Below are 42,865 nucleotides of genomic sequence, written 5' to 3'. Positions count from 1 at the left end.
GTTGTCGTTCGTCGTAACCGGAGCCAATCGTCATGACGTTTCCCAGTTGGAATCGGTGCTTGAATCGATGAAATTCAAAAAACCTCAACCACCGATTCGTAGAAACAAACATTTATGTGCTGATGCGAGCTATACGGGAGCACCAGCGTTGCGCATTATTGAAGAGCACGGTTACATTCCACATGTAAAAGAGCGCGGACAAGAGGCGACTGAACTAGCGCGTGACCCTAACAAGAAGGCTAGACGATGGATAGTCGAAGTTGCGCACAGTTGGTTCAATCGCTTTCGAAAGCTACTGGTCAGATATGAAAAACTCGAGAGGAGCTTTCTGGCCCTCAATCATCTAGCAGCGGCGATCATTGCATTCAGAAAAGTGCCATTAGCAATAAATATTATTTACGGATAAGTTCTAAGAGTGAGTTGCGTACTGCAGGCCAGCTCTGCCTTGATTTGCCTTAGTTGGTTTCCTATGGAGTGCGAGCAAACCGGGATACATCGTCGTTTTTCCACCCATTGCCATAGAATATAGCTGTGTTGACCACTAGTTGTGGCAACATCTGTCTTTTCTGCGTTTTCTGTATTTTCAATGCGATTTCCATAGAAAGATCGGCTTGCAGGCATTTCAAAGATATTCATTCCATTTCAAGTTGCTGTGCAAGAGCAAGTTGCGCCTGGGCCGGCTGCTGCCGGTACTTGCCACATTACTTGCCACCTTATTTGCCGCATTACTGGTTTTGACTGCCTGTGAGCAGACCAAGGGCGGCAAGACTGTCGTATTGACACCCTGGCTAAAGATGCACCAGGCGGGCACGGACGATGGCAACAAGCTGTCCGTCACTTATTCGATACGCCAACAAGAAAAATGGTGGCTGCTTTCTTTTCCCATCTGGCAAGACCTGGACTATGACGAAGTCAGTATCATCAACGATAAAACCATTCTGGTTGCCAGGTCAGTCAAATTTGCCAAGACGCAGTCTGCCGATACCCACGCCAGACTCATGACTGAAAATGACAGCCGTGGCATGGATGTCTGCACTTCCTCATCGGCCATCAATGCGCCAGCCAATGCCAACTTCATTGACTGCACCGATGCCAGCACTGACAAGAAACGCATCGTCAAACGTTTCAACCTGAATGGCAAACTGATGCAGACTTTCAATATGCCAGCCAATGAATGGGAAGACTTGCCAACACCGGCAAACATCGCCTTTTATAACGATGATGATGATGCACAACTGCCCTATGTGTTGGAAACCGCCAGGGACAACACCTACTGCCGCCTGATCATGCTGGGCAAGGACAAGAACACCAGTTTTTCCATGAATGCAAAAGCTGATAACGGTAAGTGTGCATCAGCAAGCGACTGGAGAGGGGTCAGCCAGAAACATCTGCAACCGGCGACCAATTTTGAAAACCTGGGTCAGAACCTGCCAATACGAAAAAAAATGATAGGCGAATCCGCAGAAAAACCTGCCTCCAAATAATGACCAAAGCCACAAGTATCAAGAGGACTATGCAATTTATCGCCTGTTGTCGCTTGCCAGGGTTAAAATTCCAGTTCAGCTTATGTCGCAAGATATGCTTGTGACCTGTTTCTTTCTCATAGAACGCATCAGATGATAGTCAGAACACTCACCGTAATTTTTGCCATCATTGCCATTTATCTGGGCATAGAAAATGTACAAAAACTCAATGTCATGCGCATACCAGACACCGAGTTTGAGCAAATTGACGGCGCGGTCGTTTTGATGGTGCATGGTGTGGACGACAATCCTGGCTATGTCGTGACCGGCGGCTTTAACAAGCAACTGATACAGATCACCTTCTCTTACATCGTGAATGGCGTCGAAAGAACAGCCGATACCATCTCACCCATCTGCAGTCGTTGTGAAGCGCATCATGTGCTGAGAATGACAGGCATGAAACCAAATGAACTGGTCCCTGGTGCCCCCATCCGTGTGCTGGTATCCAAAACCGATGTCAGCAAGGCTTACCTGGCCCTGCCCACCTCCGGTGAAAAACAGTCGCAGATGTGGACAGTGTTCCTGTGGCTGATTCTTGCCCCCGGCATGGCCTTGCTCTTCTATAAACTGGAAGGCAAAAGTAAAAGACCGGATGACACTGCTCCCGATAAACCTGCTGCCTGATCATAGACCATCTGCAACATCCGCACAGGGTTCTCTCACGACACCAACTGTCCCAACGCTGATCATACGGTTATCAATTCACGGCCGCAATATCCATTAGCCACATTAGTTGTGTTTGACAACGATTGGTTTGACAATAATTGATAACAAGGCGTATGATCGTTGTCAAACGCAACCATTCTAATGGATTACCTGAAATGTCTTGCATGTCCACATGAACACACTTACTACTACCGGTGCCTTGCTCCGGGAATTTGTCCGGCTTTATGTACGCGACCAGCGTATCAAAACCAATTGTGGTAACGGCGCATCCACTGTGCAATGTCACGTCATGACAGAGCTGTTGCGTGAAGACGGCCTTACCCAGCAAACCCTGGTGAAGCGTCTGGGTCTTGATAAAAGCTGGATCAGCCGGGCAAGCGATGCACTGGTGGCGGATGGTACGCTATCAAAAACAGTCAATGCAGATAACCGGCGCAGCGTCAGCCTGCGTCTGACTGCAGCGGGCAGAAAACGCGCCAGTGCGCTTGACACAACCTTGAATCGTCATGCAGATCAGCTATTGCTTGATGCAAACGCAGAACAGCAGTCAGCAATCACGACTGCCATGCAGGTATTACTCGATGCGCTACAAAAAGACAACAGACCAGGTTGCGGCATCGCGCCACCCATCCGTAAAGCACCAGACAAAACTATCATCCTGCCAAGGCAATTGATATGTCGGCCTGCCAGCAGAAAAGACTGGTCAGCGATACGTTTACTGTTAAACAGCCAGGGCTTACCCGTGGAAGGTGCTTATGCCCATCTGCAACACTTCCAGCTTGCATTCCACAACGATGCGCTGATCGCTTGCGGTGGCCTGGAGATCTACGCACAGGATGCACTCTTGCGCTCCATAGCCATCCAACCTGAAGCCCAAGGGCAAGGCTACGGCCAACAACTGGTGATGCAATTGATTGATACGGCACGCAACACAGGTATCAAACACCTGTATCTACTGACGACCAATGCCGACAAGTATTTTCAACCATTCGGTTTTCGCATCATACAAAGCAGCAAACTCCCGGTCGGCCTGCAAGCATCCAGCCAGTTGCAAGGTGCATGTCCGGCATCGGCTATTGCCATGCAATTAAAACTGGCACGTGTTGAGCTGACAAAGCCTTCAAAAAAACCAGGCGCAAGATAAATGCAGCCCACCTTATTTTCAAGATGAAACATACCCCACACGCCCTGCAAACCATTGCCATCCTGGCTGTCACACAAATTCTGTCGTGGGGATCACTGTATTACGCCATCGCCATCCTGGCACCTGAAATTCAAAAAGAAATGGGCTGGCGGGCAGAGCTGGTATTCGGTGCGTTTTCCTGGAGCCTGCTGGTGGCAGGTACGATCGCCACCTATTCCGGCATGCTGCTGGATCGCCATGGCGGCAGGCTGGTCATGGGCATGGGTTCAGCCACTTGCGGTCTGGGCCTGATATTGCTAAGCAGCGCACACACGCTGCCAATTTATTTTCTGGCCTGGAGCATACTGGGTCTGGCCATGGCAATGACGCTGTATGAAGCAGCCTTTGCCACCATCACCCATCATTTCACCATCCACAGCCGTCAGGCAATTTCTACGCTGACCCTGTTTGGTGGCTTTGCCAGCACCGTGTTCTGGCCGTTGACACAAAAGCTGAACAGCCTGATGGGCTGGCGCGACACGTATCTTGCCTACGGTATTGCCCAGCTTCTGGTATGCCTGCCGCTGCATTTGCTATTGCAGGCGAAAAAGACCGCGCCACCCGCAGAAACAGCGGCAGCAAAAACAGCACAAAACACAGCACCAAACACAAATCGCAGTCACAGCCTGCAAGAAGCCTTGCGTAACCCTACTTTCTGGAAACTGGCATTTGCTTTTTCTGCAAACAGCTTCGTCTTTTCTGCCATGTCGGTACATCTGATCCCATTACTGGGCCAGATAGGCCACCCGGTTACGTTGGCAGTATTCATGGCGGCGCTGATAGGCCCGATGCAAGTCGTAGGCCGCATCGGCGAAATGACCCTGGCAAGAAATGCCATGCCACAAACCGTGGGCAAGTTCACCTTTGCCGCCTTGCCAGCCGCACTGTTGGCGCTGATACTGTTTGGCTCGCATGCCTGGGCAATAGCACTGTTCTGCATTTTGTATGGTTTGAGCAATGGCATACTGACCATCGTACGCGGCACCATTCCACAAGCCCTGTTCGGTACTGAAAATTATGGTGCCATTTCTGGTGCCATGTCCGGCCCGGCACTGTTTTCCAAAGCCGCTGGCCCGCTGCTCATTGCCAGCCTGATACAGCATGCATCTTCACCGGATGTGATTTTTACCTGCCTGCTGGTATTTTCCCTTGCTTCACTGGCGTTTTATCTGTCGGCATTGAAAACAAGGTGATGCAAGATTTTTCCTGCTTGTCGTTTTTTCTTACTTGTCGTTTTTTTCCTACTTCTCGTATTCCGAATATTTCCTGGCATCCCCTTTGACCAGAGGGGCAGGATACTTTAAGGCATTCAAGGCAATTTTTTCCTGGCAGGCGGCAAACAGATCCACATCCAGGGTGTCTGCCAGCATGATGAGGTAATTCATCACGTCGGCCATTTCATGGCGGACAGCGATTCTGGCCTGCTCGTTCAATTCTTCCGGCTTGCCTGTGGGCAGCCACTGAAAAATTTCCAGTAACTCTGCCGCTTCAACCGTCAAGGCACTGGCCAGGTTTTTGGGCGTGTGAAACTGCGCCCAGTCACGATCCGCCACAAACTGCCTCAGCTTGTCCCTGACAGCCTGGCTGGCATCTGTTGAGGCGTGTTGCGGTGTACTTATTTTGGTCGTTGATGAGGGCATGATTTTCTCTGGCAAATGCACTGAATACCATTATGCATCATGCCCCGGCTGTTCACGCCAAAATTCCTGTCGTATCAATTTGCATCCAGCATGAAGTGGGAAATGAACCATATTAATTCAGCAAATGACTGGGCACTATCATATAATCGGGAGCAAAAATGGCCGCTATTCATTGAAGAATCTATTACTTAATATCACTAAATTAATTGTCTTTTTGGAACCACCATGTCAGATAAGCAGCCCCCAAATCATAGCGAAGACTCCGATCTCCCAACTGCCCCATCCCGCCGACGCTTGCTGCAAGGTGCAGCGGTTGTGGGCGTTGTGGGAAGCCTGCCTATTATGGGAGAGGCTGCTGCGCATACGGCGAATAAAGTCGTGGCCGGTTCTCTGGACACCAAGCTGAAAGCACATATCAAGAATGTGGTCGTGATATATCTGGAAAACCGCAGCTTCAATAATCTGTTTGGCAATTTCCCCGGCGTCAGCCAGCCTTTGTCTGATGTCCCCGCTGCTGTTTTTACACAAAAAGACAGGGATGGTTCTGTCTTGAGTACACTGCCCAAAATATGGGGTGGAATGGTGTCGCGTGCGCAAAACCTGGGTGGCAAAAACTATGTGATTGATGAAGACAAGATCAGTGGTCTGCCAAATGCTCCGTTTGCCTTGAAAGATGCAGAGGGCTTGCCTCTTCCTGAATCCGTGATCACCAGGGATTTGTGGCATCTGTTTTATCAAAATCAGATGCAGATCAACGGTGGGAAAAATGATCGCTTCGTCGCCTGGGCAGATTCGGGCGCATTAACCATGGGCCACTATGGGGAAACGCATAAGAATCTCGATTTATGGAAAATCGCTCAGCAATATACTCTCTGCGACAACTTCTTCATGGCTGCATTTGGTGGTTCCTATCTGAACCATCAATTCCTGGTCTCTGGCAGGACTCCTGAATATTTTGATGCCCCAAATACCCCGGCAAAGAAAAAAATAGCCGTCACCGAAGATGGCCCAACCGGAGTCAGACTGGCCATAGATAAAGAATGCCCGGCATCGGCACTGGATGGCAAACCAAAATTCGTCAACGATGGCGCAATTACCCCGGATGGCTATGCAGTCAATACCATGGCCCCGCCCTACCAGCCCAGCTTTGTCAAACCAGCTCTTGACGGTGATGCGACATTGGCAGATCCGCAAGATCCGAGTACTTTACCACCGCAAAGCTATGACACCATCGGCGATTTGCTATCGCGTAAAGGTGTCAGTTGGGCCTGGTATGGTGGTGCCTGGCAAGTTGCGCTGGAATATAAGGGCGGCGGTGAAAAACCCAATTTTCAGTATCACCATCAACCGTTGAATTATTTCAAGCAATTCGCGCCAGGCACGCCGGCACGCAAGGAACATTTACGTGATGGTGGCCTGGGTGACAGCCCCATTTCCAACAAGTTCCTGGCAGACGTTATTGCAGGAAAATTGCCCGCAGTCACGTTTTACAAACCGCAGGGCAATCTCAACATGCATGCGGGTTATTCGGATGTTGAATCTGGTGATCAGCACGTCGCTAATGTGCTGGAGCACTTGAAAAAAAGCCCTCAATGGAAAAACATGCTCATCGTCATTGCCTTCGATGAAAATGGTGGCTGGTGGGATCATGTGGCACCGCCCAAAGGCGATCGCTGGGGACCAGGGTCACGCATCCCGGCGATAATCGTTTCCCCTTATGCGAAGAAGGGAAATGTCGATCATAGCTTCTACGATACGACATCCATTCTGCGTTTCATTACCCGCCTGCACGGCCTGCCCCTGCTGGAAGGGATTAAAGTGCGCAACGCTGCGTTTATTGAACGGGGTGCTTTGCCGCCGGGTGACTTGACTGGCGCACTGAGTTTCGCTGAACATAAAGTGAGCTAATCTTATCCCTTGTCCCCCTTTGCACCCTTCGTACCCATTTGTACCCGTGGCTGGCCAGATCAAACCAGCCCCATCCTCAAGCGGACGCCTGTATGTCAGATGGGATTGGTTGAGGTGCGCTCAGCTAAAGCGGGCATTCAGTGTCCCTGCGTCAATGACAGCGTCACAATCCAGATATTGCAATGCAAAAATAGTGCTTACAAATTAAGCAATTAAGCGATAAAATGCAAGATCATATGTAAATGCTGCATCGCGCCAATAATTTGATTCAACACGGCAATATTGCATGGTCGATTATCCCTACCCACTCTGGAGAGTTTCATGTCTTTGCTTACTGAACAATTATCATCTGCTGCCCAGAATCAGTTTGCGACACAAATCGCGGTTTTCCGGGCTTTCTCGCAATCTGCATTTGGTGGACTGGAAAAACTGATTGCCCTGAATTTCAATCTGGCAAAACAGTCGTTCGACAATGCCAATACCGTCACACATGAATTCTTTGCCGTCAAAGCACCGCAAGACATCCTGACCCTGAGCCACACCCACAGCCAGCCGCAACTGGAAAAAATCCTGGCCTATGGCCGCGAACTGGCCAGCATCACCAGCAATGCACGGGCAGAATTGTGGCAAGCCGTCAGTTCCTCTGAACAAGGAGTGACGGCAGTTACCGTACCGGCAATAAAAACTGCGGCCAAGAAACCTGCAGTGGCAAAGCCTATCGCCGCGACCACGCAATTAACTTTGCTGGCAGAACCGGAAGCCAAGCCTGTAACCAAGCTCAAGGCAAAAGCAAAACCGGCAGCGAAAGTTGAGGTCAAAGCTGACGTCAAAAAAGCGGGCGCAGAGAAGATTGCCAAGACCAGCAAAAGTGCGGCAACCAAACCCATAGTTGCCAAGCCTGCTGATGCAACAAAGAAAGCAAGTCCTGCAAAGGCAAGCAAGCCGGTAACAGCAGCCCCCAAGGCGCAGCCGGCAGCAGCAGAAAAAACTATCGAAAAAACTACAGCAAAGAAACCCTTGAAAAAAGCTACCACTCCAATTAATGCAAGTAATGCAGGTAATGCTGCAAATCATACTGACAGCGCGGCTACAACTACATCACCCGCAGCCACCAAGCCAGCGCCCAAGAAAACCGCTACAAAACCAGCAGCTTCGGTTGAATCAGCACCCGCCCCTGTTGAGGCAACAACGCCAGAGAAAAAGTCTGCCGTTAAATTTCCCTTCCCTATCGCGCCAAGACTGAAAGCCGGTACGCCAGCCTTCCCTGGTGCCGCAGCCCCAGCCTACAAGGCAAAATCCAGCTCGGCCACAGGTGCAAAAAAGCGCGTACGTCAATAATCAGCACACATTCTTAAAAAGACCGCTGTTAGTGCTGATGCACGACAGCGGTCTTTTTACATTTGCCTGCCGTAAAACCACATTTAGGCAGTATTGAAATTGAAATACTACAACACCGGCGTCAGCACAGTAAAATGCACCATTGATCTTTGCGTTCACAAAATGAAATTCCCTTCACTCGCCAGCCTGGCAGCAATATGGATGCTTATCCACACTGTGCATACGGTGGCAGCAGAAGACCCTATTACCGTCGCCTGGCGCATCAAGCCGCCGCACCAGTATATTGAAAACGGCGTCGAAAAAGGCATCTTGCTGGACCGCGCCAAGCAGGTCTTCAGCGTCGCCCACATACCAGTCAATTTTGTGGAAGAGCCGGCGAAACGCATCTGGAGTAATTTTTCTGGCGGCAGCAAAAACTATTGCTCGTTCGGCTGGTACAGGATTCCCGAACGTGAGTCGCTGGTACAGTTTTCCGACATCTTCCATACCGACCCGCCGCATACCTTGCTGGTCAGCCCTGCTGCCATCAAGCAGGTATCCGCCCACCGCAGCCTCGCCAGCCTGATGGCAGACCGTAGCCTGACGCTGGGTGTCGTCGATGCTGTGTCCTACGGACCAGAACTGGATGCCATGATCAAATCCAGCAAAAACCGGATAGAACGCAGCACCACCCTGCCGATGATCATGGCACGCATGGTCGGTGCCAACCGCGCATCGTATATGCTGATTGATCGTGAAGACTGGGAATACCTGAAAGATAAAGAAGACAGCCTGCACCAGACCACACAGATGGATCTTGCAGGCATGCCGGCAGGATTACACCGTTATATCGTCTGCAGCAAAGATTTACCGCCCGAACAAATGCAGAAGATCAATGCGGGAATACAGAAAGTATTTCGGGCAAAAAAATAGTAGTGGTCATCACATCAGTTCGTCAGGTGACTAGGGCGTGTTGACCTAGCCGGTATCAAAGCGCTTCCCATTCATTTCTCAACAAGGCATACATCGCTATATCTCCATACTTGCCACGGCAGAAAATGGCGCCACGCGCAATGCCTTCTTTGATGTAGCCACAGTTGATGGCGACTTTTTCTGATGCAATGTTACCCACACTCATGTGAATTTCGAGGCGGTTGATCAGCAGGGTTTTGAACAGGTAATCGGTCAGCAGTTTTACTGCCTCAGTCATGATACCTTTGCCGTGCAGGTTTTTGACGAACAGGCCGTAGCCGATTTCCCTGGCATTGAAATATGGCACGGTCTTGAAATGAAAGACGCGCCCTATGATTTTCTCATTTTCGTCAATGATCAGAAACGTCTCCGACATCTCCTTGGAGCGCGACTCATCATCAAATTTCTTTTCAGCGGTGCCTGGCAACATGATATCCAGCGGTAAAAAATCGCCCTTGCCATCCGGATGGTTCATCAAATCGAGCAGGGTCGCCACATCTTCTTTTCTGACATGGCGAAGGTAAAAGCAGCTTCCTTTAATCATGCATATGCTCCTCTACAAGTATCCATAAGAGATTGATGCCATCCATGCGAATGTCCAGTATGGGTAGCCAATGAATGAGTATGGACATGCAAATCAATGCAAGAGTTCCCGCACTGATCACCTGAATTACCGGGGCTTACATTTCCAGCAAGCGTCTTTGTCGTTCTTTTTCTTCCAGGATGGCAGATTCGATTTCTTCCAGCACGGCACCAACGTCAACCGGGCGCTTGTCGACTGCCACCTTGCCGGTCAACACGGTTTCCGGTGTCAGTAAGCCGGCGACATACAGTTTCCAGATTTCCTTACCGTATTGGGTATCCAGCAGCTCGGGGGCAAACTGACCGAAATAAGTCGCCAGATTGCGAACGTCGCGTTCCAGCAGGACGGCGGCTTCGGTATTGCTGGCAGCATCAATCGCTTGCGGCAAGTCGATAATCACCGGGCCTTCGGCATCCACCAGAATATTGAATTCTGACAGATCACCATGTATCACCCCGGCGCACAGCATCAGCACGACCTGATGCAGCAACTGGGTGTGATAAGCGAGCGCCAGTGCCGGTGACAGTTCTATGTCATTCAGGCGCGGTGCAGCATTGCCGTCGGCATCGGTGACCAGGTCCATCAGCAACACACCTTCAAAACAGATATACGGTCGCGGCACCTTGACGCCTGCGGCTGCCAGTTTGTACAAGGCATCCACTTCGGCGTTTTGCCAGACTTCTTCCTGCATCTTGCGACCATAGCGCGTGCCTTTTTCCATGGCGCGTGCCTGACGGCTGTTTTTGACTTTGCGTCCTTCCTGATACGAAGCGGCATTTTTAAAACTACGCTGGCTGGCTTCTTTATAAACCTTGGCACAACGGATTTCTTCGCCACAGCGCACCACATACACGGTCGCTTCTTTTCCACTCATAAGCTGGCGCATGACTTCATCCAGCAAGCCCTCTTCCTGCAAGGGCTGCAGTCTTTTTGGTGTTTTCATTCGTGGGAGCTGCTCAGGCCTTGCGCGGCTTGCCGCCGGTTTTGACTAATTTGACCGGTGCATGTCCACGCGACTTGTTGCGCATGTCATAGATGGCCTTGGCGTCCTGCTCGGCTCTTTCTTGCGTACGCATGGCGGGAATATCGTCGTGCAGGGTAAAAAAGTCAGCCGCCTGGGCCCGCATTACATGCTTGATGGCTTCATCGTCACTGAGATCAAATCGTTCCGTCATTAAAGTGGTGACTTCATCCAGATATTCTTCATAGGTCATCATCGTATTTTTTTCCTGTCTTTATGGGGTGCCTGGTGCTGATATATCAAATGGGTATAAAAATAGCCATAAAGATATATAAGCCGTGCCAGCCACACAATCATTGCGTTTGGCACAAGTGTATTTGGGCTGTGCCGACTCCAGCTTCATTAATAAAGTCTGCACAAAGGTGAAGTATTGTACACGTGCTGCCTGCTCACAACGGTAAGCTGTGAAATCTCGGCTACAATGCCGCCTTCCAGGAAATATCCCACAAGAGTTATTGCATGAGCATAGTCATCCATGAGGCGCTGCGCGCCTATATCGATCCCCTGACCGAACACGAATTCGCTGCGCTTGAGCGCAGCATACTCACAGAAGGTTGCCGCGATGCACTGGTGTGCTGGGGTGACATCCTGATCGATGGCCATAATCGCTACGCCATCTGCCAGCGTCATGGTCTGTCCTACAATAGCGTGCAAAATGGTAATTTCACCAATATTGAAGACGTGCAACTGTGGATGATAGACAATCACCTTGGACGTCGCAGTGTGTCTGACTTCCAGCGAGGCATGCTGGCGTTGCGCAAGAAAGAAATCGTCACCAGCCGCATGAAGGCACAGGAAGAACAATCAGTGCCGGACAACCCGGAAAGCGAAGTCGCCGTCCCCATCATCAAGCCCAGCCAAAGCCGCCAGGAAATCGCCCGGGTTGCCGGTATCAGCAGCAATGCTGTGGTACAGATAGAAAAAATACAAAAAGCAGCCGCGCCAGAACTGGTGCAGGCGGTACGCGATGGCACTATATCCATCAGCGCCGCTGCTGCCATCGCCTCTTTACCCAGCGATGAACAGGTCGCCGCCGTGGCAGGTGGCCGCAAGGAATTGCAACAGGCAGCCCGCCAGGTCCGGGAAAAGGCACGCGAGCACAAAGCACCACCCAAAGTCAGCGAAGCCGCCGCCGAAGTCACGGCAGACCATCAAACTGCAAGGGTACAGACCCTGGATGAAGTCAGCGCCCTGCGCCAGCAAGTCCAGAGCCTGCAAATGGAAAACAATGCATTGCAACGGCAGATCGCCGCCCTGAAAGAGCAACTGGCAGTATGATCATCCGTAATACCAACCAGTAGCAATCAGGACTCATTTCATAAATAGGGGTGCGTTCTACACAAAACCGTGGATAGGGGAATGACAGAAAAGCGCGCAAGTTTGTCCAGCCTGTTTTTGAACAAGCTATCCGGTGCCGAGCTGGAGCATATGCGCCGCCTGGAAGCCATGCAGCAAGCGCACCAGGGCCGGCCATTTTATGTCGACGACGACAATTTGCGCATGATGTACCTGAACCCCAAGTGCATGCAGAGTGTCATGAAGCTGGATGCGCCGAACGAATTGGTCTGCGCCTACTCGCGCACTGTCATGGGCTTTTTACTGTTTCACCCCAGGCCCTCGCATATTTTACTGATAGGCCTGGGTGGCGGCTCCCTCGTCAAATACTGTTATCACCACTTGCCCGATTGCCGCATCACCGTGCTGGAAATCAATGCTGACGTGATCGCCATGCGCGAGCAATTCATGCTGCCAGCAGATGACGAACGCCTGCACATTATCAAGTGTGATGCCATCAGCCATTTGCAGCAGCATACCTATGCAGCCGATGTCATCTTGCTGGATGCCTATGATGAAAACGGCCTGGTGGCCGCACTCAACACGGCAGAATTTTATGCCAACTGCCAGCGTCAACTGGCTACCGACGGCGTGCTGGTTGCCAATGTCTGGGGCAAACCCAGCGCCCTGGCAGACATGCTGGGTCGCCTGCGCCATGTCTTCAAGCAACAGGTCTGCTGGAGCCGCTCTGAAGACAGCTACAACCTGATCGTCTTTGCTGTCAAAGGCAGCGCCATACCCAGGCCGGCACACACAGGTGAGCACCCCACCCTGCAACTGGAAGCACTGGCAGCGCGCCTGCTCAGCCTTGATCCCGCTACCCCATTTGAGCAAGTTGACGAAGAATTGCACGCACTCAAACAAAGCCTGGCTAGCATCATGGTGGCAGATGACAAAGTTCCCCAAACCTACGCCGACTGGAAAAAGCGGGTAACACAGCAGCAGCTGTAAGTTAATCGGGGCTGGTCCGACTACACTGTAGCGGTGTCTTAGTCACAAGGAGTCTCCATGAAAACCCTATTCCTGATCAGCCTGTTTGCCGGTGTCGCCAGCAGCCCCCTGCAGGCTGCCGACATTTGCAGCAAAACCAGTCCCGGTCATACCGTCGCCCTGCTGGAACTGTATACGTCTGAAGGCTGTGACAGTTGCCCGCCTGCCGACAAAACCATCAGCCGCCTGTATCAAAGCACGGGCCTGAACAGTGATCAGGTGATACCGGTGTCCCTGCATGTGGATTACTGGGATTATCTGGGCTGGAAAGATATCTTTGCCAAACAGTTGTACACCGAAAGACAGCGCAACCTGGCAGACCTGGCGGGCAGTCGTTCGGTGTACACGCCAGAAATCTTTTTGGCAGGCAAGGAAGTGCGCAACTGGCGCAATGGCCTGAGCGATGACATCAAGCGTATCAATCAAAAACCGGCAACGGCCAGCCTGCGTCTGGGCATAGAAAAACTGGCCGGCAACAAACTGTATGTCAATCTGCAAGGCAATAGCATGCAAGAAGCCCGCCTGTATGTCAGCCTGGTAGAACAGGGCCTGGTCAGCAAGATACAGGCCGGTGAAAACCGTGGTGCCACCTTGCAGCATGACTACGTTGCCAGAGAATGGGGCGAAGACTACAGACTGAGCGCAGGCAAAACCGCAAGCTATTCCACCCAACTGGCCATACCTGCGAGCAGCAAACGTAAAAACCTGTCGCTGCTGGCATTTGCGCAAGACAAGCAAGGCAATATCTTGCAGGCAGTCAGCCTGCCGCTGTGTGACGGACTGCAGTAATAGCTTGCGCCGTTTTACCTGGGCCTGGCGACAAATTTACCGGCATTGGTCTTAACTTTAAGGCAAGCACGAGAAAGATGGTTTAGACTTCCTGCATTCCCCGTTGTTGCCATATCTTGCCAGGAGCCAGCCAAATGAATATGTTAGTCGCCTTTTTACACCATCTTGCCGCATTCACTCTGGTCAGTTCACTGGTCGCGGAAATGATCTTGATACGTCAGCCTTTGAGTTTGTCGTCCGCCAAAAGCCTGCGTACTCTAGACGGCATCTATGGCGTGAGTGCCATGCTGATCCTGGTCATGGGCATGTTGCGCGTCATCTACTTTGAGAAAGGTGCGGCCTATTATCTGCACAATCATGCCTTCATGCTCAAGATGACTGCCTTTATCGTGGTCGGTCTGCTGTCCATCTATCCCACCATGATCTTCCTGCGCTGGGCCCCGGCGTTGAAGCAAAATCAGTTACCGCTACTGAGTCCGGCCCAGGCCAAAAATATACGCAGGGTTTTACATCTGGAACTGGCGGGTATCGTCATCATTATTCTGGGTGCGGTGCTGATGGCGAAAGGCGCTGGTTTTACGGCTTAACACTTGTTTACGATCTTACTGCGCGCCTGTCAGTTGTTTTAAGCCAATTTACATGGAAGAAAAGTTGTATAAACGACTGAATTCTGGCAAGCTTTCCGAAAAGACATGCGATTCTCAACAATCGTCCCAACAATCACATGTCGACAAGAACAAGGATGATGCCACCCTGGCTGGCATCACAGCTTTCAGGGATTCGCCATGTACGATGAAAATGACTTCTTTGCGGTATCCAAGTTCTTGAAACTGGGTATCAAAATCACGTTCAGAAATCCCATGGGCCAAAACCCATCGTTTCAAAGCAGCTTCCCTACGCCCAAGGGTACCACCGTCACCCTGGACGAAAAAAACCTGTATGAAGTTGAGCGTAAATTACGCGCCTTGATCGGCAGTGATGTACCGGTCAAGACCAAGGCAGCGCCGTTTGTCTATCTGGGCACGAATTTCCGTGGTTTGCTGTACTGCACCAAAGGCTCCAATGAGTATATCGTGCAAGAAACCCATGACCTGTTCGGCACGGAATCCAAGCGTATCGTACGCACCGCCGAGCATTTCATTCAATTGCTCAGCTAACACGACACCCACACCATCACTGCTGAACCATACAGTGGTAAAACCGGCTGGCAGCCAATCCTGCCCGACAAAACTTCCCTCAAGCGCCAATTACCGACGATTTGCGTCATTCGCCGACACAGACGCGACAAACGCGCCCGCCTTGCGTATCTTGACTTCACCGGACAAGAACCGGCAGGTTTTCAAAAATAGCCAGGTCCGCAAACAGTGAAAGAAAGGGTATCGTATGACGAACGAAATGAACAATCAACACATCAACAAAGGTAATTTATTCTTTGGATTGGCGTTGATCGTTGCCGGTTGCGTGTTCCTGATGGATCATATGGACATGCTCAATGCCATGGATTACTGGTTCCTGTTACCCGCCATGATCGCCATCAGCGGCCTGGTCGATATCATCAGCCCCAGCAAACCCCAGCACATAGCCAAAGGCTGCTTCAACCTGGTATTTGCATTCTGGCTGTATGTATCGATAGAACATATGTGGGGCTGGAGTTTTCATACCAGCTGGCCACTGCTGCTGATCGCCTTTGGCTTGCGGCATTTCATTGGCGGCTTGCTGACTGTACGCAAATAAAAAAAGACATTTCAACTAAGGACTATCATCATGAACAACAATAACGCGCAAGGCCGCATCCTGGTTGGTGCCATGCTGTTGATATTTGGTACGCTGGCATTGCTGGATAATCTGGATATTTTCAACACCCGCGACATTTTCCATTTCTGGCCCACGGTGTTCATCATCATTGGTGTGCTGAAAATTTCAAAAAGCGACAGTACCGCAGGGTATATTATCGGCGGTGGCTTCATCATCCTGGGTAGCATGCTGACATTGCAGTACATGGGCATCATCCACTTCCGCATGCGCGACTTGTGGCCAATTTTCCTGATCTTCGCGGGTCTGATGGTGATCTTCAAAGGTAAACTGGGCGATAAGGATCGCTACCTGAATGGGCAGGTAAATCAGGATTCCGTATGCAATATCGTCGCCGTCATGAGTGGCAATAAACTGCAAAACAGTTCCCAGGATTTCAAGGGAGGTGAAATCAATGCCGTCATGGGAGGTGTGGAACTGGATTTGCGTCAGGCCTCCATACAGTCGGAAGCGACCCTGAATGTCTTCGCCATGTGGGGTGGCATAGAGCTGAAAGTACCGAATGACTGGACAGTAATCAGCCATGGCTCACCAATACTGGGTGGATTTGAGGACAAAACCGTGCCGCCCATGCTGACTGCGAAAAAATTGTATATCAAAGGTTACGCCATCATGGGTGGTGTCGAAGTCAAAAACTGAAACGCTTAGGCTTGCATGCATCCCATATTGTCAGATTTCCGTCGCTTCCTGCTGTATATCGCCGCCTGCCTGCTGATAGGTGTCGGTATCGCCAGGTTGCTGGTGGCGGCGGAACTGAGCACGATGTCTTACGCACTACTGTTTTCCTTGCCTCTGGCCCTGCTCGGTGGTTTTCTTGCATCTTCCGCCTATTATGTCTGCCGTTCCCTGCCTATCGCACACAGAAGGATGGTCACCGCCGTGCTGGTCTTTGGCAGTGCGTCGCTGATCTCAGGCTTGAGCTGGCTGGGCATCTGCCATGGCTGGAACAAGGTTCTGTTTTTTCTGTTGGAAGATGGCACCGAACTGCAGATCACACCACACCTGTCAGCACTGTTTTTCCTGGCTGGCTTTGCCTTGTATGTGCTGGCCTTGCTGGCCTTCGACCTGTATATCGCCTTTGACAATATGCATGAAGCAGACCGGCGTGAAGCAGCATCCCGCCTGCTGGCAAGGGATGCCGAACTACAGGTTTTGCGCTCGCAGATCGACCCGCATTTTCTTTTCAACAGCCTCAACTCCATCAGCGCACTGACAGCGATAGACCCCACCAGTGCACGCAGCATGACCATAGCGCTGGCTGATTTTTTTCGCCAGACCCTGTCGATTGCCGAAAAAGAAAAAATCAGCCTGAATGATGAAGTACGCCTGTGTGAAAATTTCCTGGCCGTGGAAAAAATCCGTTTCGGTAAAAAATTGGGCAACACATTCGACATCAGCCCGGATGCGGGACAGGCATTGATACCGCCGATGATTTTGCAACCGCTATTGGAAAATGCCATCAAACATGGCATACGCAATCTGCCACAAGGCGGCATTATCACGGTCACCATCTTCAGGCGTGACCAGTGGCTGCATATCTCGGTAAAAAATCCAGTGGCTAGCGAAGCCAGCAACAGTGCCGGCAATGGCCTGGGTCTGCAGAATCTACGTCAGCGCTTTGCAGCTATCTATGGTGAACAGGCACGTGTCAGTTGGCAGCAAACAGAGAATGAATTCTTACTTGAAATGGCTTTGCCATATGAACAGGACAGACCGGCATGAATAAGCGCTTACGGGTATTGATCGTGGATGACGAAGAACTGGCACGCCGGCTTTCGATAGAATACCTGCGCTCACATACCGACATAGAGATCGTTGGTGAATGCGAAACCGGTATGGAAGCAGTAGAAGCCATCAGCAGGCTGGACCCGGAGCTGGTCTTGCTGGATATACAGATGCCGCAATTGTCCGGGCTGGAAGTGCTGGAAGTGACTGGCAGGCGCAGCGGCGTCATCTTCACCACGGCCTATGATCAGTATGCGTTGAAAGCCTTTGATTTACATGCCGTCGATTACCTGCTGAAACCTTTTTCCCAGCAACGCTTCGACGACGCCCTGGCAAAGGCGCGCAAGTTGCTGGCCCAGGAAAGCACAGAAACGTTGGCGGATGCGGCACAAGCCCAGAACCTGGGCCAACTGGATAAGCTGGTAGCACAACAAGGACATCAACTGCAACGCCTGTTGATACGTGACCGTGGTCAGGTACATCATGTGCCGCTGGACAGCATAGACTATGTTGAGGCACAAGACGATTACATCACCATCCATACAGCGCAAAAGTCGTATATGAAAACCCAGAGCCTGTCAGAACTGGAAGCACAACTGGATGCCAGCAAATTCATCCGCATACATCGCTCGTTTCTATTGCATATCGCCGCGCTCAAGAACATAGAGCGGGCCAGCAAGGATAGCCATGTTGCGATACTCAAATCCGGCGTGCAGATTCCGGTCAGCCGAGCTGGCCATGAACGTATCAAGGCCTGCCTGGGTTAGTGTAGTGCTGCACTAGCCAACCGACCGCTATTTTCAGTTGATGGCCTTCAAGACCAGGGCCAGCTCTGTCCTGGTAGACTGCATCAGTTCATCAATATTTTCCGGCGTGATATCCAAGAGTTGGAAGCTGCCGGGGACTTTACTCCAGTCCAGTTCGGCAATGGTCTCGTTGACGAAATGGCCATCCAGGAAATCAGCCACGGCCACCACATCAATCAAACCCAGCTTATGCCCACTGCCAGGATTATGGTCGCGATGATCCATGACGGCAACGCGTATATCTTCAGAAATTTCCCAGTCTTCCAGTATCGCCGAACCTATGCTGGCATGCCAGTGATCAATCAACTCCCACAGCGTCTGTTCGGATGTAAACAAGTCCTGGTAATGATTCGCGCGATTCAATATGTAAAACTTGCCTATGTCATGTAACAAGCCAGCCAGCATGGCCTTGTCGGCGCTCAGGCGGGTATGGGTTTTGGCGATCACCATGGCCAGGGCCGCCACCCGCAGGCTGCGCCGCCACAGGCCATCCATCTGGGCGGACAGGCTGCCGTTAAACTTGTTCTCGGCCAACTGCTTCATGCCTATGGAAACGGCTATATTGCGCACGGCGGCAAATCCCAGCAACACTGTCGCCCCGCGCAAATCCGTAATCTTTTTACCCTGCGGGTTGAAGGAGGCGGAATTGCTGAGATGCAGTATCTTGGCCGACAATACCGGCTCGGTGCCGATAATCCGCGCCACCATATCGGTGGAAATATCCGCCTGGCTCAATGCCTTGCGGATCTTCATGGTCGCCCCTAGGGACGTGGGGAATACCAGCTTCTTTGCAGACAATTCCGCAGTAAAAGCTTCGAGGAATGCGAATTCGGCATTTTTTTGGGCTGTCATGATGGCAATCGGAATACGGACGATTTTTTATTGTACCTTGGGAAACCATTTCCAGGTAGACACAGCCGTCACCGCTGCCGTGAATTATCGATCTTAGAACCTGTTTATAAAGAGGTTGCTGCCCTTGCAGCCTGCTCATACAGGCCAGACAAGACGCGCAAAAAGCGCGCCAGTTCGCTCAGTTCAAAACTTTCAGTGCCATCACCGGTCAGCGCCGATACCAGCACCTGTTCGCGCACGGCGTAATAGCGCTGGCATACATCGCGCCCTGCTTCATTGGTGGAATACAGGATTTCCTTGCCACGTTTTTCGGTCTGCACCAGTGACAAAGCCTGCAATTTCTTGAGCGAATAATTGACGATGTGGGTATCTTCAATATTGAGGATGAAGGCGATGTCTGCCAGCTTCTTTTCGCGTGCGCGGTGATTGATGTGATGTAATACCAGCACATCGGTAATCGTCATGTCTTTCATGCCGACGGCAGCCATGCATCTGACCGCCCAGCGATTGAAGGCATTGCCAGCGATGATCATGCCGAATTCAAATTCACTCAATTCCGCACTGCGACCTTCCGCCAGGTGCGAGGAAGATACAATCGGCACCCTGGGTGACGCCGATGAACTCAGGCTGGTCTTTTTTGCAGGCTTGGTAGTGGACATAGAGATTCTTTAAAAAATTGATGTGAAGATTGCTAAACAGATGACGATATTTCGTCCTTTAATTTTAGCTTTTCCACGAAAAATAACAGCTATTTTCTATCAATTTATCAATAAATAATCAGTAATTCATCTTTTTCCACACCTGTTCTGCGTCGAGACATGCCAAAGACAGGCCAAAATCAGGATATCGTCAGCACCGGCGCAGGGCTACCAGCAGCGGCTGCTGGTTCCAACAACGCCGCGTTTTGCGGTGCCATCTCATCCATCATGCTGATAGCCGGAATGACACGCCCCAGTTGCATGAAGCCGGTCACCGTCAGGGCCACGCAAGTGACCAGGCTTGCCCCCTGCGCGTCATTGATTACGCGATATCAGACGCCCAGATAGGCTTTCTTGACATCTTCATTATTCAACAGTTCTTGCCCCGTTCCCTGCATGACGATGCGACCTGTCTGTATCACATAACCATGATGGGCAATCGCCAGTGCCTTGTGCAGGTTTTGCTCTACCAATAATATCGACATGCCCTGCTGATTGATCAGTTGTATGGTGTCGAGTACCTTGGTGACGAACTTCGGTGCGATTCCCCAGGACGGTTCATCCAGTAACAGCAATTTGGGTTTCGCCATCAGGCCCCGGCCTATCGCCAGCATCTGCTGTTCGCCACCACTCATGGTGCCAGCCAATTGGTAGCGCCTTTCCTTGAGAATGGGAAACAAGCTGTACATGGTGTCTATGGACTCGGCCACTTCATCATCGTCACGGCGGGTATAGGCACCCAGTTGCAGATTTCTTTCCACCGTCAGACGGGCGAATATGCGTCGTCCTTCCGGCACCAATGACAAACCCAGGCCTACCCGTTTGCTGGCCGGGATTTTTTCCAGCGGCTTGCCGTCGAATACGATCTGACCGGCATCGGCCGCATTCAAACCGGCAATGGCGCGCAAGGTGGTAGACTTGCCATTGCCGTTACCACCGACCAGGGCGACGATCTTGCCCTTCTCGACATCCATATCGACCTTGGACAAGGCCAGCACGCCGTCATAACTGACTCTCAAGTTTCGTACTTGCAGCATCATTCATCTCCCAGGTAAGCAGCGATCACTTTGGGATCGTTAGACACTTGTTCAGGACTGCCTTCGGCGATCTTCTTGCCGTAATCGAGCACTACAATCGCATCAGCAATCGGCATGATGCCTTCCAGCACGTGTTCAACAATCAGGCAGGAAATACCTTCTTCACGGATTTTCAAAACCACGTCCACCGTCTCTTTGACTTCGGTCGGATTCAGGCCCGCCATGACTTCATCCATCAGCAACAGGCGTGGTCTGACTGCCAGTGCACGGGCCACCGCAAGGCGGCGCTGCTCGCTGATGGTCATGCTGCCTGCAGGCTTTTCTTTAAACTGTCCAAGATTGACAAAGCTCAGCAATTTTGCGGCACTTTGTCTGGCATCAGCCACATTCTTGTTGATCAGAAAAGCACCAACCATGACGTTTTCCAGCGCTGTCATGCTGGTAAAGGTACGCGCCACCTGGAAGGTCCGGCCTATACCTGCTCGCGCACATTGCTCAGGGCTCATACCAGATACCCTGATGTCATTCATCCAGATTTCACCCGTAGTCGGTGGTGCATAACCTGCAATACAGTTAAACATGGTGGTCTTGCCGGCACCGTTCGGGCCTATCAGGCCAACGATCTTGCCTGCGCCTACCTCAAATGACACATCCTGATTGGCGGTGATACCGCCGAAGCGTTTGCTGACGCTTTCTACCCGCAATAAGCTCATGCTGCCTCCTTGCTGACTTGTGCATCCGTGGTGTCTTGTGCATCCAGTGACTTCTGCGCCCTGACCGCTTTTCTGCGGGCAAAAAATTGCTTGATCCAGCCCATCACACCTGTCGGGTAGTAAACCGCGATCAGTACAATCAATGCTGCATAAATCACCAGATCCGTACCACGACCAGAACCACCAAACAAAGCCCGTGTGCCTTCTTCAATGAAGGTCAATACACCTGCACCGATGACTGGTCCCAGCAAAGTGCCGACTCCACCCAATATGGATACCAGGGCCATCTTGATCGACAGGCCGGTATGCAGGACCGAACCCGGATCTATATACAATTCTTTCTGTGCGTACAGGCTGCCACCGATGGCGGTAAAAAAACTGCTGACGGCAAAGGCGATTTGTTTGTAGCGACTCAGATTGATACCCAGGCTGCGTGCCGCATCCGGTTCATCCTTGATAGCGCGAAAGTAGTAGCCAAGGTAACTGTGTTCTATCCAGTAATTCACTGCCAGCGTCAGCAGCAAGAGCCCAAGGGCGATGTAGTAATACGGTGCCTTGTCGGTAAAAATCATGTTGCTCCAGCCCTGCTGATCCATGGGCAGGGTCAGGCCAACAGCGCCACCGGCATATTCCCAGTTGGTGAATATGATCTGGATGATTTCAGCCACGGCAATGGTCGCCATGCCAAAGTAATGGCCGTTGAGGCGAAAGCATGACCAGCCTATGACCAGGCTAATCAGTGCCGCCAATATGCCGCCACATAACATCGCCAGCCAGGCGTTCATGCCCCATTGCGTCAGCAGCAGTGTTGAGGTGTAGGCGCCCAGTCCGTAAAAGGCGACGTGCCCTAACGATACCTGACCGGCATAGCCACCGACGATATTCCAGGCCACGCCCAGTTGTGCCGCCATCAGTATCAATATCGCCAGGTTCTGATGCGACGGGTCTTTGACCACGACAGGTACCAGCAAAGCACAAATCAAACATAGCGATAACAGTATGTATTTAACCGAGGATTTTCCATGAGAATCGGGGGCCAGCAATTCATGCGCCGATGTCACGGTTTTTTCTTGTATGTTCATAGTTCCACCTTATTTTTCACCTTATTGCCTACCCATCAGTCCTTGCGGACGGAACATCAACACCGCCAGGAACAATCCAAGCACCAGTGCCAGCTTGTATTGCGGCCCGATCAGGAAACCACCCATGACTTCGATGACGCCGACAATAATTCCGGCAAACAAGGCCCCGATCACACTGCCAAAACCACCCAGGTTCACCACTACAAAAGCAATCAGGATGAAGTTCGCCCCCACTTCAGGAAAAATGGGAAAGAAAGTCGACAGCAAAGCGCCAGCCACGCCAGCACAAGCCGCGCCGATGCCCCAGGCCATGGCAAACATTTTCTGCGAATCGATACCCATCAGTTGGGCCGCCTCTTTATCTGCAGCAGTCGCTTCCAGTGCTGCCCCGGCACGGGTTTTGGTCAGGAACAGGTAAATCCCCATAGTCACCAGAATGGCACCGATACCTGCCGTCACCTGCGGCATGCCCACCTGTATGCCGAATAGCTGCACAGCCCCGGATACCACAGAATGATCAACCGTTCTGAAATCGGGTTTCCAGAAAAATTGCGCCAGACCGCGGAACAACATCATCAGGCCGAAGGTGGTAAAAATCTGCGACAACATGGGCGCATTGGTGATCTTTCTGATGATGAGCTTGTACAGAATCACCCCAAGCGCGAACAAAAACAATGCCGTCAATGGCAGGGTAAACATGGGGTCCAATGCAAACAGCGAGTACATCCAGAAACTGGAATACATGCCAAACATCAAAAATTCACCATGAGAAAAATTGACGATATCCATGACGCCAAAGATCAAGGTCAAACCAATCGCCACCAGCGCATAGATCAATCCGATCAAGATCCCTGACGCCAGGGTTTGAATAATAATTTCAAGGGACATATTTCTCCTCGCACTTCCTATATGTAAAACCGACGTCAGGTATCGCCAGGTAGTATTTACTGAATGCTTTTTTCTTACCCGGCTGGCTAGCCGGGCAAGCGTGCTTATTTTTACTGAGCTTGTTACTTGCGTTGATCCCATTTAGGCATAGGCCAAACGACATCTTTGGTAGCCAAGTCAAAAGGCCATACCGTGTTGTATTTGCCATCGATGATCTGTACCAGGATGCCGGAACCCAAGACGTTTTGACCATGCTCATCAAACTTAATGCCCTTCCACGGCATGATCAGTTTATTGGCTGGAATATTGGTTTCCGTCAGGGCTTTGCGTATGGCTTCTGGTTCGGTAGAGCCAGCGCGGTTGATCGCATCCACCAATGTCATCAAACCCGTGAAGGTGCGGGAGGAATTACCGGTAAAGTCAATTTTGTATTTGCTGTTGAACAAATCATTGACCTGTTTGATCAGCGGATTGTTCTTCGCCAGATCAGGTGACCAGACTTCACGGGTGATGACAAAATCAGCATCCTTGCCCAGCGTGCGGCGAAATTCTGTATCCGTAAATCCGGCATTGTTAGCCAGGATCATGTCGGGAGAAAAACCAAGTTCCTTATAGGTTTTCATCGCCATGATGGCGTCACCCAGATAAGAAGACTGCATGACGACTTGCGGATTCGATGATTTCAGTTGCTGCACTTCAGAAGTCAGTTGTGTACTTTTCGCTGGATAGACGATGGTCTTCACCAGGTTATAGCCTTTTTCTGCTGCCAGTTTGGTTTCCAGCTTGGTGGTTTCATTGCCCCACAAGGTGTTTTCATTGAAGGTTGCCAGTTGTTTGACCTTGATACCTTTTTTGGCTTCCAGTTCTTTGAAGAACTCAAAGAAATTATGGACGAACAAATCATCATGCGCCGTAGTGCGGAAAAACCATTTGAAACCACGCTGTGTCAACGTGGAAGAAGACGATTCAGGATTAACATAAGGTATCTTGTATTTTTCAGCCACCTGGCTGGACGTCGCCGTCACATTACTGAAGTAGGCACCAACAATGGCAACCACTTTTTCCTGGGTAATCAGTCTTTCGGTTTCGCTTGCGCCGATTTGCGGATTGCCCTGGTGATCAGCAAACACCAGTTTGATTTTTGCGCCTTTCAGATTCGGCAAGCCACCACCAGCGGAAAATGGCAGATTGGGTACACTTTTAGCACCGTTGTTAACGATATCGACAGCCAGTTCCAGCGCGTTTTTCATTTCACTGCCGGATGATGCCGCAGCGCCGGACAAAGGATAGATCACGCCTATCTTGATTTCTTGCTGCGCATAGGCAGAGTAGCAAAAACTCAATCCCAGGGCGGCCAGAAGACCTGCGCGGGCAATTCTCTTGATGGTATTTGTAAACATTATTAAACGCTCCAATTTAATTAAATGTAAGCTCTCTGCTACCTTGATGAGAGCCCTTTCCTATGCTGCTACTCCTGTCCTTGTCCGCATTTGCCCGGGTTTGCCAGTACCTGTCAGCCAAAGATTTACTTCATCGACCTTTCGGTCGTGTATTTCAATAATATGGATACTTCTTCACTGCTTGCTGTTTTCAACCACTCCCTGACAAACTGCTCGCCCAGCCTGTCAAGGTTATTTCTTAACAGTGCGTCAACCCGGTCCACCTTGACCTTGTTGTTACGCAACTGGTTTTCAAAACCGGCATCGCTGTCCCTGCTCATATCCCAGCCACGTTTTTCGGCATGCTGGGCGGCATCCATGATTTTCTTTTGTGTATCCGGGTCAAATCGGGCAAACACTTTTTGACTGATGAAGACCATATTTTTGGGTATCCATGCATTTGCCCGGTAGTAATACTGCATCTTGCTCCATGCCTTGGTTTCCACCCCGGTCCAGCTTGAGGTGATCATCAGGTCCAGCTTGTCGGCGGCAATCGCCTTTTCCAGATCGATCACCTGTACCGGCACTGCTGTTGCCAGGGCCAACTCGGCTATCCTTTCACTGGCCGGGTTATAACTGCGCATGCGCATACCCTTGAAATCTGCCAGTGAACTCAAAGGCTTTTTTGAGTATAGGTTCTGTGGCGGCCACGGCACTGAATAAAGCAACTTCAAACCCCGCTTGTTGAGCGCCTTTTCCACTGCCGGTTTTGACGCCATCCACAAGTGATAAGCATCTTCATAATCCCTGACAGTAAATGGCAGGGAATCCACACCAAATACCGGTATATCTTTTGCCAGGCTGGACATGATGACTTCACCTGCCTCGGCTTTTTCACTGATAACGCCGGCAAAAATTTCTGCCGGCTTCAACAAGCTGCCCGCGGCAAAGACACTCATCTTCGCCCGTCCACCCGTGCCTGCCATGACATCCCTGGCAAATTGTTGCAGATTCAAGGTTTGAAAATTGTCTGCGGCATAGGCAGTGGCGAAACGTACTTCCATTTCATCTGCCTGACAGGGCAAGGCCGTCATTGACATCAGCACGACACTTGACACTGCCACGGACACTACCATCGCCGCTGCCACGCTTGCCCCTGCAAAGCCTTGTACAAATGATCGAAAGCGAGTACATGACGAGGAGAAGATCAGCTTATTTTGCTTCAAGTCAGACATCATTTATCCTTTCGATGTTTTATATCGTAAACGTTTTATCGATAAACCGTCAATAAAATATATTACATTTAATCTCAATAAACACTACAATATCATTAAAGGAAAAATCTACAAGATGTTTATAAAGTTTTTTTCCTTCTCTAAATCTGTTTTAAAAAACTGCACCACGCTGTAGCGGAGATGCACAAGAACAGTGATGTTTTTTATTTTTTTAGTACTGGAAATCCATTCCATCTGCTGCCTTCCGGCAATAGTTAAATGCGGGAACTGTCTGATTTTTGACACAAGGACGATAGCCCCGGATGTGGATGGCGGATCAAACCGAGATTAGACTTTGCCGGTGGACGGCAACATCTCTTTATGAAAGGTGGTTGCAATATGAACGGACAGAAACAAGCGCACGAAGATCTCCCTGAAGATCAACGCTGGCAATTCTGGATAGATCGCGGTGGTACGTTTACCGATATCGTGGCACGCCGCCCGGATGGAAAATTACTGACACATAAATTGTTGTCAGAAAACCCGGAACAATATAAAGATGCCGCCGTCGCGGGTATACAAGGTTTGCTGGGCTTGCGCCCGGACCAGAATATTTCACCCGCGCTGGTATCTGCCGTCAAGATGGGGACCACGGTCGCCACCAACGCGCTGCTGGAACGCAAGGGTGATCCAACGGCGCTGATGATCACCAAAGGTTTTCGTGATGCCTTGCGTATCGCCTACCAGAACCGGCCACGCCTGTTTGACCGTCATATCGTATTGCCAGAGCTGTTGTATGAAAGAGTGGTGGAAGTCGATGAACGCATCGATGCCCACGGCAAGGTGCTGCAGGCACTGGATGAAGGTGCTGTCAAAACAGAGCTGGCTGCCTTATACAAGGATGGTTATCGCGCACTGGCGATTGTGCTCATGCACGGCTATCGTCATACCCAGCATGAAGATCGCATAGGCAAGCTGGCGGCTGAAGCAGGTTTCACCCAGATTTCCATTTCCAACAAAGTCAGCCCGATGATGAAGCTGATTTCGCGTGGTGATACCACGGTGGTGGATGCCTACCTGTCGCCCATATTGCGACGCTATGTGGATCAGGTCGCCAGCAAGATGGATGGCGTGCGTTTGTTCTTCATGCAAAGCAACGGTGGCCTGACGGATGCCCATCGCTTCCAGGGCAAGGATTCCATACTCTCCGGCCCGGCCGGTGGTATTGTCGGCATGGTACGCACGGCGCAGACTGCGGGCTTTGATAAAATCATCGGCTTTGACATGGGTGGCACGTCGACGGATGTATCCCACTACGCCGGTGAATTTGAACGCGAATTTGAAACCCAGGTTGCCGGTGTCAGGATGCGGGCACCGATGATGAGCATACATACGGTCGCCGCTGGCGGCGGCTCCATCCTGCATTTCGACGGTACCCGTTACCGTGTCGGCCCTGACAGTGCCGGTGCCAACCCTGGCCCCACCAGCTATCGACGCGGCGGCCAACTGGCTGTAACCGATTGCAATGTCATGCTGGGGAAAATCCAGCCAGCTTATTTCCCCAGGGTGTTTGGCCCAAAAGCTGATATGTCTTTGGACCGTGACGCCGTAGTGGAAAAATTCACAGCGATGGCAGCAGAAATAGAAAAAGCCACCGGCATCCGTAAATCACCGGAAGAAGTGGCCGAAGGTTTCATCGAAATTGCTGTCGGCAATATGGCCAATGCCATCAAATTCATTTCAGTACAGCGCGGCCACGATGTGACTGACTATACCCTGACCACTTTCGGTGGCGCCGGTGGCCAGCATGCCTGCCTGGTAGCGGATGCACTGGGCATGACGAAAGTATTTGCCCACCCATTCTCGGGTGTGTTGTCGGCATATGGCATGGGCCTGGCGGACCAGACCTCCATGCGTGAGCAAGCCATGGAATTGCCACTGGCACCAACTTCACTCCCAGCACTGGAAAAACAACTGGCGCGCCTGTCAGCATCAGCAAAAAATGATTTGCTTGAACAAGGTGTGTTGATAGAAAATCTTAGTGTCAAACAGCGTGCGCATTTGCGCTACGAGGGGACGGATTCGGTCATCGTGGTGGGCATGCAGGATATCGCCGGCATGATTTTCCAGTTTGAATCTGCCTATAAAAAACGCTATTCCTTCCTGATGCCGAACAAGCCGCTGGTGATCGAAGCAATTTCGGTAGAAGCCATAGGCAATTCGGGTGAAGGCAATGAAAGCGTCGACTATCTGCCACCCCGGGAAAATAATCATGCGTTGAAGCCAGTGGAAATCGTCCAGCTTTTTTCTGGTGGGAAATGGCACGACACTGGCCTGTATGCACGTGAAGACATGCGCCCGGGTGATCATATCAAGGGGCCTGCCATCATTGCCGAAAAAAATGCCACCAACATCATAGAACCAGGCTGGGGTGCTGAAGTCACGGCATTGAATCACCTGGTGTTCACCCGTCTGGAGGCACGCCCGAAACGCCAGGCCATAGGCACCAGGGCAGACCCTGTCATGCTGGAAGTTTTCAACAACCTGTTCATGAGTATCGCCGAACAGATGGGCTTGCGCCTGCAAAATACAGCCTTCTCGGTCAACATCAAAGAGCGCCTGGATTTTTCTTGTGCACTGTTTGATGCCGAAGGCAACCTGATTGCAAATGCACCGCATATTCCTGTGCATCTGGGTTCCATGGGCGACAGTATCAAGACCATCATCCGTGCCAACGCTGGCAGCATGCGGCCCGGTGATGTCTACATGCTCAACGACCCGTATAACGGCGGCACGCACTTGCCCGACGTCACGGTCATCACACCTGCCTTCAATGCCGAAGGAAGCGAGGTGCTGTTCTATGTAGGTTCACGCGGTCATCATGCCGACATCGGCGGTATCACGCCGGGCTCGATGCCGGCAGACAGCACGGTAGTGGAAGAAGAAGGTGTGCTGATCAATAATTTCAAACTGGTCAGCGCTGGCAAGTTCCTGGAAAAAGAAACCATCACCCTGCTCTCTTCCGGCAAATACCCTTGCCGCAATATCCATCAAAACCTGGCCGACTTACAGGCGCAGATTGCTGCCAACCAGAAAGGCGTCGATGAGTTGCTGAAAATGGTACAGCACTATGGCCTGGACGTGGTGCAGGCGTATATGGGCCATGTGCAAGACAATGCCGAAGAAGCCATCAGGCGCGTCATCACGGCACTGCAAGACAGCAGTTATGAATACAAGCTCGATAACGGTGCCATCATCAAGGTTGCTATCCGGGTTGACCATGCTTCACGTTCTGCCGAAGTGGATTTCACCGGCACCTCACCACAACTGAATAATAATTTCAATGCACCCAGCGCGATCTGCATGGCTGCCGTGTTGTACGTATTCCGGACATTGATCGATGACGATATCCCACTCAACGCCGGTTGCCTGAAGCCCTTGAAGGTCATCATTCCTGAAGGTTCCATGCTGAATCCGCGCTACCCTGCTGCGGTAGTATCGGGCAATGTGGAAACCTCAAGTTGCATTACCAATGCCTTGTACGGTGCACTGGGGGTAGTCGCATCGTCACCCGGCACCATGAACAACTTCACCTTCGGCAACGATGATTATCAATACTATGAAACCATCTCTGGTGGATCAGGTGCGGGTGAAGGTTTCAATGGTACGGACGTGGTACAGACGCATATGACGAATTCACGCCTGACCGATCCAGAAATTCTTGAATGGCGTTACCCGGTCCGACTGGAAAGCTACGAGATCAAACCGGGATCAGGTGGTGCAGGTCGCTGGCATGGTGGCAATGGCGGCGTCAGAAAGATACGCTTCCTGGAAAACATGACGGCTTCCATTCTGTCGAATAATCGCGTGTATGCGCCGTTTGGCACAGCGGGTGGTGCCGATGGCGCTTGCGGTAAAAATTATGTCATCAGACATGACGGTACGACCGAGGCGCTGGGTTTTGTCGCCAGTACCACTATGCAGCCAGGCGATCTTTTCGTGATTGAAACACCGGGGGGTGGCGGTTACGGTAAGGCATGATGCGCGCTGTCGGTCACGCTGCCGGCAACATGGACAGCAACTGAGCGTGCCCGCAGAAATGGCCGGTGATGAAGTGATCACCGTCCATTTTTATTTTTACCACACACAACAAAATAATTCGTGCCCATCGTTGGCATTCAATTATCTCTCCAATAGGACTTACGCAAAACCGCCCCAGCTGCGTTGTAGCTCCCGCATTTAGCAAGATTCGGTACTGTTCGTACTGTCTTCGTTGCTACGGTGCAGTCGGGGTTTCAGGCAACATGTTGCCTGCCGACGTAACGAACATCCCCTGTAAGGGATGTTTCCTAAAAGCGATAAGCCTTGCTGGGACAATTTTGCGTAAGTCCTATCCAATTTCAACTTTTTAACAACGTTTCATCAATTATTTATAAACGATTTATAAATAATATATATGTAAACATCTTACTTTTCATCGATAATAAATTACCGACCGCATTGGCAGGAAGCCCGGCCGGTAATCAGACTTACATCAGCCTTATCGTTCCTTACCGTTTTTATTGCCCCATAGCTAGCAGGCCACAGCATGTGGTACCGCATCCCGGCAGTAGGCGATTGTTTTGACTGTGAATTATTTCCCTACCTATTTTTTGAGAGAACTAAATGAAAAAGACGTTTCTTGCACTGGCCATACTTGGCGCTTTTACCAACGCCGCTTCGGCCCAATCCTCTGTCACCATTTACGGTATCGTGGATACCGGTATTGCGATAGAAAACGGCGGCAGCGCCGGTTCTGTCAGCAAACTGACCAGCGGTATTGGTTCCGGTTCGCGTCTGGGTTTCAAGGGTACTGAAGACCTGGGTGGTGGCCTGTCTGCCTTCTTCCTGCTGGAAAGCGGTATCAACGTCGATGCAGGTTCATCGGGCCAGGGTGGCTTGATGTTTGGACGTCAGGCCTATCTCGGTATCAAGGGGGATTTTGGTACGCTGACTGCAGGCCGTCAGTACACGCCTGAATATCTGACACTGGCTTTTGCAGATCCCTTCGGTACCGGCTTTGCTGGTGATGCCGCCAATATCATGCCTAACTCTGGCGCTGGTTCCAGCCGCATGGACAACACCTTGAAATACGTCACGCCTTCTTTTGATGGCCTGACTGCTGAACTCGCCTATGGCTTTGGCGAGACAGCCGGTGATACTTCTGCCGGTCGCCAGCTTGGTGCAGCCATTACCTATGCATCCGGCCCATTTGCAGTACGCCTGGGTTACCACAACCGTAACAATGACACTGCCACGCTAAAGAATACGGATGACGGCAAAACCACCTTGCTGGCGGCAACCTATGATTTTGGTATGGCAAAAGCGCATCTGGCGTATGGCGTCAACAAGGGCCTGAACAGTTCACCCTTGCGCAATACTGCCAACCCCTACGGCAGCCTGGTGGCACCGACGGCGTCCACAGATTCCACTGACTTTTTGCTGGGCGTGACTGTGCCATTCGGTAACAACAAGATACTGGCTTCGTATATCCGCAAAGACGACAAGACAGTGAAAAATCAGGATACCAGCCAGTTGGCTGTGGCCTATCTGTATTCGCTGTCCAAGCGTACCGACCTGTATGCGGCTTACGCCAGGATAGATAACAAGAATGGTGCCGGCTACACCGTAGGTAGTGCCATTGAAGCTGGCTCAGGTGACAAAGCCCTGCATGTAGGCATACGTCACAGCTTCTAAAAGAACGCCAGGCCGTGATGCACGTTCTGCAAAAATTCCACAAGGATGTTTGTGGCAATGCGCTTCACTTCGCCCCATGCAATCCGCCCACGTACAAGAAGTGGAAGGATTGCATGCGTGCTGATCTGCGTTGGATGGGCTTTTGTATTTTCCGTGCAGCTTAACGGTAAGTATTGATGGCGTCGCGAGTTTCCAGCGCAACCCGGCGAATCGCCGCGACATTGCTTTCACCTGCCATCAGTGTCGGATACAAAATGGCGCGTGAAGAATTGATCATCATGCCGGTACCGTTGGCAGTCTTGCCGGCCTGCACCGTCGCCGCAATATCACCGCCCTGAGCACCAATGCCTGGCACCAGCAAAGGCATATCCCCTGTCAGGGCACGCACCTGCGCCAGTTCATTCGGGAAAGTCGCACCGACCACCAGGGCACACTGGCCATTGGTATTCCATTTATCAGCCACCAGTTGCGCCACATGCTGGTACAAAGGCTTGCCACCGACATCCAGGAATTGCAGATCAGAGCCGCCGGCATTCGATGTACGACACAGTATGATGACGCCACGGTCTTTCCATTCCAGATACGGTGCGACAGAATCAAAACCCATGTAGGGGTTGACGGTCACGGCATCGGCGGCATAACGTTCAAATGCCTCGCGTGCATATTGACCGGCAGTAGCACCGATATCACCACGCTTGGCATCCAGAATGACGGGAATATGTGGATACGTGGTTTTGATATAACGACAAATTGCTTCCAACTGATCTTCTGCACGCAGCGCTGCAAAATAGGCGATCTGCGGCTTGAATGAACAGGCCAGGTCCGCCGTTGCATCAATCACGGTTTTACAAAATGTAAATATGGCATCCGGCTTGCCTGCCAATTCTGCCGGAAAACGGCTGACATCCGGGTCCAGGCCCACACACAGCAGGGAATTGTTTGCCGTCCAGGCGGCAGAAAGTTTCTCGATAAAGCGCACATTGTCCTCTTACGGTAGGCGGTGGCCAGGCCACACGCAATGGCTGACATTATACCTTGCCACCCATGGCCGACCTCAAACCGAGCGAGCGCTTCTGACAAAGATCACTCAGCAAGTTTGCAACAGCTTGAAGAAACTGTTTATCATGACCAGCGACGAAGATATTTTGCAGCACTTTCTGTAGCTGCCCTACCACCAAGAGTGCCATGATGAAAAAAACTGCTGCCCCCCCCATCAATATGCTGGCACTGGAAAACCAATTCTGCTTCGCCCTGTATTCTTCATCCCTGGCACTGACCAAGGCCTATAAGCCCCTGCTGGATGAATTGGGTCTTACCTATCCGCAATATCTGGTCATGCTGGTCTTGTGGGAGCAGGACAAGGTACTGGTAAAAGATATCGGCAATGCCCTGTTCCTGGATTCAGGCACCCTGACCCCCTTGCTGAAGCGCCTGGAAACAAATGGCCTGTTGCAACGCCATCGGGATGAAGCCGATGAGCGTCAGGTCAGGATCACCCTGACGGCTGCCGGCAGGGAACTGAAGAAAGCCGCCATGGATATACCGCATAAAATACTCTGCGCCAGCGGCCAAAGCAAAGACACCCTGATCGACTTGCGCACCAACCTGAACGCCTTGCGTACGGAATTACTCAAACCCTGAAGCGCTTGCAGACACAACATACCTGCAACATGTGCCTTTATATTGATTTTGTAACAAGTCCTTGAATAAACGCGCATGACTCCTATGATGTTCATAGAAAAAAATAATGAGAAATTAAATTGTGCACAATTTAATTGTGCGATATAGTTCACCCATGGCATCAACAACTGCCACTCAATCAACCAAGCCCAACAAGGAGCAAGACGATGCAAGTACTCTACACAGCAAATGCAACAGCAACTGGTGGTCGTGATGGCCGTGCCGTTTCCAGTGACAATCAACTGGAAGTCAAACTGACGACCCCGAAAGAATTGGGTGGCGCAGGCGGTGAAGGCACCAATCCTGAACAAATGTTTGCTGCCGGCTATTCAGCCTGCTTCATTGGCGCCATGAAATTTGTCGCAGCAGCCCAGAAAACCGCGCTGCCAGCAGATACTTCCGTCAATGGCCTGGTGGGCATAGGCCCGAACGGCAAAGGCGGTTTTGGCCTGGCCGTGACACTGAATGTCAACCTGCCTGGCCTGGACCGTGCAGCAGCTGAAGCACTGGTCCACAAGGCACATGAAGTCTGCCCTTATTCAAATGCCACCCGTGGCAATATCGAAGTGACTTTGAACATCCTGTAAATGTCGGGGCTGTTCGCCCACATGAAATCAGGAATCGGAAATCAGGCTTGCAGAATTATTCTTCTGCAAGCCTTTTTAGTTTCTGCCGCTCCTTCATCCTCCTCTATTCAAATAAAAATCCCCCATCCATGTAAAGCGTACTTGACATACCTGTTCTTTGATATATGATGACAAGCATGCTTTACACCACTTGAATAAAAATGCCGAAGCTAAAGCGTGCAGGCAAAGTCCTGGCGCTATTTTTTTTGGCCTGAGGTGTAAAGCAAACTTTACTTATTTTTAAAAAAGGAGACGATGATGCGTGAGAAACAAGCCAGGGCCCTTTATTTCCGTGAGCTTTTTGCGGCACTGGCAATGTATTGCCTATTCGTGTTCGGCAGCAATTTATTTGCCGGGCCGATGCCAGCAGGATCACTGCGCAGCCTGCTGATTGCCAGTCCCATCTTACCCGCCTTGCTGCTTGTCTGGACCATAGTCCGGCAATTTCAGCGCATGGATGAATATCTGCGCATCTGGTCACTGGAAAATCTGGGCATGGCAGCAGCAGTGACCGCTGCTTCCGCACTCAGTTATGGCTTCATGGAAAGCGCAGGCTTTCCCAAGCTCAGCATGTTTGTGACCTGGTCCCTGGTGATGGGCAGTTGGGGCCTGATCACTTGTCTGCGCAGGTGGAAAGAGAGGTCGCAATGAAGAACATCGTCAGGGAATTACGTACCCAGCGTGAATGGAGCCAGGCCCAGTTGGCAGACCTGCTGGAAGTATCTCGCCAGACGGTGAATGCCATAGAAACAGGACGTTATGATCCCAGCCTGCCATTGGCTTTCAGCATAGCCAAACTGTTTCAACTACCTATCGAAAAAATATTTCAGGCTCAGTAAAGCAACTATTTAAACAACTATTACAAACCAGCCGGATTCATTCCGGAAAAAATCAAGAGACCATCATGCACATCAAGAACCTCATCACAGTATTCGCTTTCAGCATCACCTGTTTATTGGGCACCACCTTACCGGCCCGCGCTGCTGATAAGCATTTTCAAGTGGGCAGCATGTATGTAGAACGTCATGGCAACCAGGGCACGCCCATCATTTTGATACCCGGCCTGGCCAGTGGTGCCTGGGTGTGGGATGACACTGTCAAACAACTGGAAAAAAATCATCGCCTGTATGTAGTCACCCTTGCCGGATTTGATGGCCAGCCCGCCACTGAAGGCCCACTGATGGAAAAAGCTAAAGCATCCCTGCTTGAATTGGTACAACAGCAAAAACTCGATAAACCAGTACTGCTCGGCCATAGTCTGGGCGGTACGCTGGCGATCTGGTTTGCCCAGCAACACAGCGAACTCATACGTGGCGTGATTGCGGTAGATGGCTTGCCCGTCTTCCCTGGTACAGAAAACACGCCGACAGACCAGCGGCCCGTCCTGGCAGCCCGCTTTAAAGCACAAATGAGCGCACAAACCCCAGAAATTTTTGCGGCCCAGCAATTGCAGTACATGCGTGCTATCGGCGTGGTAGATGAAAAACTTGCACAAAGCATCGCCGGACATACCAGCAAGAGTGATCCAGTGGCTACCGCAAGCTATGCCAGTGAAATCGTCAGCATGGATTTACGCAAGGACATGTCCAAAGTTCTGGTGCCACTACTGGAAATATCACCGTATTACGCAGCTGATTTTGCTGCCCGCAATATCAACGTCGAAGCAAAAAACGCTTACTATCAATCCCTACTTCAAGGAGCGCCCAAATTGCAAGTCTTAGCCATTGAGAATGCTCGCCATTTCCCTATGCTGGATCAGCCCCAGGCATTTATGCAAGTGCTTCAGCATTTCTTGAAATCCGTAGAATAAATTTGTGTGATTCCCGTTAATAAAAAAATCCCCCGTGCTTTCATCAAAGCGCGGGGGATTTTTATTTAAAAACACAATTGCATCAATGCTGATGTGTTGCTTCTGTTTTTTCCAATATCTCCAACACCGGTGCTGGTGTTTTCAAGCCCTTGGCAGCCTGGTCACCTGTCGGGATTTCCACCCAATCCAGCCTGCCCTTCTCACATAATTGCACCACCTTGAAAGCCAGCTTACCGGCAGTCTCAGGCAATTTCACCTGCATAGAAAATTCATCATAGTAAGCATCAGGCAAAGGGCCACCAGTCCAGCTGATTTCACGTACATCACGGCTGATAGTCTTGCCATGCGAGGTATAAGGTGTGCTGAGATTTTCAATCACCGTATCAATTTTCCAGCCTGCTTTGGGCATGGGCTTGGCACCGCTCACGGTTTCCGGCAAGATGATTTTCAGCGTGTGCGTGGCGCTGCCATCACAACCATGCCCGACCTTGAATGTCAGTTTTTGATAGCTGCCGGCAACTGCTTTTGCCTGGTCCAGAGTAATGTGTGCAGAAGCAGCCTGGGCACACAAGGCTGCAAGTAAAATGAAAATCTGTTTTTTCATACTGTTCTCCTGAAATCTGTAGGTGTTGCCTGCTCAGGCAACTCGTGTGGTAATGCATGTACTGACGATATAGCCTGATGCCAATAAAATACATAGGCATGCCAGACTGCCAGGGCGCATCAGGCTCATGGTAATCGTCAATCAATGATGAACAGCCTGGTTCAAAGGCTTGGCTATTGCCTTGACCTCTATGGTTTCGCGTTTCTTGTCTTTGTTTTCAAGCACCAGCGTCAAAGGCACGATGTCGCCATCCTTGATCTGGGATTTCAAATCCAGCAGCATGACATGATATGCACCTGGTTTCAGTTCCACTGTTTTTCCGGCGGGCAAATCCATGCTGTCTACCGAGCGCATTTTCATGATGTTGTCATTCATTTCCATTTTATGCAGTTCGGCAATACCGGCGACTGGTGAACGTACTTCCACCAATTTTACATCTTTGACAGAACTGATCTGCATGAATGCCCCGCTGGCTTTTTGCTGGGGCACCGTTGCCCGCACCCAGGCTTCTTTCACCGTTACCTGCGCCTGCGCCGCGGTGGAAAAACCAGAAAACAAAACAGCTGACACTAGCAGTTTGTTGAAGTTTTTCATGTATTTATTCCTTTTCAATTATTCCAAAATTCCTGCAATATCCAGCCCTGCATACTTGCTCAAAAAAAGCATGCCCCATGGCTGTGAAATTGCATTATTATTACTTTAACAAACACAAGCTATGCACATGCCATCGGCATGCGCCAAGGAAAATCAGCGATGAAAAGTGGATTGCGGCGGGGCGCGGGCTTGCACATGCGTCCAGGCGGCAAGCGTGACAGGTGCATGATAAAACAGGGGCGGGAAAAATTCGCTGAGTTGACTGTCAGTACGCTCAGGAAAAGAAGCTGGCAGGAACACGGAATGATCATTGAACGGCACACACAACGCGCAGTGACTAACAGAATGTTCGTTTGGCTGGCCAGTTTTGCCTTCAGCAAGCTGGACGATTTTACCGGTAGCCGTATCCAGCAGCTTCTTACCACTGGCACTGCACAGTTCCACAAGGCCAGATACCTGTCCGGCAACGACAGGTTTTGACTCCATAGCCGTTGCCAGGGATGGCAACAGCCCACTGAACAGCAATGCAAAACATGCAAGCCATATGGTGTAGTGCCGGAATCGGTGAGAAATACGCATGGCAGGATTATAACCAAGCTGGCAGATTAGGGGAGCTTGACCTGAAAGATCAAACAAATATTTTCAAGCAGTTGTGAATTTTTCTGTCGACTAGCGAATAAAAGTATATGGGTTCAGCGATTGCAGTTATCACGTCAGCCGCTGAACATTTATTTTCTTATTTGATACGCATTTGATCACTATCAAATGCGGCGGGGAGATGTCATGTCTGCTATATGCCGTATTTTATTTTTCACCCTTCTTTGCCTGCATGCCGTCCATACCTACGGACAAGCTGCCAATACTGTCCCAGCAAACCTGGACTATATCCTACAACAGCACTATGCAGCGATCGGCGATTTTTCCAGAATACAGTCCAGACGTGTCAAATTGCGCATCGTCGGTATGGCACCGTTTGAAATACCGACCACGGTAGAATCGAAACGCCCCAATCTGTTTCGCCGGGATGTCTTTCTGCAAGGGCAGGTGCAAAGCAGTAGTTATGATGGCAAGGATGCCTGGAAAATAGACCCTTTCCTTTCCAGCGGCAAACAAGCCGTAGACATCAGCGCGGATGAGCTGCCTGCCATGATCGAAGAAGCCTATTTTGACGGCATCCTGGTAGCGGCGCAAAAATTCGGTTTCCCGTTGCACTATCAGGGGCAAGAAAAACTCGATGGCCGGCCTGTCCATGTCATTAAAGTCAGCGTGCCGGGGACGGGGGAATCCAGCATTTATCTGGATGCCGATAATTTTCTCGAAGTAAAACGCCTGCAAAGACGACGGATAATGGGGCAGATGACCGACCTGGAAATTTTCAGCATGGACTACCGCAAACAAGATGGCCTGCAACTACCGTTTCGCATAGAAATCGGCAGCAGGGGTGCCAGCCAGCGCATGCGCATGATCATCGACCAGCTAGAGAGCAATCCTGTGATTGCCACCTCTCGTTTTCAACGTCCTGCGGGTAATTGAATTGCCACAGAGCTTACTTCAACTTTGGAAACTGTCATGCACACTGCCACGCACTCTGTCACGCGCTCTGTCACCGATTCACACACACTGAATGCCCCATTAGCTAGCAGGCGCGAAGACCGCTTGCATGGGCTGGATGCCCTGCGTGCATTTGCCCTGTTGCTGGGTGTGCTCTTGCATGCCAGCATGTCTTTCCTGCCCGGCGCACGATTTTTCTGGGTAGTCAATGATCATGAAAAAAGCATACTGCTGGGGCCAGTGTTTTTCATGATTCATGTTTTCAGGATGCCTTTGTTTTTCATGCTTGCCGGTTTCTTCGCGCATATGGGCTTACAGAAAAAAGGTGTGTCCGGTTTCATCAGGGACAGGGCACGGCGCATCGCCCTGCCCTTGCTTATTGGTTGGCCATTGATCTTCGGCATCATCGTTGCGGCAGTGGTGCTGGCGGCCCGGATAAGATTGGGTGGCAACTTGCCCAAGCAATCGCCACCGATACCCAGTTTCACGCCGGGCGACTTCCCGCTGGCTCATCTGTGGTTTCTGTATATGCTGTTGCTTTTGTACATACCGTCCGTGGCACTGTGGACACTGTGGACAAGCTCGCAGGCCAGCGGCCTGGCCAATCGTTTGAATATGCAACTGAGTAAGCAACTGGACAAGGTCGGCGAGCTGATCACGGCTAGCCTGACTGGCTGGGCTGCCCCCTTCTTGCTGGCCGTGCCGGTTGCCCTGGCTTTGTTTTATATCCCCTACTGGACCAACTGGTTTGGCGTGCCCACACCAGATCAATCACTGTACCCAAGTCTGGCTGCCTGGGTCAGTTTTGGCATGGCTTTCAGCTTCGGCTGGCTACTACAGTCTTGCCAGGATGTTTTTGACAGATGGAAAAAACGCTGGGCCTGGCATCTGCTGATGGCATTCGCCCTGAGCAGTTATTGCCTGCTGCTTGTGGGTATGGTGCCGCGACTGATGCCAGCCCCCCACGATGCAGACAAGTTGCTATACGCCTTCCTGTATGCCGCTGCCGCATGGCATTTCTGCTTTGGTTTGACAGGTCTGGGCTTGCGCTACATGAACCAGGCCAGTCCGGCGCTGCGCTATGTTGCTGATGCATCATACTGGATTTACCTGATTCATCTGCCGCTGATCATGGCGGCCCAGGCATGCGTGTCACGCAGCGATTGGCACTGGCTGCTCAAGCTGATGGTGGTCCTGTGCAGCACCTTATTGCTGACCCTGCTGAGCTATCACTGGCTGGTAAGATACACCTGGCTGGGTGCAGTGTTGAATGGCAAACGCGCCCAGCGACTAACCCGGGCCCCACAACATGGATGAAGTACTCTTCCTGCAGCAACTGGCGGCGCACAAGCGCCTGTTGTACAAGATTGCCTATAGCTATTGCCGCCATGCAGAAGACCGGCGCGATCTGGTGCAGGATATGGTGATGCAGTTGTGGCGTTCATTTCGCAGCTTTGACCAGCGCGTCCTGTTTTCTACCTGGATGTACCGCATCGCCATGAATGTCGCCATCTCGCACTACCGCAGTGAAATCCGGCAATTGCGCGATACCTTGCCGCTGGAAGAATTTGGCCTGGACATTGCCGAAGCAGATCAGCTCTTCAGCGCGCAAAGCGACAATATGCGCACTCTGGATAAGCTCATCAGCGAACTCGATGAACTCAATCGCGCCCTTATCCTGCTCTTCATGGATGGTTACAGCAATGATGAAATTGCTGCCATCATGGGTCTGACAGCAAGCAATGTCGCTACCCGCATGAGCCGTATCAAACAAAAATTGCAAACCCGTTTTGCAGAAGGAAATTAAAATGAATCTCGACCTTTTAAAAACCGAATGGCAAGCCAGGGATCAGGGCCTGGAACAGGCTGTCAGGCTGAATACGCAGATGCTAAGGTTATCCGTGCTGGAACAGCACAGGCGCGAAATCAGCAAATGGGGCTGGGCGGACAAATACGAAATCATTGCTGGCACCCCGGTGTTCATTTACCTGATCTGGTTCCTGTCGCATTACATCATGGATATCAAATTTGCCCTGCCTGCGCTGGCCATACTGGCATGGACCATCGCCCTGCCCCTGCTCAACCACAGACAGCGGCATGCCTTGCAAGACCTGGATTTTTCTCAACCCATCACTACCGTGCAAAGACAACTGGCAGAACTGAAAGCCCGGCGGCTAAACTTGTTCAAATGGGCATTCTTGCTGGGACAAATTATCTGGTTCATCCCCTTTTTGCTGGTGCTGTTCAAGGGCGTGTTTGGTGTGGACTTGTATCAAAAAACCCAGAACTTCATCTTCCCCAGCCTGATGGTCAGTGTGCTATTCATCCCGGTGGCGATAGGCATTTCAAAACTGCTGTCAGGGCGACTGAAGCGCTCGGCGAGCTTCCAGGCGATGACTGATTCATTGGCAGGTGAAGACTATAAACAGACGCAGCGTTTTTTAAAGAAACTGACTCAGTTTGAAGAAGTACCTGTGGAAAGCAAGGATGTGGAAGCCGACACAGCATCCAACAAATAATCGTGCGCACAAATTTGACTATATGGCATTAATACTATTTTTGTTAAACTAGGGCATGTTGACCTAATGGTGTTGGATCATTTTTCTTGCTAACTTTTCGACAGGTGCTGAATGCGTCTTTCCATCGTCCCAGTATGGCTGATTTTATTCCTGGGTGTGCAGGTTCAGCACGCTTACGCGCAAGCTGATGCAGTCTTTATTCCCATAGCCAGCCAGGACAAAACTGCGGACATGGAAACCCGCATGGCGACACTGGCAAAAATCCTGCAGGCGCATGAGACTGCCAAAGACTGGGATGCCAATCAATTGTTTCGCCTGCAGTTATTGACTGCCCAACCCAGCGCCGCACTGAGCAATATCCTGGCGGCACGCGCGCAGGCCGGACAGAAACCAACAGGCCCGCAACCCGCACAGAACGCTAGCCTATACATCGCTTACGAGTTATATGCACGCGCCATCGAATTGCAAACCCGCAAGCCCGTTGATTTTGCAACTGCTTTGAAAGAAGCATTCGGGCAAGTCTTCACGCGGCTGGACAACCTGGCAGCCATGGATGCCGAATTTGCGCTTGGTACGTCGGCACAACGTCTGCAGGCAGATTTCGAGCGCAATTGGAGCAGCCATGCAGACCAGCCTGCCATCCCGCTCAAGGATGCGCTGAGCCTGTGTCGCCAATACCTGGCCTGGCAAGTGTATGCGCGTCTTACCTCTTACCTGCCTCAATTGCTGGCAGATGAAGAACTTCGTCGCTATGAAAAACAAACCCTGCTGATCCCCACCGCAGATGGCGCACAGATCAGCAGTCTGCTGATACGCCCCAAAGCCATGGATGGCAGCGTAAAGAAACTGACTACCTTGCTCGGTTTTACTATCTATGCCAACGATGAATGGAGTTATGCTGATGCAAAAAAAATGGCTGTACATGATTATGCCGGCATGGTCAGTTATACACGTGGCAAAGGAAGCAGCACCGATGCTGTACGACCGTTTGAACATGATGGTGATGACGCCCGCACTGTCATAGACTGGATCAGCAAGCAGGCATGGAGTGATGGACGGGTCGGCATGTTTGGTGGCAGTTACAGCGCATTTACCCAATGGGCTGCAGCAAAAAAATTACCCGCTGCCCTGAAAGCCATGGCGACATCTGCCAGCACCGCACCTGGTATTGACGTACCGATGGAAGGCAATGTGTTCATGAACTTCATGTATCCCTGGATACCTTACGTCACCAACAAGCGCTCGCTGGATGAAGCCGCCTACGCGGATACGCAACGCTGGCAAAAACTGAATCACAACTGGTATCAGCGCGGTCTTGCCTATCGTGGGCTGGATGGCATTGATGGTGTCGCCAATCCCATCCACAGGCGCTGGTTGCAACATCCTGCCTATGACAGTTATTGGCAATCCATGATCCCGTATCGCCAGGAATTTTCACAAATACACATTCCCATCCTGACGACCACCGGCTATTTTGATGGCGCGCAAGTGGGTGCCTTGTACTATTTTCAGGAACATACACGCTACTTGCCTAAAGCAGACCATACTCTGCTGATTGGTCCTTACAATCACTTCGCCATGCAGGGTGGGGTGGCGATGAATGAATCCGGTT

At 51.1% G+C, this 42,865-nt stretch carries 46 protein-coding genes (1 of these 46 only partly in view); 29 read left to right on the top strand and 17 right to left on the bottom strand.

The features are described 5' to 3' along the window. The 5 genes from ACO0LM_RS12635 to ACO0LM_RS12615 form a co-directional block, all read left to right on the top strand. Positions 1-406: transposase (locus tag ACO0LM_RS12635; RefSeq protein ID WP_423037565.1), on the top strand; the 406-nt coding region annotated here is incomplete at its 5' end. A gap of 205 nt (positions 407-611) precedes the next feature. Beyond that, positions 612-1,484: a hypothetical protein gene (locus ACO0LM_RS12630; RefSeq protein WP_423037563.1), complete on the top strand. Its 873-nt coding sequence runs from the start codon at positions 612-614 to the stop codon at positions 1,482-1,484. Positions 1,485-1,616: 132 nt separating this feature from the next. Beyond that, on the top strand, positions 1,617-2,147 hold the full coding sequence (locus ACO0LM_RS12625; RefSeq protein ID WP_423037561.1) for a hypothetical protein: 531 nt from the start codon (positions 1,617-1,619) through the stop codon (positions 2,145-2,147). 214 nt (positions 2,148-2,361) lie between these two features. Next, on the top strand, positions 2,362-3,333 hold the full coding sequence (arsN2, locus tag ACO0LM_RS12620) for an arsenic resistance N-acetyltransferase ArsN2 (RefSeq protein ID WP_423037559.1): 972 nt from the start codon (positions 2,362-2,364) through the stop codon (positions 3,331-3,333). A gap of 23 nt (positions 3,334-3,356) precedes the next feature. Then, positions 3,357-4,565 (top strand): MFS transporter, encoded by a 1,209-nt coding sequence (locus ACO0LM_RS12615; protein WP_423037557.1) that lies wholly within the window; start codon positions 3,357-3,359, stop codon positions 4,563-4,565. Between the two features lie 48 nt (positions 4,566-4,613). Here the strand turns inward: ACO0LM_RS12615 and ACO0LM_RS12610 are convergent, their stop codons facing one another. After that, positions 4,614-5,012, bottom strand: a complete 399-nt coding sequence (locus ACO0LM_RS12610; RefSeq protein WP_423037555.1) for a nucleotide pyrophosphohydrolase — start codon at positions 5,010-5,012, stop codon at positions 4,614-4,616. 225 nt (positions 5,013-5,237) lie between these two features. Here ACO0LM_RS12610 and ACO0LM_RS12605 point away from each other — a divergent pair, with 225 nt between their 5' ends. From ACO0LM_RS12605 to ACO0LM_RS12595, 3 genes are all read left to right on the top strand, one after another. Continuing rightward, positions 5,238-6,920, top strand: coding sequence for an acid phosphatase (locus tag ACO0LM_RS12605; protein WP_423037553.1), 1,683 nt, complete (start codon positions 5,238-5,240; stop codon positions 6,918-6,920). Between the two features lie 321 nt (positions 6,921-7,241). Then, a complete protein-coding gene (gene phaP, locus ACO0LM_RS12600) occupies positions 7,242-8,258 on the top strand; it encodes a TIGR01841 family phasin (protein WP_423037551.1) in 1,017 nt (338 codons plus the stop codon). A 162-nt stretch (positions 8,259-8,420) separates the two neighbouring features. Further along, complete coding sequence (locus ACO0LM_RS12595; RefSeq protein ID WP_423037549.1) at positions 8,421-9,170, top strand: hypothetical protein; 750 nt, start codon at positions 8,421-8,423, stop codon at positions 9,168-9,170. Positions 9,171-9,225: 55 nt separating this feature from the next. On the opposite strand, the gene ACO0LM_RS12590 is transcribed toward ACO0LM_RS12595, so the two are convergent. The 3 genes from ACO0LM_RS12590 to ACO0LM_RS12580 all read right to left on the bottom strand — a co-directional run bounded on the left by ACO0LM_RS12590 (position 9,226) and on the right by ACO0LM_RS12580 (position 11,006). Beyond that, positions 9,226-9,753, bottom strand: a complete 528-nt coding sequence (locus tag ACO0LM_RS12590) for a GNAT family N-acetyltransferase (RefSeq protein WP_423037547.1) — start codon at positions 9,751-9,753, stop codon at positions 9,226-9,228. Positions 9,754-9,889: 136 nt separating this feature from the next. Next, positions 9,890-10,735 (bottom strand): PA4780 family RIO1-like protein kinase, encoded by an 846-nt coding sequence (locus ACO0LM_RS12585; protein ID WP_423037545.1) that lies wholly within the window; start codon positions 10,733-10,735, stop codon positions 9,890-9,892. Between the two features lie 13 nt (positions 10,736-10,748). After that, complete coding sequence (locus ACO0LM_RS12580) at positions 10,749-11,006, bottom strand: hypothetical protein (RefSeq protein WP_423037579.1); 258 nt, start codon at positions 11,004-11,006, stop codon at positions 10,749-10,751. Positions 11,007-11,272: 266 nt separating this feature from the next. On the opposite strand from ACO0LM_RS12580, the gene ACO0LM_RS12575 reads away from it, so the two are divergent. The 9 genes from ACO0LM_RS12575 (at position 11,273) to ACO0LM_RS12535 (ending at position 18,231) form a co-directional block, all read left to right on the top strand. Continuing rightward, a complete protein-coding gene (locus ACO0LM_RS12575) occupies positions 11,273-12,091 on the top strand; it encodes a hypothetical protein (protein WP_423037543.1) in 819 nt (272 codons plus the stop codon). A gap of 81 nt (positions 12,092-12,172) precedes the next feature. Further along, positions 12,173-13,099 (top strand): fused MFS/spermidine synthase, encoded by a 927-nt coding sequence (locus ACO0LM_RS12570; RefSeq protein ID WP_423037541.1) that lies wholly within the window; start codon positions 12,173-12,175, stop codon positions 13,097-13,099. Positions 13,100-13,156: 57 nt separating this feature from the next. Then, the gene (locus tag ACO0LM_RS12565; protein ID WP_423037539.1) at positions 13,157-13,927 is read left to right on the top strand and encodes a DUF1223 domain-containing protein; all 771 of its coding nucleotides are present in this window, start codon (positions 13,157-13,159) and stop codon (positions 13,925-13,927) included. 134 nt (positions 13,928-14,061) lie between these two features. Next, entirely contained in the window at positions 14,062-14,514 is a 453-nt protein-coding gene (locus ACO0LM_RS12560; protein WP_423037537.1) for a DUF2214 family protein, read from the top strand. 198 nt (positions 14,515-14,712) lie between these two features. Next, entirely contained in the window at positions 14,713-15,084 is a 372-nt protein-coding gene (locus tag ACO0LM_RS12555) for a hypothetical protein (RefSeq protein WP_422987344.1), read from the top strand. A gap of 238 nt (positions 15,085-15,322) precedes the next feature. Continuing rightward, positions 15,323-15,661 carry a LiaI-LiaF-like domain-containing protein gene (locus ACO0LM_RS12550; protein ID WP_423037535.1) on the top strand — a complete coding sequence of 113 codons (339 nt, stop codon included), beginning with the start codon at positions 15,323-15,325 and terminating at the stop codon, positions 15,659-15,661. Positions 15,662-15,691: 30 nt separating this feature from the next. Further along, entirely contained in the window at positions 15,692-16,378 is a 687-nt protein-coding gene (locus ACO0LM_RS12545; RefSeq protein WP_423037533.1) for a LiaI-LiaF-like domain-containing protein, read from the top strand. Positions 16,379-16,393: 15 nt separating this feature from the next. Continuing rightward, positions 16,394-17,461: a sensor histidine kinase gene (locus ACO0LM_RS12540; protein ID WP_423037531.1), complete on the top strand. Its 1,068-nt coding sequence runs from the start codon at positions 16,394-16,396 to the stop codon at positions 17,459-17,461. After that, complete coding sequence (locus tag ACO0LM_RS12535; protein WP_423037529.1) at positions 17,458-18,231, top strand: LytR/AlgR family response regulator transcription factor; 774 nt, start codon at positions 17,458-17,460, stop codon at positions 18,229-18,231. The genes ACO0LM_RS12540 and ACO0LM_RS12535 overlap by 4 nt, the downstream gene beginning before the upstream one ends. 33 nt (positions 18,232-18,264) lie before the next feature. Here the strand turns inward: ACO0LM_RS12535 and ACO0LM_RS12530 are convergent, their stop codons facing one another. From ACO0LM_RS12530 to ACO0LM_RS12490, 9 genes are all read right to left on the bottom strand, one after another. Next, complete coding sequence (locus tag ACO0LM_RS12530) at positions 18,265-19,122, bottom strand: HDOD domain-containing protein (protein ID WP_423037526.1); 858 nt, start codon at positions 19,120-19,122, stop codon at positions 18,265-18,267. Between the two features lie 104 nt (positions 19,123-19,226). Beyond that, a complete protein-coding gene (locus ACO0LM_RS12525) occupies positions 19,227-19,781 on the bottom strand; it encodes a winged helix DNA-binding protein (RefSeq protein WP_422987356.1) in 555 nt (184 codons plus the stop codon). A gap of 179 nt (positions 19,782-19,960) precedes the next feature. Next, a complete protein-coding gene (locus ACO0LM_RS12520; protein ID WP_423037524.1) occupies positions 19,961-20,107 on the bottom strand; it encodes a hypothetical protein in 147 nt (48 codons plus the stop codon). A gap of 45 nt (positions 20,108-20,152) precedes the next feature. Further along, positions 20,153-20,857, bottom strand: a complete 705-nt coding sequence (locus ACO0LM_RS12515) for an ABC transporter ATP-binding protein (protein WP_422987360.1) — start codon at positions 20,855-20,857, stop codon at positions 20,153-20,155. Further along, positions 20,857-21,570 (bottom strand): ABC transporter ATP-binding protein, encoded by a 714-nt coding sequence (locus ACO0LM_RS12510; RefSeq protein WP_422987362.1) that lies wholly within the window; start codon positions 21,568-21,570, stop codon positions 20,857-20,859. Before ACO0LM_RS12510 ends, ACO0LM_RS12515 begins: the two co-directional genes overlap by 1 nt. After that, positions 21,567-22,652, bottom strand: a complete 1,086-nt coding sequence (locus ACO0LM_RS12505; RefSeq protein ID WP_423037522.1) for a branched-chain amino acid ABC transporter permease — start codon at positions 22,650-22,652, stop codon at positions 21,567-21,569. Before ACO0LM_RS12505 ends, ACO0LM_RS12510 begins: the two co-directional genes overlap by 4 nt. A gap of 21 nt (positions 22,653-22,673) precedes the next feature. After that, positions 22,674-23,540, bottom strand: coding sequence for a branched-chain amino acid ABC transporter permease (locus ACO0LM_RS12500; RefSeq protein ID WP_423037520.1), 867 nt, complete (start codon positions 23,538-23,540; stop codon positions 22,674-22,676). A gap of 122 nt (positions 23,541-23,662) precedes the next feature. Further along, the gene (locus ACO0LM_RS12495) at positions 23,663-24,940 is read right to left on the bottom strand and encodes an ABC transporter substrate-binding protein (RefSeq protein WP_423037518.1); all 1,278 of its coding nucleotides are present in this window, start codon (positions 24,938-24,940) and stop codon (positions 23,663-23,665) included. Positions 24,941-25,065: 125 nt separating this feature from the next. Then, positions 25,066-26,043 carry a TRAP transporter substrate-binding protein gene (locus ACO0LM_RS12490; protein WP_423037516.1) on the bottom strand — a complete coding sequence of 326 codons (978 nt, stop codon included), beginning with the start codon at positions 26,041-26,043 and terminating at the stop codon, positions 25,066-25,068. Between the two features lie 489 nt (positions 26,044-26,532). On the opposite strand from ACO0LM_RS12490, the gene ACO0LM_RS12485 reads away from it, so the two are divergent. Both ACO0LM_RS12485 and ACO0LM_RS12480 read left to right on the top strand, forming a co-directional pair. Further along, positions 26,533-30,174, top strand: a complete 3,642-nt coding sequence (locus tag ACO0LM_RS12485) for a hydantoinase B/oxoprolinase family protein (RefSeq protein WP_423037514.1) — start codon at positions 26,533-26,535, stop codon at positions 30,172-30,174. A gap of 624 nt (positions 30,175-30,798) precedes the next feature. After that, positions 30,799-31,869 carry a porin gene (locus tag ACO0LM_RS12480; protein WP_423037512.1) on the top strand — a complete coding sequence of 357 codons (1,071 nt, stop codon included), beginning with the start codon at positions 30,799-30,801 and terminating at the stop codon, positions 31,867-31,869. A 160-nt stretch (positions 31,870-32,029) separates the two neighbouring features. On the opposite strand, the gene pyrF is transcribed toward ACO0LM_RS12480, so the two are convergent. Further along, the gene (pyrF, locus tag ACO0LM_RS12475; RefSeq protein ID WP_423037510.1) at positions 32,030-32,848 is read right to left on the bottom strand and encodes an orotidine-5'-phosphate decarboxylase; all 819 of its coding nucleotides are present in this window, start codon (positions 32,846-32,848) and stop codon (positions 32,030-32,032) included. 206 nt (positions 32,849-33,054) lie between these two features. Between pyrF and ACO0LM_RS12470 the strand changes: the two genes are divergently transcribed. The 5 genes from ACO0LM_RS12470 (at position 33,055) to ACO0LM_RS12450 (ending at position 35,985) form a co-directional block, all read left to right on the top strand. Beyond that, positions 33,055-33,510: a MarR family winged helix-turn-helix transcriptional regulator gene (locus ACO0LM_RS12470; RefSeq protein WP_423037508.1), complete on the top strand. Its 456-nt coding sequence runs from the start codon at positions 33,055-33,057 to the stop codon at positions 33,508-33,510. Between the two features lie 206 nt (positions 33,511-33,716). Further along, on the top strand, positions 33,717-34,136 hold the full coding sequence (locus tag ACO0LM_RS12465) for an organic hydroperoxide resistance protein (protein ID WP_423037506.1): 420 nt from the start codon (positions 33,717-33,719) through the stop codon (positions 34,134-34,136). Positions 34,137-34,430: 294 nt separating this feature from the next. Next, a complete protein-coding gene (locus ACO0LM_RS12460) occupies positions 34,431-34,826 on the top strand; it encodes a hypothetical protein (RefSeq protein ID WP_423037504.1) in 396 nt (131 codons plus the stop codon). Next, positions 34,823-35,014: a helix-turn-helix transcriptional regulator gene (locus ACO0LM_RS12455; protein ID WP_423037502.1), complete on the top strand. Its 192-nt coding sequence runs from the start codon at positions 34,823-34,825 to the stop codon at positions 35,012-35,014. The genes ACO0LM_RS12460 and ACO0LM_RS12455 overlap by 4 nt, the downstream gene beginning before the upstream one ends. Positions 35,015-35,079: 65 nt before the next feature. After that, entirely contained in the window at positions 35,080-35,985 is a 906-nt protein-coding gene (locus ACO0LM_RS12450; protein WP_423037500.1) for an alpha/beta fold hydrolase, read from the top strand. An 82-nt stretch (positions 35,986-36,067) separates the two neighbouring features. Here the strand turns inward: ACO0LM_RS12450 and ACO0LM_RS12445 are convergent, their stop codons facing one another. From ACO0LM_RS12445 to ACO0LM_RS12435, 3 genes are all read right to left on the bottom strand, one after another. Next, on the bottom strand, positions 36,068-36,589 hold the full coding sequence (locus ACO0LM_RS12445; RefSeq protein ID WP_423037498.1) for a YcnI family protein: 522 nt from the start codon (positions 36,587-36,589) through the stop codon (positions 36,068-36,070). 141 nt (positions 36,590-36,730) lie between these two features. Further along, positions 36,731-37,183, bottom strand: coding sequence for a copper chaperone PCu(A)C (locus ACO0LM_RS12440; RefSeq protein ID WP_423037496.1), 453 nt, complete (start codon positions 37,181-37,183; stop codon positions 36,731-36,733). 153 nt (positions 37,184-37,336) lie between these two features. Further along, the gene (locus ACO0LM_RS12435) at positions 37,337-37,762 is read right to left on the bottom strand and encodes a DUF2946 domain-containing protein (RefSeq protein WP_423037494.1); all 426 of its coding nucleotides are present in this window, start codon (positions 37,760-37,762) and stop codon (positions 37,337-37,339) included. A 204-nt stretch (positions 37,763-37,966) separates the two neighbouring features. Between ACO0LM_RS12435 and ACO0LM_RS12430 the strand changes: the two genes are divergently transcribed. The 5 genes from ACO0LM_RS12430 to ACO0LM_RS12410 all read left to right on the top strand — a co-directional run. After that, on the top strand, positions 37,967-38,716 hold the full coding sequence (locus ACO0LM_RS12430) for a hypothetical protein (RefSeq protein WP_423037492.1): 750 nt from the start codon (positions 37,967-37,969) through the stop codon (positions 38,714-38,716). Between the two features lie 36 nt (positions 38,717-38,752). Further along, on the top strand, positions 38,753-40,051 hold the full coding sequence (locus ACO0LM_RS12425; RefSeq protein WP_423037490.1) for an acyltransferase family protein: 1,299 nt from the start codon (positions 38,753-38,755) through the stop codon (positions 40,049-40,051). Continuing rightward, a complete protein-coding gene (locus ACO0LM_RS12420) occupies positions 40,044-40,541 on the top strand; it encodes an RNA polymerase sigma factor (RefSeq protein ID WP_423037488.1) in 498 nt (165 codons plus the stop codon). Before ACO0LM_RS12425 ends, ACO0LM_RS12420 begins: the two co-directional genes overlap by 8 nt. Position 40,542: 1 nt before the next feature. After that, positions 40,543-41,253, top strand: coding sequence for a hypothetical protein (locus ACO0LM_RS12415; protein ID WP_423037486.1), 711 nt, complete (start codon positions 40,543-40,545; stop codon positions 41,251-41,253). A 111-nt stretch (positions 41,254-41,364) separates the two neighbouring features. After that, positions 41,365-42,865, top strand: partial view of a CocE/NonD family hydrolase gene (locus ACO0LM_RS12410; RefSeq protein WP_423037484.1) — the 5' portion only. 881 nt of this gene lie beyond the right edge of the window; the window shows 1,501 of its 2,382 coding nt (coding positions 1-1,501); its start codon is at positions 41,365-41,367; its stop codon lies off the right edge, out of view.

The sequence above is a fragment of the Undibacterium sp. Di26W genome, assembly GCF_049340265.1.
Lineage (GTDB): Bacteria > Pseudomonadota > Gammaproteobacteria > Burkholderiales > Burkholderiaceae_D > Undibacterium.
Note: the sequence above shows the minus strand (reverse complement) of the source record. Positions and strands in the feature narration are given on the sequence as shown.

Excerpts from the sequence above, each read along its gene's own strand:
- ACO0LM_RS12420 (WP_423037488.1), top strand. The coding sequence starts at position 40,044 with ATGGATGAAGTACTCTTCCTGCAGCAACTGGCGGCGCACAAGCGCCTG.
- ACO0LM_RS12455 (WP_423037502.1), top strand. The coding sequence starts at position 34,823 with ATGAAGAACATCGTCAGGGAATTACGTACCCAGCGTGAATGGAGCCAG.
- ACO0LM_RS12470 (WP_423037508.1), top strand. The coding sequence starts at position 33,055 with ATGATGAAAAAAACTGCTGCCCCCCCCATCAATATGCTGGCACTGGAA.
- arsN2 (WP_423037559.1), top strand. The coding sequence starts at position 2,362 with ATGAACACACTTACTACTACCGGTGCCTTGCTCCGGGAATTTGTCCGG.
- ACO0LM_RS12485 (WP_423037514.1), top strand. The coding sequence starts at position 26,533 with ATGAACGGACAGAAACAAGCGCACGAAGATCTCCCTGAAGATCAACGC.
- ACO0LM_RS12605 (WP_423037553.1), top strand. The coding sequence starts at position 5,238 with ATGTCAGATAAGCAGCCCCCAAATCATAGCGAAGACTCCGATCTCCCA.
- ACO0LM_RS12585 (WP_423037545.1), bottom strand. The coding sequence starts at position 10,735 with ATGAAAACACCAAAAAGACTGCAGCCCTTGCAGGAAGAGGGCTTGCTG.
- ACO0LM_RS12435 (WP_423037494.1), bottom strand. The coding sequence starts at position 37,762 with ATGCGTATTTCTCACCGATTCCGGCACTACACCATATGGCTTGCATGT.
- ACO0LM_RS12580 (WP_423037579.1), bottom strand. The coding sequence starts at position 11,006 with ATGACCTATGAAGAATATCTGGATGAAGTCACCACTTTAATGACGGAA.
- ACO0LM_RS12450 (WP_423037500.1), top strand. The coding sequence starts at position 35,080 with ATGCACATCAAGAACCTCATCACAGTATTCGCTTTCAGCATCACCTGT.
- ACO0LM_RS12625 (WP_423037561.1), top strand. The coding sequence starts at position 1,617 with ATGATAGTCAGAACACTCACCGTAATTTTTGCCATCATTGCCATTTAT.
- ACO0LM_RS12530 (WP_423037526.1), bottom strand. The coding sequence starts at position 19,122 with ATGACAGCCCAAAAAAATGCCGAATTCGCATTCCTCGAAGCTTTTACT.
- ACO0LM_RS12555 (WP_422987344.1), top strand. The coding sequence starts at position 14,713 with ATGTACGATGAAAATGACTTCTTTGCGGTATCCAAGTTCTTGAAACTG.
- ACO0LM_RS12610 (WP_423037555.1), bottom strand. The coding sequence starts at position 5,012 with ATGCCCTCATCAACGACCAAAATAAGTACACCGCAACACGCCTCAACA.
- ACO0LM_RS12560 (WP_423037537.1), top strand. The coding sequence starts at position 14,062 with ATGAATATGTTAGTCGCCTTTTTACACCATCTTGCCGCATTCACTCTG.
- ACO0LM_RS12440 (WP_423037496.1), bottom strand. The coding sequence starts at position 37,183 with ATGAAAAACTTCAACAAACTGCTAGTGTCAGCTGTTTTGTTTTCTGGT.
- ACO0LM_RS12535 (WP_423037529.1), top strand. The coding sequence starts at position 17,458 with ATGAATAAGCGCTTACGGGTATTGATCGTGGATGACGAAGAACTGGCA.
- ACO0LM_RS12515 (WP_422987360.1), bottom strand. The coding sequence starts at position 20,857 with ATGCTGCAAGTACGAAACTTGAGAGTCAGTTATGACGGCGTGCTGGCC.
- ACO0LM_RS12545 (WP_423037533.1), top strand. The coding sequence starts at position 15,692 with ATGAACAACAATAACGCGCAAGGCCGCATCCTGGTTGGTGCCATGCTG.
- ACO0LM_RS12575 (WP_423037543.1), top strand. The coding sequence starts at position 11,273 with ATGAGCATAGTCATCCATGAGGCGCTGCGCGCCTATATCGATCCCCTG.
- ACO0LM_RS12460 (WP_423037504.1), top strand. The coding sequence starts at position 34,431 with ATGATGCGTGAGAAACAAGCCAGGGCCCTTTATTTCCGTGAGCTTTTT.
- ACO0LM_RS12500 (WP_423037520.1), bottom strand. The coding sequence starts at position 23,540 with ATGTCCCTTGAAATTATTATTCAAACCCTGGCGTCAGGGATCTTGATC.
- phaP (WP_423037551.1), top strand. The coding sequence starts at position 7,242 with ATGTCTTTGCTTACTGAACAATTATCATCTGCTGCCCAGAATCAGTTT.
- ACO0LM_RS12595 (WP_423037549.1), top strand. The coding sequence starts at position 8,421 with ATGAAATTCCCTTCACTCGCCAGCCTGGCAGCAATATGGATGCTTATC.
- ACO0LM_RS12570 (WP_423037541.1), top strand. The coding sequence starts at position 12,173 with ATGACAGAAAAGCGCGCAAGTTTGTCCAGCCTGTTTTTGAACAAGCTA.
- ACO0LM_RS12445 (WP_423037498.1), bottom strand. The coding sequence starts at position 36,589 with ATGAAAAAACAGATTTTCATTTTACTTGCAGCCTTGTGTGCCCAGGCT.
- ACO0LM_RS12525 (WP_422987356.1), bottom strand. The coding sequence starts at position 19,781 with ATGTCCACTACCAAGCCTGCAAAAAAGACCAGCCTGAGTTCATCGGCG.
- ACO0LM_RS12480 (WP_423037512.1), top strand. The coding sequence starts at position 30,799 with ATGAAAAAGACGTTTCTTGCACTGGCCATACTTGGCGCTTTTACCAAC.
- ACO0LM_RS12510 (WP_422987362.1), bottom strand. The coding sequence starts at position 21,570 with ATGAGCTTATTGCGGGTAGAAAGCGTCAGCAAACGCTTCGGCGGTATC.
- ACO0LM_RS12615 (WP_423037557.1), top strand. The coding sequence starts at position 3,357 with ATGAAACATACCCCACACGCCCTGCAAACCATTGCCATCCTGGCTGTC.
- ACO0LM_RS12540 (WP_423037531.1), top strand. The coding sequence starts at position 16,394 with ATGCATCCCATATTGTCAGATTTCCGTCGCTTCCTGCTGTATATCGCC.
- ACO0LM_RS12415 (WP_423037486.1), top strand. The coding sequence starts at position 40,543 with ATGAATCTCGACCTTTTAAAAACCGAATGGCAAGCCAGGGATCAGGGC.
- ACO0LM_RS12425 (WP_423037490.1), top strand. The coding sequence starts at position 38,753 with ATGCACACTGCCACGCACTCTGTCACGCGCTCTGTCACCGATTCACAC.
- ACO0LM_RS12495 (WP_423037518.1), bottom strand. The coding sequence starts at position 24,940 with ATGTTTACAAATACCATCAAGAGAATTGCCCGCGCAGGTCTTCTGGCC.
- ACO0LM_RS12465 (WP_423037506.1), top strand. The coding sequence starts at position 33,717 with ATGCAAGTACTCTACACAGCAAATGCAACAGCAACTGGTGGTCGTGAT.
- ACO0LM_RS12430 (WP_423037492.1), top strand. The coding sequence starts at position 37,967 with ATGTCTGCTATATGCCGTATTTTATTTTTCACCCTTCTTTGCCTGCAT.
- ACO0LM_RS12565 (WP_423037539.1), top strand. The coding sequence starts at position 13,157 with ATGAAAACCCTATTCCTGATCAGCCTGTTTGCCGGTGTCGCCAGCAGC.
- ACO0LM_RS12590 (WP_423037547.1), bottom strand. The coding sequence starts at position 9,753 with ATGATTAAAGGAAGCTGCTTTTACCTTCGCCATGTCAGAAAAGAAGAT.
- ACO0LM_RS12505 (WP_423037522.1), bottom strand. The coding sequence starts at position 22,652 with ATGAACATACAAGAAAAAACCGTGACATCGGCGCATGAATTGCTGGCC.
- ACO0LM_RS12550 (WP_423037535.1), top strand. The coding sequence starts at position 15,323 with ATGAACAATCAACACATCAACAAAGGTAATTTATTCTTTGGATTGGCG.